49 protein-coding genes (1 of these 49 running past the window's edge) are annotated in these 57,671 nt (G+C 64.8%); 25 read left to right on the forward strand and 24 right to left on the reverse strand.

Annotated features, from left to right (window positions below; genetic code table 11):
• Positions 1-85 precede the first annotated feature (85 nt).
• Positions 86-1,588 (reverse strand): lipopolysaccharide biosynthesis protein, encoded by a 1,503-nt coding sequence (locus IFT55_RS07710; protein WP_192090790.1) that lies wholly within the window; start codon positions 1,586-1,588, stop codon positions 86-88.
• Positions 1,589-1,628: 40 nt separating this feature from the next.
• Positions 1,629-2,909 (reverse strand): acyltransferase family protein, encoded by a 1,281-nt coding sequence (locus tag IFT55_RS07715; protein ID WP_192090792.1) that lies wholly within the window; start codon positions 2,907-2,909, stop codon positions 1,629-1,631.
• A gap of 208 nt (positions 2,910-3,117) precedes the next feature.
• Between IFT55_RS07715 and IFT55_RS07720 the strand changes: the two genes are divergently transcribed.
• The 3 genes from IFT55_RS07720 to IFT55_RS07730 all read left to right on the forward strand — a co-directional run bounded on the left by IFT55_RS07720 (position 3,118) and on the right by IFT55_RS07730 (position 6,893).
• The gene (locus IFT55_RS07720; RefSeq protein WP_192090794.1) at positions 3,118-4,158 is read left to right on the forward strand and encodes a phosphoribosyltransferase; all 1,041 of its coding nucleotides are present in this window, start codon (positions 3,118-3,120) and stop codon (positions 4,156-4,158) included.
• Positions 4,159-4,231: 73 nt separating this feature from the next.
• Positions 4,232-6,499 carry a GDSL-type esterase/lipase family protein gene (locus IFT55_RS07725; protein WP_192090796.1) on the forward strand — a complete coding sequence of 756 codons (2,268 nt, stop codon included), beginning with the start codon at positions 4,232-4,234 and terminating at the stop codon, positions 6,497-6,499.
• A 7-nt stretch (positions 6,500-6,506) separates the two neighbouring features.
• Positions 6,507-6,893, forward strand: a complete 387-nt coding sequence (locus IFT55_RS07730; RefSeq protein WP_192090798.1) for a DCC1-like thiol-disulfide oxidoreductase family protein — start codon at positions 6,507-6,509, stop codon at positions 6,891-6,893.
• Between the two features lie 27 nt (positions 6,894-6,920).
• Here the strand turns inward: IFT55_RS07730 and IFT55_RS07735 are convergent, their stop codons facing one another.
• Complete coding sequence (locus IFT55_RS07735) at positions 6,921-8,399, reverse strand: thiol-disulfide oxidoreductase (RefSeq protein WP_249403694.1); 1,479 nt, start codon at positions 8,397-8,399, stop codon at positions 6,921-6,923.
• 50 nt (positions 8,400-8,449) lie between these two features.
• A complete protein-coding gene (locus IFT55_RS07740) occupies positions 8,450-8,593 on the reverse strand; it encodes a hypothetical protein (RefSeq protein WP_192090799.1) in 144 nt (47 codons plus the stop codon).
• Positions 8,594-8,701: 108 nt separating this feature from the next.
• Here IFT55_RS07740 and IFT55_RS07745 point away from each other — a divergent pair, with 108 nt between their 5' ends.
• Both IFT55_RS07745 and IFT55_RS07750 read left to right on the forward strand, forming a co-directional pair.
• Positions 8,702-10,144, forward strand: a complete 1,443-nt coding sequence (locus IFT55_RS07745) for a GMC oxidoreductase (protein ID WP_192090800.1) — start codon at positions 8,702-8,704, stop codon at positions 10,142-10,144.
• Positions 10,145-10,154: 10 nt separating this feature from the next.
• Positions 10,155-10,583 carry a hypothetical protein gene (locus IFT55_RS07750; protein ID WP_192090801.1) on the forward strand — a complete coding sequence of 143 codons (429 nt, stop codon included), beginning with the start codon at positions 10,155-10,157 and terminating at the stop codon, positions 10,581-10,583.
• 49 nt (positions 10,584-10,632) lie between these two features.
• Here IFT55_RS07750 and IFT55_RS17680 read toward each other — a convergent pair whose 3' ends face one another.
• The gene (locus tag IFT55_RS17680; protein WP_192090802.1) at positions 10,633-12,591 is read right to left on the reverse strand and encodes a nucleoside hydrolase-like domain-containing protein; all 1,959 of its coding nucleotides are present in this window, start codon (positions 12,589-12,591) and stop codon (positions 10,633-10,635) included.
• Between the two features lie 362 nt (positions 12,592-12,953).
• Between IFT55_RS17680 and IFT55_RS07760 the strand changes: the two genes are divergently transcribed.
• Both IFT55_RS07760 and IFT55_RS07765 read left to right on the forward strand, forming a co-directional pair.
• Positions 12,954-13,265 carry a hypothetical protein gene (locus IFT55_RS07760; RefSeq protein ID WP_192090803.1) on the forward strand — a complete coding sequence of 104 codons (312 nt, stop codon included), beginning with the start codon at positions 12,954-12,956 and terminating at the stop codon, positions 13,263-13,265.
• Between the two features lie 166 nt (positions 13,266-13,431).
• Positions 13,432-16,005 carry a TonB-dependent receptor gene (locus IFT55_RS07765; protein WP_192090804.1) on the forward strand — a complete coding sequence of 858 codons (2,574 nt, stop codon included), beginning with the start codon at positions 13,432-13,434 and terminating at the stop codon, positions 16,003-16,005.
• A gap of 121 nt (positions 16,006-16,126) precedes the next feature.
• Here the strand turns inward: IFT55_RS07765 and IFT55_RS07770 are convergent, their stop codons facing one another.
• Genes IFT55_RS07770 through IFT55_RS07790 form a run of 5 tightly spaced genes read right to left on the reverse strand, consistent with a single transcriptional unit; the run spans position 16,127 to position 21,215 of the window.
• The gene (locus tag IFT55_RS07770; RefSeq protein WP_192090805.1) at positions 16,127-16,873 is read right to left on the reverse strand and encodes an acylneuraminate cytidylyltransferase family protein; all 747 of its coding nucleotides are present in this window, start codon (positions 16,871-16,873) and stop codon (positions 16,127-16,129) included.
• Complete coding sequence (locus tag IFT55_RS17580; protein ID WP_192090806.1) at positions 16,870-17,871, reverse strand: methyltransferase domain-containing protein; 1,002 nt, start codon at positions 17,869-17,871, stop codon at positions 16,870-16,872. Before IFT55_RS17580 ends, IFT55_RS07770 begins: the two co-directional genes overlap by 4 nt.
• Positions 17,868-19,397, reverse strand: a complete 1,530-nt coding sequence (locus tag IFT55_RS07780) for an N-acetylneuraminate synthase family protein (RefSeq protein ID WP_192090808.1) — start codon at positions 19,395-19,397, stop codon at positions 17,868-17,870. Before IFT55_RS07780 ends, IFT55_RS17580 begins: the two co-directional genes overlap by 4 nt.
• The gene (locus tag IFT55_RS07785; protein ID WP_192090810.1) at positions 19,306-20,037 is read right to left on the reverse strand and encodes an inositol monophosphatase family protein; all 732 of its coding nucleotides are present in this window, start codon (positions 20,035-20,037) and stop codon (positions 19,306-19,308) included. The genes IFT55_RS07780 and IFT55_RS07785 overlap by 92 nt, the downstream gene beginning before the upstream one ends.
• Positions 20,034-21,215 (reverse strand): hypothetical protein, encoded by a 1,182-nt coding sequence (locus IFT55_RS07790; protein ID WP_192090811.1) that lies wholly within the window; start codon positions 21,213-21,215, stop codon positions 20,034-20,036. Before IFT55_RS07790 ends, IFT55_RS07785 begins: the two co-directional genes overlap by 4 nt.
• 338 nt (positions 21,216-21,553) lie before the next feature.
• Between IFT55_RS07790 and IFT55_RS07795 the strand changes: the two genes are divergently transcribed.
• Positions 21,554-23,791, forward strand: coding sequence for a CheR family methyltransferase (locus IFT55_RS07795; RefSeq protein ID WP_192090812.1), 2,238 nt, complete (start codon positions 21,554-21,556; stop codon positions 23,789-23,791).
• A 107-nt stretch (positions 23,792-23,898) separates the two neighbouring features.
• Here IFT55_RS07795 and IFT55_RS07800 read toward each other — a convergent pair whose 3' ends face one another.
• On the reverse strand, positions 23,899-24,906 hold the full coding sequence (locus tag IFT55_RS07800; protein WP_192090813.1) for a chemotaxis protein CheB: 1,008 nt from the start codon (positions 24,904-24,906) through the stop codon (positions 23,899-23,901).
• Positions 24,907-25,024: 118 nt separating this feature from the next.
• Between IFT55_RS07800 and IFT55_RS07805 the strand changes: the two genes are divergently transcribed.
• Both IFT55_RS07805 and IFT55_RS07810 read left to right on the forward strand, forming a co-directional pair.
• Positions 25,025-26,455: a sensor histidine kinase gene (locus tag IFT55_RS07805; RefSeq protein ID WP_192090817.1), complete on the forward strand. Its 1,431-nt coding sequence runs from the start codon at positions 25,025-25,027 to the stop codon at positions 26,453-26,455.
• On the forward strand, positions 26,448-26,831 hold the full coding sequence (locus tag IFT55_RS07810; RefSeq protein WP_192090819.1) for a response regulator: 384 nt from the start codon (positions 26,448-26,450) through the stop codon (positions 26,829-26,831). The genes IFT55_RS07805 and IFT55_RS07810 overlap by 8 nt, the downstream gene beginning before the upstream one ends.
• A gap of 43 nt (positions 26,832-26,874) precedes the next feature.
• On the opposite strand, the gene IFT55_RS07815 is transcribed toward IFT55_RS07810, so the two are convergent.
• Both IFT55_RS07815 and IFT55_RS07820 read right to left on the reverse strand, forming a co-directional pair.
• Complete coding sequence (locus tag IFT55_RS07815; protein WP_192090821.1) at positions 26,875-27,927, reverse strand: zinc-dependent alcohol dehydrogenase; 1,053 nt, start codon at positions 27,925-27,927, stop codon at positions 26,875-26,877.
• Complete coding sequence (locus tag IFT55_RS07820; RefSeq protein WP_192090823.1) at positions 27,924-28,898, reverse strand: lactonase family protein; 975 nt, start codon at positions 28,896-28,898, stop codon at positions 27,924-27,926. Before IFT55_RS07820 ends, IFT55_RS07815 begins: the two co-directional genes overlap by 4 nt.
• 134 nt (positions 28,899-29,032) lie before the next feature.
• On the opposite strand from IFT55_RS07820, the gene IFT55_RS07825 reads away from it, so the two are divergent.
• The 3 genes from IFT55_RS07825 to IFT55_RS07835 all read left to right on the forward strand — a co-directional run bounded on the left by IFT55_RS07825 (position 29,033) and on the right by IFT55_RS07835 (position 33,593).
• Positions 29,033-30,541 carry an MFS transporter gene (locus tag IFT55_RS07825; protein ID WP_249403726.1) on the forward strand — a complete coding sequence of 503 codons (1,509 nt, stop codon included), beginning with the start codon at positions 29,033-29,035 and terminating at the stop codon, positions 30,539-30,541.
• Between the two features lie 107 nt (positions 30,542-30,648).
• Complete coding sequence (locus IFT55_RS07830; RefSeq protein WP_249403695.1) at positions 30,649-32,856, forward strand: hypothetical protein; 2,208 nt, start codon at positions 30,649-30,651, stop codon at positions 32,854-32,856.
• A gap of 2 nt (positions 32,857-32,858) precedes the next feature.
• Positions 32,859-33,593 carry an SDR family oxidoreductase gene (locus IFT55_RS07835; RefSeq protein WP_192090827.1) on the forward strand — a complete coding sequence of 245 codons (735 nt, stop codon included), beginning with the start codon at positions 32,859-32,861 and terminating at the stop codon, positions 33,591-33,593.
• A 287-nt stretch (positions 33,594-33,880) separates the two neighbouring features.
• Here IFT55_RS07835 and IFT55_RS07840 read toward each other — a convergent pair whose 3' ends face one another.
• Both IFT55_RS07840 and IFT55_RS07845 read right to left on the reverse strand, forming a co-directional pair.
• The gene (locus IFT55_RS07840; RefSeq protein ID WP_192090829.1) at positions 33,881-34,189 is read right to left on the reverse strand and encodes a plasmid stabilization protein; all 309 of its coding nucleotides are present in this window, start codon (positions 34,187-34,189) and stop codon (positions 33,881-33,883) included.
• Between the two features lie 19 nt (positions 34,190-34,208).
• Entirely contained in the window at positions 34,209-34,394 is a 186-nt protein-coding gene (locus IFT55_RS07845) for a hypothetical protein (protein ID WP_192090830.1), read from the reverse strand.
• 274 nt (positions 34,395-34,668) lie between these two features.
• Here IFT55_RS07845 and IFT55_RS07850 point away from each other — a divergent pair, with 274 nt between their 5' ends.
• Together IFT55_RS07850 and IFT55_RS07855 are read left to right on the forward strand one after the other, a co-directional pair.
• Entirely contained in the window at positions 34,669-35,184 is a 516-nt protein-coding gene (locus IFT55_RS07850; protein WP_192090832.1) for a YciE/YciF ferroxidase family protein, read from the forward strand.
• 166 nt (positions 35,185-35,350) lie between these two features.
• Positions 35,351-36,358, forward strand: coding sequence for a methyltransferase (locus IFT55_RS07855; protein WP_192090834.1), 1,008 nt, complete (start codon positions 35,351-35,353; stop codon positions 36,356-36,358).
• Positions 36,359-36,594: 236 nt separating this feature from the next.
• On the opposite strand, the gene IFT55_RS07860 is transcribed toward IFT55_RS07855, so the two are convergent.
• Positions 36,595-36,933, reverse strand: a complete 339-nt coding sequence (locus IFT55_RS07860; RefSeq protein WP_192090836.1) for a hypothetical protein — start codon at positions 36,931-36,933, stop codon at positions 36,595-36,597.
• A gap of 242 nt (positions 36,934-37,175) precedes the next feature.
• A complete protein-coding gene (locus IFT55_RS07865) occupies positions 37,176-40,829 on the reverse strand; it encodes a lamin tail domain-containing protein (protein ID WP_192090838.1) in 3,654 nt (1,217 codons plus the stop codon).
• A gap of 596 nt (positions 40,830-41,425) precedes the next feature.
• Between IFT55_RS07865 and IFT55_RS07870 the strand changes: the two genes are divergently transcribed.
• Entirely contained in the window at positions 41,426-41,695 is a 270-nt protein-coding gene (locus IFT55_RS07870) for a hypothetical protein (protein ID WP_192090840.1), read from the forward strand.
• Between the two features lie 188 nt (positions 41,696-41,883).
• Here the strand turns inward: IFT55_RS07870 and IFT55_RS07875 are convergent, their stop codons facing one another.
• Entirely contained in the window at positions 41,884-43,890 is a 2,007-nt protein-coding gene (locus tag IFT55_RS07875; protein WP_192090842.1) for an SGNH hydrolase domain-containing protein, read from the reverse strand.
• Between the two features lie 268 nt (positions 43,891-44,158).
• On the opposite strand from IFT55_RS07875, the gene IFT55_RS07880 reads away from it, so the two are divergent.
• Positions 44,159-44,317 (forward strand): hypothetical protein, encoded by a 159-nt coding sequence (locus IFT55_RS07880; RefSeq protein WP_192090844.1) that lies wholly within the window; start codon positions 44,159-44,161, stop codon positions 44,315-44,317.
• Positions 44,318-44,442: 125 nt separating this feature from the next.
• On the opposite strand, the gene IFT55_RS07885 is transcribed toward IFT55_RS07880, so the two are convergent.
• Complete coding sequence (locus IFT55_RS07885) at positions 44,443-44,697, reverse strand: hypothetical protein (RefSeq protein WP_192090846.1); 255 nt, start codon at positions 44,695-44,697, stop codon at positions 44,443-44,445.
• 282 nt (positions 44,698-44,979) lie between these two features.
• On the opposite strand from IFT55_RS07885, the gene IFT55_RS07890 reads away from it, so the two are divergent.
• Entirely contained in the window at positions 44,980-45,744 is a 765-nt protein-coding gene (locus IFT55_RS07890; protein ID WP_197976374.1) for a ZIP family metal transporter, read from the forward strand.
• A 51-nt stretch (positions 45,745-45,795) separates the two neighbouring features.
• Here IFT55_RS07890 and IFT55_RS07895 read toward each other — a convergent pair whose 3' ends face one another.
• From IFT55_RS07895 to IFT55_RS07905, 3 genes are all read right to left on the reverse strand, one after another.
• Positions 45,796-46,086, reverse strand: a complete 291-nt coding sequence (locus IFT55_RS07895) for a DUF1488 family protein (protein WP_192090848.1) — start codon at positions 46,084-46,086, stop codon at positions 45,796-45,798.
• Positions 46,087-46,090: 4 nt separating this feature from the next.
• Positions 46,091-46,381 (reverse strand): hypothetical protein, encoded by a 291-nt coding sequence (locus IFT55_RS07900; RefSeq protein ID WP_192090850.1) that lies wholly within the window; start codon positions 46,379-46,381, stop codon positions 46,091-46,093.
• A gap of 101 nt (positions 46,382-46,482) precedes the next feature.
• A complete protein-coding gene (locus IFT55_RS07905; RefSeq protein ID WP_192090852.1) occupies positions 46,483-47,421 on the reverse strand; it encodes an NAD(P)/FAD-dependent oxidoreductase in 939 nt (312 codons plus the stop codon).
• Positions 47,422-47,764: 343 nt separating this feature from the next.
• On the opposite strand from IFT55_RS07905, the gene IFT55_RS07910 reads away from it, so the two are divergent.
• The 4 genes from IFT55_RS07910 (at position 47,765) to IFT55_RS07925 (ending at position 49,475) form a co-directional block, all read left to right on the forward strand.
• The gene (locus IFT55_RS07910; protein WP_192090854.1) at positions 47,765-48,529 is read left to right on the forward strand and encodes a hypothetical protein; all 765 of its coding nucleotides are present in this window, start codon (positions 47,765-47,767) and stop codon (positions 48,527-48,529) included.
• A 93-nt stretch (positions 48,530-48,622) separates the two neighbouring features.
• The gene (locus IFT55_RS07915; RefSeq protein WP_192090856.1) at positions 48,623-48,763 is read left to right on the forward strand and encodes a hypothetical protein; all 141 of its coding nucleotides are present in this window, start codon (positions 48,623-48,625) and stop codon (positions 48,761-48,763) included.
• A gap of 57 nt (positions 48,764-48,820) precedes the next feature.
• Positions 48,821-49,240 carry a BLUF domain-containing protein gene (locus tag IFT55_RS07920; protein ID WP_249403697.1) on the forward strand — a complete coding sequence of 140 codons (420 nt, stop codon included), beginning with the start codon at positions 48,821-48,823 and terminating at the stop codon, positions 49,238-49,240.
• Between the two features lie 49 nt (positions 49,241-49,289).
• Positions 49,290-49,475 (forward strand): hypothetical protein, encoded by a 186-nt coding sequence (locus IFT55_RS07925; RefSeq protein WP_192090860.1) that lies wholly within the window; start codon positions 49,290-49,292, stop codon positions 49,473-49,475.
• A gap of 53 nt (positions 49,476-49,528) precedes the next feature.
• Here IFT55_RS07925 and IFT55_RS07930 read toward each other — a convergent pair whose 3' ends face one another.
• Together IFT55_RS07930 and IFT55_RS07935 are read right to left on the reverse strand one after the other, a co-directional pair.
• On the reverse strand, positions 49,529-49,981 hold the full coding sequence (locus IFT55_RS07930) for a GFA family protein (RefSeq protein WP_192090862.1): 453 nt from the start codon (positions 49,979-49,981) through the stop codon (positions 49,529-49,531).
• Between the two features lie 73 nt (positions 49,982-50,054).
• Positions 50,055-52,727: a glycoside hydrolase family 3 C-terminal domain-containing protein gene (locus IFT55_RS07935; RefSeq protein ID WP_192090864.1), complete on the reverse strand. Its 2,673-nt coding sequence runs from the start codon at positions 52,725-52,727 to the stop codon at positions 50,055-50,057.
• Between the two features lie 420 nt (positions 52,728-53,147).
• Here IFT55_RS07935 and glf point away from each other — a divergent pair, with 420 nt between their 5' ends.
• The 3 genes from glf to IFT55_RS07950 form a co-directional block, all read left to right on the forward strand.
• Entirely contained in the window at positions 53,148-55,316 is a 2,169-nt protein-coding gene (gene glf, locus IFT55_RS07940; protein WP_192090868.1) for a UDP-galactopyranose mutase, read from the forward strand.
• Positions 55,317-55,320: 4 nt separating this feature from the next.
• Positions 55,321-57,171: a family 1 glycosylhydrolase gene (locus tag IFT55_RS07945; protein ID WP_249403698.1), complete on the forward strand. Its 1,851-nt coding sequence runs from the start codon at positions 55,321-55,323 to the stop codon at positions 57,169-57,171.
• A 241-nt stretch (positions 57,172-57,412) separates the two neighbouring features.
• On the forward strand, positions 57,413-57,671 hold the 5' portion of the coding sequence (locus IFT55_RS07950) for a WD40/YVTN/BNR-like repeat-containing protein (protein WP_249403699.1). 1,985 nt of this gene lie beyond the right edge of the window; only the first 259 of its 2,244 coding nucleotides appear in the window; it begins with the start codon at positions 57,413-57,415; its stop codon lies beyond the right edge, outside the window.

The following is a 57,671-nucleotide window of genomic DNA, read 5'->3' on the forward strand; positions in this document are numbered from 1 at the left end:
CGTGAATCAGAAAACCGTCACCGTGTGAATCCCTGATGATTCAGCTCGGCTGAAAAACGCTCTAATCGCGGTCGCCTTTCCGGCCCTATCGGGCGCGGCGCAGCAGCGCACTGCGGACCAGCGAAAGACCCTGTCCGATCGTTGTCCGCCCGCTTCGGGTCAGCGCCAGCGCGAGGCCGGTGGTGGCGTAGGACAGGACCACCGCGATGGCCAGACCGATCGCGGATGCGGGCAGCAGCGACCGCACGGCGAACAGCATGATCGCGGCCAGCGATCCGGCGAACGCGAACGGCATCGCCAGCCGCATCATGTCGCGCGCCGATACCGGTCCCTGACTGCCCGCCAATCGCCACACCAGCGGCAATCGGATGAAGACGTCGCTCAACGCATAGGCCGCCGCGACGCCGACCGCGCCCCATGGCAATCCGACGGCAAACGCGACCGCGCAGCTTGCGGCGTTGAACAGTCCCCAGCGTGCGAACTGCCCGGTCCGGCTCTGGCTGATGAACAGCCAGCCCAGCGTGACGGTCATCGGTTGATGCAGCGATGCCAGCGCGAGCCACCGGAAGATATCGACCGCGCCGATCCACTGCGGTCCGAGCATGAAGACGATGGCGACATCGGCATAGACGAGCAGACACAGGATGCCTGGCAACGTGACCAGCAAGATCTGCCCGACCGTCCGGCAATAGGCCGACCGATAGCGATCGGGGTCACCGACGAGTTGCGACAGCGTCGGCACCATCACGCGCTGCAGGGGATAGGTGATCTGTTGCAGGGGAAACAGCAGCAGCTTGTACGCACGATCGTACAGGCCGAGCTGGACCGGCCCCTGAAACCGGCCGATCAGGATATTGTCCAGATTCCGCGCGAAGAAGTTCGACAGGTTGAACGTGGTCAGTCCGCCGCCGAATCGCAGCATCGCGCCGACGGTGGCGAACGATCCGGGTCGCCGGGGCCGCCACCCCGATATGATCCACGCACCGATCAGCGACGTGAGCGCGGTGACCAGCGCCGACGCGACCAGCGCCCACGGCCCCGGATCGACCAACGCCCATACAAGCGCGACGCCCAGTCCGAGCAACGCCATCGCCATTTCGACTATCGCGATCGCACCGAACCGCATGCCGCGCGTCGCCATCGCCAGATGCTGCGCGCCCAGCCCCGACGCGAACACCGCCACGGCAAGTGCCGCGACGATCCAGGTCAGTTCGCGTTCGCCATAGAAGGCGGCCACGAGCGGCGCGCACATCGCCAGCACGACCGCGAGGAACAGCGACAGTCCGGCATTGATCCAGAACATCGTGCTGGCCTGTGCGTAGGTCAGTGTCGAATTGACCACGACCGCCTGCGAAAGTCCCAGATTCTGCGCCATGTTCGCGAACGAGATGACGGGCGATGCCATCGCGATCAGACCGAAATCATGCGGGGCCAGAAAGCGGGACAGCAGCACGACCGACACGATCTGTACGCTCAGCTTCACGCCCTGCGCGATGCCGGACACCGCGACGCCGCGCATGGCCTGCGCGCCCAGACCACCCGTTCCGCCCGCGCGCGGGACGATCGCTTCGGGATCGTGTCGGCTCATGCGCATGTCGTCGTGGTCCCGATCGTCCGAAGATCGCCGATCAAGGCGCGTCGCTCGCGCTGGGGACCGCAGTGTCGGCATCGCGTTTGCGTATGGAAGTCAGCACGCGCGCCGTCCGGTTGATTGTCATGACCCACCATTGATCGAAATAGGCGATGCCGTGGGCCACGATGCCGATCACCACCGCCGACGCCAGCGCCGCCAGCAGCACGCTGCCCAGCCCATAACCCAGGGCCAGCACGATGCCAGCCCCCAGCGACGCGATCACCGGAATATGAATGGCATAGACGGCGAACGACAACCGTCCCAGCATTCGCGCGAACGGCCAGTCGGCCATTTGTCGACGTCGCCAGCGATGCACGCCCAGAAACACCATCGTCGCCCCCGCACCATGGATCACCCAGTCGAGCCGCAGGATGTGTTCGCCAAGGACCGGGTCGAGCGCCAGTTCTTCGGGAAACGGCTTGTAGGTCGATCCGATCAGCAGTCCGACCGCGATCATCGCCGACGCCGCGACCGGTGACAGCGACCACGACGAATCCCGCAGATACTTCGTGATGAGGACCGTGGTCACGCACAGCGCGCACAACGCATGTACTTCCAGCGCCAGCAGCCCCACCACCGTCACGATGACGGTGTCGAGCAGCGGACGACGCCGGCCGGCGATCAGCAACGCCGTCCCCAGCGCCGCGATACTGCCGAGCAGTTCGTACCGCATGGTCCACAGCGCCGAATTATACTGGCTCAGCCCCCGCCCGAACAGGCGCACGCTGTCGGCGACGCCACCGGACAGCGACGGCGCCGGCCATGGACCGTCGACTTTCACCCCGCCGCTGTCGCGCAGCCATTCCGATCCGCTGAGCGCCGCGACCGGTTCGTTGAACATCAGGCCCGCGACGTACAGCGCCGCCGGCAGCATCACCCCGATGAAGGTGACCGGAAAAAGCCTCGGAAACCGTTTCGCGACCGCGATCCCCACCGACACCGGGGCCGGAGCGCCGAGCAGCTTTACGGTGAGCGCGAAGCTGGACAGCACGAAGAAGATGCTGACCATGAACGGTCCGTTGATCGGACTGAGCACGAACGGACGCTCGATCGCCAGCCCGACCGCCTGCGCGAAGTCGGACGTGCGCTCGGGCGCGACGAAGGCTCGCAGGAAATGGTACACGACCACGCCCAATGCCGCGAGGCCGCGCAACAGCTCCAGTTCGTCGAACCTCTGGCTTTTCGTCAGCACGCGCTTCCCTCTGGACGACAATCGATAGCAGTGGCGGATCGCATGCAACAGCTTCGTCTTGCAGACTTCCCGAAACCAGTTCATGCGCATAATCAAAGCTTTACGGCAATACGCCGAATGGTGAACATGGGCAGCGGGTGTATTTGTCCGACCTGCCGGTGATGATGACAACGGGGCAAACGGGGCGTTACGGCAATGATGACGGCATATCTTCCTTCACGGGGTTTGGGGGCAGCGGAGCGCTGTCCCGACCGGTCCGTGTCCGCAACCTGATCGATCGCGGAACCATACGATGCACTATCGATCGATCGAGGATCTCAACCACACCATCCAGACGAATGTCGGCCTGTTGCCGCGCGACATCGATCTGGTCGTCGGTATTCCGCGCAGCGGGCTGCTGGCGGCGACGTTGGTCAGCCTTGCCCTGAACCTGCCGCTTGCCGATCTGGAAGGCTTTCTGGCCGGGCGCATCCTGTCGGCTGGGTCGACCCGGCGGCGCGACCTGTTCGACCTGCCCGTCGACGCGTTCCGACGCGTGCTGGTGGTCGATGACAGCATCCTGAGCGGCGGATCGATGCGCGAGGCGCGTGAAAAGATCGCGGCGGCGGGCCAGTCCGACCGGTGCGTCTTCTGTGCGATCTATGGTCTCGAAGAACCGAGCGATCTGGTCGACGTCGTGCTGGAAACCGTACCCCGGCCGCGGATCTTCCAGTGGAACATCATGAACCACCGCATCCTCGAACATTGTTGTTTCGATATCGACGGCGTGTTGTGCGCCGATCCGACGAAGGACGAGAATGACGACGGCCCGCTCTATTCCGCGTTCCTCGATTCCGCGCGGCCGTTGCTGCTGCCGGGCCGGCGGGTGGGGCACGTCGTCACCAGTCGCCTCGAACGCTATCGCCCGCAGACCGAGGCATGGCTGGCGCGGCACGGCATCGAATATGGCAAGCTGTGGATGATCGATCTGCCGACCGCCGAGGAACGGCGGCGGCGGAATGCGCACGGATCGTTCAAGGCACAGGTCTATGCCTCCACCGACGCAAAGCTGTTCATCGAAAGCGAGGAGCGCCAGGCGATCGAGATCGCGCATCTGTCGAAAAAGCCGGTGCTGAGCATCGAGACGCAGACGGTGATCCTGCCCGACGGCCATCTGGACGCCAAGGAGCGCGCGCGTCGCCGTGCGGCACGCCTGCGCGAACGGCTGTCGAGCGAGCGGCGCGGATGGCGCCGGTTCCTCAAGCGCCGGCTACAGCGGCTCGTCGGCGAAAAGCGTGCGAGACAGGTACAATCCTATTGGCAGGGGCGAAAGAAACCGGCTCCCGCCAAATAGTATCATGCTATGATTGCACGGAATTTACTGTGATCGACCGATGCGGTCAGGATACGGAACGGGAAATGCAGGCATGAGCAGCGTCACAGGGACGACCTACGACGATACCGCCGCGCCCGACCTGTTCGTCGGGACCGACGCGATCGACACGGTACGCTACGCCGCAGCAACCCGCGCGGTGTATGCGGACCTGTCGACCGGGTCGGCGTATAAACTGCTGCGTATCCTGCCGTTCGGCGATTCGATCACCTATGGCGTGATCGGCAGCACCACGGACACCGAAAGCGGCGGCTATCGCACGCTGTTGCAGGACCGGCTGACGCTTGCGGACGTCGTTGTCGACATGGTCGGGTCCGCCCGTAACGGGCCGGCGGGCATCGACCCCGATCACGAAGGGCATCGCGGCTTCACGCTCAACCAGCTCGATGCGATCGATGCCGGTGCGATCGCCGCCGCCCGCCCCGATGCGATCCTGCTGATGGCCGGCACCAACGACAGCGCGAAAGACACGTCGACGACGATGATCGCCGATCTGCGCGCGCTGATCGTCAGCATCACGAAGGCGGCCCCCGATGCGACGTTGTTCGTCGCGTCGATCCCCCCGGTCCGCGTCGGTCAGCAAGCGCAGGTCCGGGCCGACCGGGTCGATGCCTATAACGACAAGATGCCGGCGCTGATCGCCGAACTGGCTGCATCGGGGCGCAAGGTCGTCTTCGTCGACATGCGCGACCTCGACGTCACGCACATCTCCGCGCCGCCGGTCGACAGCGGCCTGCACCCCAATGCGGGCGGCTATGCTGTGATCGCCGATCACTGGTACGACGCGTTGGAAGCGCGGCTCGGCCTGCACGCCGGCGCGATCGGTCAGGATCAGGACCGGTTCGTGTCGATCGAGAATCTGGACGGTTCCGCCTTTGCCGACCGGTTGACCGGCGATGCCGGTGCGAACCGGCTCGACGGGCTGGGTGGCGACGACCGGCTGAACGGGACGGCGGGCGACGACATGCTGATCGGCGGCGGCGGCAACGACGTCCTCGACGGCGGCGACGGCATCGACACCGCGTCCTTTTCCGGTGCGTGGACCGACTATGCGATCACGATCGACGCCGCCGGGGTACATATCGCCGACCGGCGCGACGGATCGCCGGACGGGACGGACCATGTCGTCGCGACCGAACGATTCGCCTTTGCCAACGGCATGTTCGCCATCGACCGGATCGCGAACGACGTGCCGTTCGCCACCAACGATATCGGACTGGCGAAACCAGCGGCGGGGACGCCCGCGCTCGACACGACCGGCAACCTGCTCGCCAACGATACCGACGCCGATCTGGCGCTCGGCGATCTGATCCGGGTCACCGGCGTCCATGCCGGCACAGCAGCGGCGACGTTCGTCGGGATCGTCGACACGCTGACCCTCGACGGCAGCTACGGCACACTGACGATCGCGACCGACGGCAGCTATCGCTATGTCGTCGATGCGGACCGGGCGGCGGCGCTCGGGACCGGCGAGGGGCAGGACCTGTTCGCCTATCGGATCGCCGATGTGTCGGGCAGCGTGGCGACCGCAACGCTGGCGATCACTATTGCGCCTGCGGACGCGCCCGCGCCGGTGCCGCCGTCGTCGATCCTGTATACCCGTGCGGGCACGATCGACGGATCGTCGTTCACCAGCGACGTCCTGACCGGACCGGCCGGTGCCAACAGTTTCTATTTCGACCTTTCCGTCGCGTCGGGCCATGACCGCATCCAGCGGTTCGAAACGGTCGACGTGTTGCTGACCAGCGCGCCGCTGGCGACCGCACCTGACGGGCGGGTTGTGCCGACCGGCGACGGATCGATCGACTTCGATGGTCCGGGCGGATCGGCCGACAGCGTCACGATCGGCGGGATCGATCCGGCGGCGGGGCTGCGCTCGCTCGGAATCGTCGACGGGCTGTCGGTCTATGCTGCCGGTGCGGTGCGCCCGTCCGGCGCGATCGAGGGGACGCTGGGCGCCGATCGCATGATCGGTGACACCGCCGATACGACACGGCAGGTGTATTTCGTCGATACCGCGCTGGAGATCGGATTGGGCAACGACCGGATCGAACGGTTCGGACGCCACGATATTCTGGTCACGACCACCGCCCTGCCCGATGGCAACGCCGACCGGATCATCGATTTCGGATCGGACAAGATCCTGAACCTGCCGACCGGCAACCTCGTCGTCACGTCGATCAAGAACGCCGCGCTGCAGAAGATCGAATATGACGGTACGGTTGAGCACGGCGGGGTGCATTACTATGTCTACAGCCTGATCGGCAGCGCCGCCGGTCTTGCCGATCTGCAACCGGGATGATCCTGTAATGACGGAAAAAAGCCTGATCGTGTATGACGGCGAATGCGTCTTCTGCCAGAATTACGTGCGCTTCTTCCGGTTGCGGGACGCGATCGGCGACGTCGAGCTGATCGACGCCCGTTCCGGCGATCCGCGTGTGGATGCATTGTGGCGCGACGGGTACGACCTCGACGACGGCATGGTCTTTTCGCATCGCGGCCGGGTGTATCACGGCGCGGACGCGGTGCACGTGCTATCCAGCCTGTCGAGCACCAACGGCGTTTTCAACCGGATCAACGCCGCCGTGTTCCGATCGTCGCGGGTGACCGCGCTGCTCTATCCCGCGCTCAAGCTCGGCCGGCGCCTGACGCTGAAGGCCAGACGCCGCAATCTGCTGGGTCACGACCGGGGCTGACCGCCCCGATCGCGCCACGTGCCGCGATCAATGTGTGCAGCGTTTGGGCCGCGCGACGTCGACCGGCTTGAAGACCAGCAGCTTGCGTTCGAGCAGGTTGCGTTCGGACATGGGGAAGGCAGCGGCCGTCGCCCGGTCGTAGCGAACGCCATCCATTGTGAACGTCACCCAGTCGCGCGGATGCAGCTGCATCCATCGTTCCAGATCGAACCGGACGATGCCCAGATGCCGGTCCGCATTATCCTGCATCCCGGGGTTCGACGACGCTTCGATCGTCGCGACGTGTCGTTGATACTCGGCGACGTAGAGCGATCGCGACAGGACGAGGTGATTGGTCGTGCCGCCTTCGGTGTGAAGGTTGCTGAACATCGCGATCGAGCTTTCGGTCTTCAGCCCCAGATAGGGCGACAGGCATGTCACGAACAGCGTCGCCGGGAACAGATAGACCCACCACGGAATACGCGGCCCAGGCTGCGGACGATAGGGCAGCGCATCGACCGCCGCCCATGTCAGGAACACCATCGCGGCCCCGCCCACGACCGCCCACATGACGATCCACGACGAATGCCACGCCATCATGTCGGTGATGACCAGATCGCCGGCCCGTCCGCGCAATTGCGTCGCCAGCACCATCGCCGCGACGAACAACAGGGCGAACGCGACGATCGCGACACGGGCGGCGGAGTTGAACGGCACCCGGCGCAGCACGCGGGCGGCGCGCCCCTGAAACGCGGCGCTCACCTCACGCGGGACGGACAGCGTATACAGCGCGAAGACGAGGCTGGAAAAATCCATGTACCACGAATACGCCGATATCGGGATGATGTAGTGAAACACCAGACCGACGATCAGCCCGACCCAGAAGAACCGCCGCCAGAAAAGACAGACGAGCGTGATCGTTTCCACGACGAAGGTCGACGCGATCGAACCATATCGGCCGACGATATTGTCGGCCAGTCCGAACGTCTGCGTCAGCGGCTTGTACAGCGCGACGGCGCAACTGGCTTCCGGGTCGAGGAAATCGACGTTGATCTTGTGAAATATCCCGTAAAAATACATGATCGCCAGCAGAAAGCGGGCGACGATGCGCAGCCGTTCATAGATTTCGTCGCGTACCCCCGCCGACCCGCGATGCTGCATCCACGCCACACCGATGACGGTGACGATCGCGGCATTCATGAAGAACGCGATCGTCTGGTTGTTCGACGCCACCGGCAGGCGGAAGCCGTATTGCAGCGCCATGGCGACCGCCAGCAGCAACAACAGCCCCAACCGTCGGGGATTCAGGATCAGCGCGATACTGCTGGCAAGGACGGCATATTCCAGCACCGCGATGCGGATGCCGTTGCCGAGGATCAGGTTGTCGTAATGCGACACGACGCTGAAGATCAGCGCGATCGCCCACATGACCGCGAACGCCGTCAACCCGTCGCTCGCCCGACCGGCGGGATCGGGGCGCTCCATCGGGCGACGCATCGCGCCCAGCCATCCTGTCTGCATCACCATTCGCCAGCCCCTTCGTTCCGCTCGCGTAGGCGTACGGAACCCCCCTGCGCTCAGTGTCCCGTCACCGGGACACCGCAACGTCCATAATATCCGCACCCGGTGATCACCGGCAGGTTCGCAAATGCGATCCAGATGCCGACCAACGCCAGCACCGCCATGGCGATCACCACTGCGTGTTTCACGCCTCTGGTCATCTGCTTGCCTCCCGGTCGTTCCGCGACTAGCCGCACTTGCGCGCGCTGGCTATATCAGCTTGTTAATACGACCGATTATTTCAATACAGCCAACGGGTCCGATTCTCCATGCCGAACTTCGTCGACCCTGCCAGCATCGCGAACCAGGCCTATGACCTCGTCGTCGTCGGCTCTGGATTCGGATCGTCCTTCTATCTGCGCCGTATCCTCGAACGAAAGGCATCGGCGCGGATCCTCGTGCTCGAATGGGGCAAGCACCGTCCGCACGAATGGCAGATCGAACAGGACCGCCACAGCGACATCGATCCCGAAACGACCTATGCGTCCGATTCGGACAAGCCGTGGAACTTCACCATCGGACTGGGCGGCGGCACCAATTGCTGGTTCGCACAGACGCCACGCTTCCACCCGGCCGATTTCGCGCTGCGATCGCGCTATGGCGTCGGCGCGGACTGGCCGGTGCAGTATGACGAACTGGAACCCCATTACGTCGCGGCGGAACGGATCATGTCGATTTCGGGCGATCCCCGGATGGCGACGATGTTTCCCCGCTCCGCTCCGTTTCCGCAGCCGCCGCACCGCATGACCGCGCCCGACCGGCTGATGGCTGCGGCGCAGCCGGGCAGTCATTTCGCGATGCCGACCGCCCGTGCCCGCGTCGCGACCGAAGGCCGGTCGCAATGCTGCGCCAGTTTCCGGTGCACATTGTGTCCGGTCGATGCCAAGTTCACGCTGAACAACGGCCTGATCGACATCTTCGACGATCCGGCCGTTACCCTCGCGCTCGATGCGAAGGTGCTGCGGTTCGAAGGTGCCGGCAATGCGGTCCGCTCCGCCGTCGTCGAAGTGGGGGGCAAGGAGATCCGCGTTACCGGCGACCGGTTCGTGCTGGGCGCGAACGCGATCCACAGCCCCGCGATCCTCCAGCGTTCCGACATGGCCGACGCGCTGACCGGTGCGGGCCTGCACGAATCCTATGGCTGCCATGTCGAGGTGATGCTGGACGGCCTCGACAATTTCGACGGGAGCACGATCACGACCGGGCTGAACTACGGCCTGTACGATGGCGATCATCGTCGGGATTCCGGGGCGGCGCTGGTCTATTTCGACAATCGCTGGACGCACGGGCTGCGCGCCGCGCCGAAGCGCTGGCGCCAGACGCTGCCGCTGATGATCGTGACCGAGGAACTGGTCGAGGACCGGAACAAGGTGACGGTCGATGCCGGCGGCGTTCCCATCGTCACCTTCGCCGGGGTGTCCGATTATGCGAAACGCGGCCAGCAGCGCGCGATCGACGCTTTGCCGAAACTGCTGGCACCGTTGCCGGTCGAGGACATCGTGTTCCGTTCGCAACGCCCGACCGAATCGCATTTGCAGGGGACGCTGCGCATGGGGGCCGATCCGCGCACCTCGGTCGTCGATGCGGGGATGGTGCATCACCGCTGGCGCAACCTGACCGTCGTCGGAACGTCGGTCTTCCCGACCTGCTCCGCCGCCAATCCCAGCCTGACCGCCGCAGCCCTGTCGCTGCGCGCGGCAAGCCTCGCCTGAGGATGTCGCGATGCCGCGCATGACCCGTCGCCAATCGATCGCCACCATCATCGGGGGGGGCGTGGTCGGACTTGCCGGACTCGGTTTCGTCGGCGGGCGGGAAACCGGCCTGATCGATTCCATCCTGCGTCGCGTGGTCGGTCCCTACCGGATGGACGACGACCAGTTCACCGCGTTCGTGGCGGATCTCGCAACGCCGCAGGGGGCCGCCGCGCGCGCCAAGTTCGCGTTGTACCGCGCGGTATCGGTGACCGATCCCGATACGCTGCTTCGCTTCGCGCCGACATCGATCGGCGACAAATACGCCATGTACGAACGGCGGGTCGTCACCAATTTCCTGACGCGGACCGATTACCTGACGGTGGGACCGACCGGCACCGCCACGTTCAACGGCGAAGCCGCCTGCCGCAACCCGTTCGCGAAACTCGACGCGGCCTGAAGCTTCGCGGGCGGGTGCGGAGGAAATCCCGCACCCGCCCGCGCGCCGATCATTCGACCGCGACGTAGACGAAATACGACACGCCATCATACTCCTCGACCCGGTCGAGCAATACCGACGTCACCTGATCGCCCGCGTCGTCGAAGATGCGGACATGGCCCAGGCTCCCCGACGTAGCGGAATGGACGAGGTCGAGCCCGTCGTTGCGGCCGAACGACAATATTCCGTCATTATTGCCGTCGAACAGCTTGCTGGTCGTCACCAGTTCGTCGCGCCTGCCAAAGTGTATCAGGTCGTCGTCGCCCAGCGCGATTCCCAGCGCCGTGTCGAAGAAGAAGCTGTCGGTCCTGCCGTTGCCGCGCCCGGATACCAGCCGATCGTCGCCCAGCGTGCCTTCGATCGCACCGGTCGGCCGCACGGCGGCATCGGCATAGACGGCCAGCCCGGTGTCCGATCGTCCGAGCAGGCGAAGCGCCGCGACGTCGCCCAGGTGCAGCCGGTCGCCATCGGTGTCCAGCGTCAGCCATCCGTTCTTCGTCGTCGGCGTGCCGCCCTTCAACGCGCCGGACAGCACGAGCACATCGTCGGAAGCGAAGTCGGCGATCCGGTCACTGCCGGTATCGCGGTCCAGCCGAACGAACACGCTGTTGGCGTCGTTCGACGCCCGGAACGTCTGGTCGCCGCTGCCCGATACCTCGATCGTTCCCGACCGCCGGACCAGTGGATCGCCGCCGGCATTCCCGATGGTGTCGGCCTTCGCCACCGTCAGCGCGACCTCGCCGGTATCGGTCCGGCTCCCGTCGCTTACGACGTAGCGGAAGCTGTCGGACCCGACGAAGCCGGCATCGGGGGTGTAGACGAAGCCGCCGTCGGACTTCAGCGTAACCTCCCCGTTCTTCGGCCCGCTGCCCAACGCCGCCGTCAGCCGGTCGCCGTCCGCATCGCGATCGTTGGTCAGGACGTTGCCGGACGCCCGTTCGCCCGCCGTCGTCGTAACGCGATCATCGCTTGCAACCGGCGCAGTATTGGCCGGCCGGTCGTCTTCCTTGCCCGTATTCAACCAGTCGAGCCGCCGGGCGAAATCCGCCGTCCATGCTGCCCGGTCCTCATAGGTCGTGCGCGCGCCGTTGCTGCCCGACCATGCGAACTTCTCATCGGTCCGGTCGACCCAATAGCCGTCGCGGATCATTCGATATTCGCCGCCCCAGCTTTCGGCCGTGGGATCGTCGTTGTTCGCCTTGTCGATCAGATAGAATACCGAGAACGAGTCCCCCATCTTGACGCCGTCATAATTGTCGCCCGACCCGCGCACGTCCTGCGTATTCGCGAAGAACAGATCGCCCAGCGCTCCGTGATCCTTCGCCTTGTCCTTCGCCCATGCATCGGACATCGGCGGCAACCGCCCTTCCGGTCCCGCATAGATGCCGCGCTGCGTCGTGCGTGCATCGATCCACCACAGATCGCCCTCGCCGGCGAAGGTATCCCGGATGAAGGCATGCGCGCCGGGCTCCTGCGCCGGGCCGGATGCGGACAGCAACCGGATCGAGCCGGCAATGTCGGGTGCATCGTGCAGCGCGCGGGCTACGTCGCCCAGCCCGCCCCAGGTCGCGACATAGAGTTTCTCTCCCGCAGCCTCCGCCTCGCGCGCTTCGCGGATGATCGCGTCGGATGCTTCGGTACGCGCGGGATACCCATCGCGGCCCGCCAGCGACTTCGTTCCCTGATACGTAATGTCGTGCAACTGCTTGGCAGTCTTGAAACCATCGTCCCGTGACGCCAGCGCGGCATAGTCTTTTGCATACACATCAATAACATGCTTGATGAATTTCTCATCGTTCGCACCGGGTTGGTGCTTCGATGTCGAAGAAGCTATCCCGACGATGTCGATCTTGTCCTGATACATCAATGCATGCACCAGTGACTGTACATCGTCCTTGTCACCGTCCCGATGATTGACGCCGGTAATCATCTGCATATCGGTAGATATGAATAGACGCGTTTTACTCACCACAATTCCTTACCAGATAAACAGACAAACAGATGCACACCCCGCCAAAGATCATGGCGAAATGAGTATTGATACGTTCGGATTACACAAATTATCAGTTGAGAAACAATCGAGAAACAAAACTCTCAAGAGATTGAATTTCCTCGTCGTTACTGGATTGTTGCAGAGCAACAATGTTGATGCGATAAACCGAGGCGTGACTGCGGTGTATCAGCGTCCGGCCGGATCTTCTCTCTGGAGCGGCGTAAGCTGTTTGGCCGCCGCTACGTCGTCGAAGAAGGTCATCTAGAGCGGTTTCCGATCAGGTTGGATCACCGGCACGGCGGTGATTTCGGTTCGGGGCAAGGCGCGAGGAGGGAGCGATGCTGAAGCATCGTGACCGACGAGCAACGCCGGCCCGGATCGAAAGCGCCCCGCTGCGAAGCAGGCGCCCGAAGGGCGATGACGGCGGTTCAAACTGGTCGGAAAACGCTTTAGGATCGACCTTGCGCGTCGATGTGCCCCCGGACGCCACGGGCGGGCTGCCGGATGGGGTTGATGCCTTCCCCTTATCGACGGACGCGCATCCCGCGCCACGCGGATCGCTTCAGACCGAAGGCACCCGCCATACCACGCTGCCGTCGGCAGGAAGCACGGATGGCACGATCACGCGCCCGCCGCCGCCGCCGCCGTGATGACACTTTCTCCGGCTCCTGGCGGCTTTCCGCGATCGGCCAATAACGGCCGCGTCGGGCCGGAGCCGTAACGCAACCGTAATCACCCCGTCTCCGGTTTGGCACAAAATGTTTCTATCGCCCCGATCCATCGCTGCGTGGGGGAACGCGGCAAAGGGGAATGACAATGTATCGTGGATCCGCGTCACTTTTTGCCGTTGCCATCGCGCTGCTTGCTCCGGTTGCGGCTTATGCCCAGGACGCGACTGCAGTCGCCGCGCAGCCAGCCGTTGCAGACCTTCCCGACGAAGCGGCCACCGACGAGGCAAACCCGGCGATCGTCATCACGGGCCGTCAAACCCGCACATCGGTCGAATTGCCGGACATCGAGATCCAGAAAATCCTGCCGGGCGTCAGTCCGTTGCGCGCGATCCAGACGCTGCCCGGGGTGCTGTACGTCACCGCCGATCCATGGGGCCTGAACGAACAGAACGCCCAGCTGTTCGTCCATGGCTTTGCCGCGAACCAGCTTGGCTACACGATGGACGGCATTCCGCTCGGCGATCAAAGCTATGGCAATTACAATGGCTTGTCGCCGCAGCGCGCCGTTATCTCGGAAAACGTCAGCCGCGTAGTGGTGTCGGCCGGTGCCGGCGACCTCGCCACCGCGTCGAACAGCAATCTGGGCGGTACGGTGGAAACCTTTTCGTCCGCCCCCCTCGATACGTTCGGACTTCGCGCGGCACAGACGATCGGCAGCTACGGCACGTCGCGGACCTATTTCCGGATCGACAGCGGAAATTTCGACGGTCGCAACGCCGGCTATATCTCGGCCACGCGGCAACGCGCCCGGGCGTGGGATTTCGACGGTATCCAGGGCGGCTGGCAGGCCAATGCGAAGTTCGTCCACGACGACAGCTTCGGCAAGTTGACCGCGTATCTCGACTATAACGAATTCACCCAGCCGAACGAGGATGCGACCGTATTCTTCCAGCCGTCGGCCGGCGGCACGGCTACCGCTATCCAGCGTTTCACGCCCTATACCAAACCGTTCTTCTACCCCGATTTCGCTGCGTATCGCACCTACCTGACGGCGCAGGGCAACTCCCCTGCCGCCGAAGGCAGCAATTATCGCAACTATTATTCCGATGCGCAGCGGACCGATTATCTCGGCTATCTGCGGTACGATGTGCACCTGTCGCCGACCGCGAACTGGTCGACGACCGGCTATTTCCATCACAATGACGGCGCGGGCGTGGTCGCGGGGCCGCTCGGACAGTCGATCACTACCGCCCAGCCCTATCTCGATCCGGGCTATGCGGCACTGCCCGCCAATTGCCGGTTCGGCGCCAACAACAACGGCGTCCGGCCAGCGGCGTGCACGGCGCTGACCGCAACGCAGGCGGCGGCGGCCGGGGCGGCATTGGTCGCTGCGACGGGCGGATCGGGGCTCATTACCCGTACCACGGAATACCGGATCGACCGGGTCGGCGTGATTTCCGCGATCGATTTCGAACTGGGCGCGCACCGGATCGAACTCGGCGGCTGGTACGAACGCAATTCGACGACGCAATGGCGTCGGTGGTACGGCGTCGACGTCAACAACCCTGACAGCAGCACGCCGTACATCCTTCCGCTGGACGCCGCGCAGCCGCTGTTTACGCAGTATCAGGGTGATGCCCGGATCGAACAGCTCCAGCTTCATGTACAGGATAGCTGGAAGGCGTTCGACCGGTTGCTGATCCAGGCCGGGTTCAAGACCAGCGCGCAATGGGCCGATGGTCGGTATCCGGTGCAACCGCGCGCCGGCTCGCTCAGCGGCCTTTCGGGTGGTCTGCCGCAGGGCAAGATCAACACGCTCCGCTGGTTCCTCCCGGCGGTCGGCACGACCTTCGACGTGAACGGCCATGAGGAAGTCTACGCCAACGTTCAAAAGAACCTGCGCCAATATCAGGCATATCTCGCCGGCGGCGGCGGACCCTGGTTCACCGGCAGCCAGCCGGCGTTCGACGCGTTTGCCAAGGATGGCCAGCCCGAGAGCAGCTGGACGTACGAAGCCGGCGTGCGCAGCCGCCGGTCCTTCGCCGGGGACATCAGCCTGACCGCGCAGGTCAATTACTATCATGTCGATTTCAACAACCGGTTGCTTGCGATCTCGACCAATCCCGGCGGGATCGCCGGCGGCGGCATTACCGGCGGAACATCGATTCTGGTCAATGTCGGCGACGTGAAGACCGACGGTATCGATGCGGCGTTCACGTTGCGGTTCGGCGGCATCTTTTCGTTGTACAATGCGACCTCGTACAATCTGTCCAAGTACCAGAGCGATTATACCGCGACCGCGAGCGGCATCGGGGCAGCGACCGATTCGTGCATCGGCGGGCTTCTCGTCGTCGGCGGCGTGGTGCCGACGTGCGACAAGCAGCTGCCCGGCGTACCGAAATGGCTGAACAAGACCGTCGCGACGCTGTCCGTCGGTCCGTTCGAAACGCAGTTGATCGGCGATTATGTCGGCCGGCGCTTCGCGACGTTCAGCAACGACGTCAGCGTCCCGTCCTTTTTCCTGACCTCGCTTCGGATCGCCGCGCGGGTGCCGGAAAACATCGTCCCGCTGCGCAAGGTCGAACTGGCGTTGAACGTCAGCAACCTGACCGACGAGAAGGGCGTATCGTCCCTGTCGGTCGGGTCGGCCACGAACAGCTATTCGGCCTATCCCATTGCGCCCCGCCAGTGGTTTCTGACCCTGTCCGCCGCCTATTGAACCTGTCTCCGGTCCGGTCGCGCCAGCGTGATCGGACCGGGACGTTCGCGATCGGACGGCTCGAAATCCCCCGGACCTGACGGTTTCCGTCGAAACGTCCGATCCTCGGAAGGGACAACTCCTATCGGGCAGCGCGCATCGCGGTCGGCGTACCGAAAGCAGGGCGCGGGATATTATTCGCCAGAATCCATTGTGCCGTTGCGTCCAGGTCGGCCAGATCGTGGACGTCGCGGCAGCCGCTCGTCTCGAACGGAAGGATATGCGATCCCATGCACGGCCATGGCGGTTGCCCCTGCGGATCGAATACGGCGTCGCGCCCACGCAACACCCAGAATGAATGATCGAAGAACAGGCAGATCGGCAGATCCTGTCGATTGGCGGAAATCGCATTGCCTTCGACGAACGGTTCAAGCGACCCGTCGTCCCGCAAGCGCTTCGCGCGCATCGGGTGATATTCGGGATGCTGATGCGCCGGCACGACCGACGTCGCCTTCGGATTGGCGAGCAGCAGATCGATGCAGTCGTCGATCTGCGCCGTGCTGACGGTGCCGACATTCGCGTGTTGGACTACCAGCACATCGATCGGGCCGTCCCGCTCCATATGCTCGAACGCGTGCCGGACGGCGTCGCTGCTTTGCGCGGTCGCGCTTGCCAGATGCGCCGGGCGTTCGATCGGCTGATATCCCGCTTCCCCGGCGGTTTCGAGAATCCGCTGGCAGTCGCTGCTGATATAGAAGCGCTCGACGTGGCGGCTGGCGCGGACCGCCGCTGCCGTCCAGTGCAACAACGGAATACCCAGCACCGGAAGGATGTTCTTGTCCTTGAGCGAGCTTCCGCCCCGCCCGATCATCAATGCCGCGATGTTCATGCGCCCGCCCCCAGTTCATCACCGAAGCGCACGACCAGCAACAGTGCATCGCTCGTGCGCGCTGCCTCCCGCGCCGTTCGCCAACTGGTCTCGAGCCACCAGCGATCACGCTCGAACATGTCGGGTTTCGCACCCTGCGGCGCATTATGCTGAATCCAGTGGCAGTAGTTGAAAATCCCGTAGCGCTGATACCCGCTCACTTCGACGCGGGCCTGCGGGAACAAGGTTCGCGCCATTCGTTCGAGGATGTCCGCCGAGAAATAGGAAACATGCTCCCGCATGAAGCTTCGGTGCCGATAGGCGGGCGAAAGCTCGGCAAGGTCGTCGTGAAGGTTGGGAACCTCGATCCAGAGGCTACCGCCATCGGGCCGCACCAGCGCACCCGCCCGTGCCATGAGCGCCATGGGGTCATCGACATGTTCGAGGACGTGCCACAGGGTGACGATGTCGTATCGATTCCGGTTCTTCGTCACGAAGGCGTCGTCCGGCAATCCGATTTCGAACGCCGGAGCGGGAACATCGCAATCCGCCCGCGTCGTGAAATATCGGCGACCGGTTTCGACACGACCGGCGCTTGGTTCGAGGACCAGCGTCTCGACGTCGGGGCGCAGCCGCGTCATCGCCGACCCGAAGAAACCATATCCGCCGCCAACGTCGAGCAGGCGCGCCCGCCCGCCATCAAAGCGCACGATCGGCGCACTATGCACGGCAAAACGCGCAACCCGACGCCCGGCTTCGATGGCGCTGTGCTCGAACAGCGTTTCGATCGGCGTGCCATATTGCTCGACGACGAAGTTCACCTGACCGTCATGGCGGTACAGGTCGAGATCATAGGTGGGGGGTGAAAGCTGGACGTGCGAGCAATCGGGGCACCGGACTGCCCGCAGATTGCCGCCCGTGTCCCCGGTCACCCGTGCCTGAACCAGATGCGGCGTATCCGTGATCCCGCACAAAAGGCAGCGAAAATCGTTCACCATGTCGACCATCCCGCCGCTCACGCCGCGATCCTGTATTTATGGTGCTCGCTGGCGTTCACCTTTTTGACCGCCGATCCGACGATCTCCTCGGTCTCACGCAGCTTGGTTACATAGTCGCGGAACTCGGGAGTCGTCAGATCGACGGCGACGGCGTCGAAATGCGCCCAATCGGTGTTGCCGAGCTTGACGTGCTTCTCGATCATGCGTCCGCCCGCGGCGATTGCGAGCGACGATGCAAGCCACCCGAAATCGTGGCTGGAATAGCCCGGAACGATCCTCGGGTTCGCCTGCGAAAGTTCGTGATAGTGGCGGACGACCGCGACATTGCAGTCCGAATTGGGCGTCGGATATGCGGAATTGCATTGCAGCAGATACAGGTTGCGGCAGTGGACGAAGCTGCCGAGCAGCCATTTCTCATATTCGAGGCCGGTCATTCCGGTCGATAGCACCACCGACCCGCGATAATTGCTCGCGACGTATCCCAGATACTCCCGATGCTCCGAAATGGTGCTGGGCAGCTTGACCATCGCCGGATCGAATTGCAGCATGAATTCGAACGAAGGCCGGTCGAGCACCGACGCGAACCAGCCGATCCCGAGATCACGACACAGCCCGTCAACGAACGCGAAATCGTCGCGGTCGAGTTCCAGCCCGCGACGATAGTCTCCGAAGGTCTTTCCGAACGGAGAGACATAGGGAGAGGCGAGTTGATCGGGCGTGTAGAAGCTTTCGATGTCGCGTTTCTGCAGCTTGACGTGGTCCGCGCCCGCCGCCCGCGCGGCACGGATCATTCGTTCCAGCCGATCGCGATCGCCGAAATGGTTCGTCGTAAGCTCGGCGGTGACCTGAACGCCGTCGGCCGAACGTCGCGACGTCCGGTCGCGCGAAACATGAAAGCGCCGGTTCAGATCCTCGGCGGATAGCTGAGAAAAGGAACGGTCGCCGACGTGAACGACATCCAGATCGGAATCCTTGAGCATGTAGAGGCAGTTGAGGAAGAAGAACTCCTGCATGCTGATGCGGAAGAACCGATCGGCGCTGTTTCCGGGCGCGTAATCGTGGTTGATTGCCTCCGATGCGCCGGCATCGGGCCGAAAATCGAAGCCGACCATGTACACGGTCTGGCGTCGCCCGCGCGTGCGCGCGACCTGGCGCGCGACGTTGAGTGCCGACAGAAACAGGACTTCTTCGAGCACGAAACTCTCGGACAGGAAACGCTGCATCAGCATGTCGTTATTGTCGTTCTGCAACGGCACGAACGGCGCGCGCAACGTTTCGCGCCCCTCCGGTGCGAAGTCCGTCGACGTCAGATACAGCCGCGACCGCAGGCCATTGGCCGTCAGCGCCGGCTTGACCCATTCCGCATGGAAAAGCGTGATATCGACGGGGACGATGCGTTCGGCATCGTTGACGCCGACGACCAACGACCCTGCGAAGGCATCGGGCGATACCGCGTCAGCCGATGGCCCCTTGCCCAGAATGAAGATCGTATCGGTGCCGTATGTCGACGCGATACCGTCGATCCGGTTCGAGAAATGCGCCATCATAGACTTGCCCATCGATCAGGATCTCGCAGTCATGTTCGCGCGCCAGCATCAGGCCCGCGAGAAGGTCCCACGAACGGGCACCCTTCGGATTTACGAACCGGGCAAGCGCGCCACGCGTCACGTTGAAGATATTATAGACGGCACAGCCGAAGATGCGGGCTTCGCCACCTTCCGAAATTCCAGCGGCGATGGCCGGATGGATCGAGGAGGAATATCCGGTGATCCGCGATCGGACCCGCTCGATCGGCTCGCCGGTCGCCATCCAGTCGCCCAGTTCGGGAAGCATCAGCAGGCTGCCGGCATGCTCGCCGCCGTGCCACAGGCTCAGCGAAACGCCCCACTCCTTCAACCCGGAACAGAAATTCTCGGTGCCGTCGACGGGGTCCAGCACGGCGACCCAACCGTCGCGTGATCGAGGGCTACCGCCTTCGCGGAAGCTCTCTTCGCCGATGACCTGCAGCCCGGGCAGACGTTCGCCGAGCCAGTGGGTCATTCGCTTTTCGAGAAAGATATCCGCCTCGGTCACCGGGCTGCCATCGGACTTCCAGCGCACGTCGTAGCGACGATCGAGCAGCGTAGGCATCATCTCGACGACAAGGCCCCGAACGTCGCGAAGCAGGGGCGTGATCGACTCCGTCACGCGGCCAGGTCCACTTCGCCCTGCTGCGCCTCGAACCGCGCCAGTCCGGCCCGCAGCCGGTCCCCCGAGAACGGCATATCAATCCGATCGAGTATGTCGGCAGACGATATTTCCGTGGGGGAAATGACTTCGTGCAGGATATGAAATGCGAACCAACGACTTGCATCGTCTATGCGGGCGCCGCCCCTGCCCGCCCTCACATCCTCCAGAAACGATGCGACGTCGTCGTGCGCACCGATCCAGTCGGCGGTGGGGCGATGCGACAGGCGCAGCGTCGGCTTCCCGAAAAAGGCGCCGGCGTACAGCGCCTTGGTGTCCCGCACGACCAGACCATCGCAATTCTGGATCAGCAGGGTCGTCGGCCAATACCGTGCGACCGCGTTCGGAACGAGGTGCGCGCGATCGCCCAGCGCCTCGATCATGGCATACACCGGGCAGTTGTCTATATACCTGTAATTCAGGGGGTGGTCGGTGATCGCCAGCACGCAGTCGTGATCGATCGCGTCGGCCAGATGTTCGATCAGGTCGAGGTTCCGCGTAAAAGGGCCGTGGAAGCCGGTGAACGCTTCCTCATGTTCGTATTCGAGTGGCAGCGCGACGATCTTGCGGTCCCGGGGAAGCCCCATCCGCTCCAGCGCGGCTTCGCGCGACAGGCAGAAAGGCGGCTGGCTGTCGAACCGGCTCCGCATGCGTTGCCATGCCCCGGCGAAGGTGGCGTCGAGCGCATGACGATCCGCGTCGTCCAGCATGGGCATCGCACCATGATGCAGAAAGTCCCGCTGGAAGATGATCCGGTCGGACGGGAACGCGAACGGCGGTGCGCCGGCTTCGAGCAGTTGGACGACCTTCCCAGGAAATCGCGACGGCGTCGCGACATCCGCGCTTCGGCAGAACACGTAATCGGGCGCGATGCTTCGGACGAATGCGACCAAACCGTCCGGGTCCGTCGGCGACGTCCGAAGCGAGCGATGGTCGGGATCGTCGACGATATGCCATAGCAGGTTCGGAATGGCGCTGCACCCCGCGATCTGGTCGGGACCGATACCGGTATTCCGCCAGAGCGGCGCCACCAGAATGTGTACTTTGGAATCGACGGCGAGCGTCCGGATCAACGGAGCGACGATGTTGTCGAACCACCACGGGGTCACAACCGGCAGGTAGAAGAGAACGCGCGTCATCCATTGCATTATAGCGAGCGACCGGAGCGACCCGGCGCAGGCGGAAAAAAAGGACGCGGCTTTCGCACCGGTCACCACGAAACGCTTGCCGACGACGGTGCTGGCGTCCGGGCACCCATTCGTTCGATCGCAGGTCCACAACCGCCCTGCCCCAGCCCCGACGGGCGAAGCCGCCCGCCGTTCTTTCCGGTGCAAGACCGGCTCCGCATCGCTGCCCGTCGTGCGCCGACGTGCCGCGACCCGGCGCAGGCATTTCAAATTGCTGCGATCGTCGCTTGGAGTGCGTCGGACTCGCGACTACCGTGTCATCGCCCTTCCCAGCACTCCGAAAAGATCCAATGACCGATACGGCACCGTCCGACCCCCAGTTCGAAAACCTGTTGCATCATATCCAGGAAAGCCGTGGCCTCGATTTCCGCGGCTACAAGCGCACCAGCCTTCGGCGTCGGATCACGTTGCGGATGGAAGCGGTGGGGGTGGAGACGTTCGCGACCTATCAGGCGCATCTCGAAGCTGATCCCGGCGAGTTCGAGAACCTGCTCAACACCGTGCTCATCAACGTCACGTCGTTTTTCCGCGACGCCGACGCGTGGGCGGTAATGAAGAGCGAGGTCATCCCGAAGCTGATTGCGCGGAGCGAGCCTGACCACCCCATCCGGGTGTGGAGCGTCGGTTGCGCATCGGGCGAGGAGCCGTATTCGATCGCGATGCTGCTCGCCGACGCGCTGGGCAAGGCGGAGTTCTGCCGGCGGGTCAAGATCTACGCGACCGACCTCGACGAGGAAGCACTGAAGGTCGCGCGACTGGCAACCTATTCGCCGCGCAACGTCGAGAACGTGCCGGCGGAGCTTCTGGAACGCTATTTCGAGCGTACCGCCAACCATTATGTGTTCGAGCGCGAGCTACGCAAATGCGTGATCTTCGGCCGACACAATGTCGTCTATGACGCGCCCATTTCGCGGATCGACCTGCTGATCTGTCGCAACCTGCTGATCTATCTGGAGGCAGGTACGCAGGGCGTCGTCCTGCCTCGGCTGCATTACGCGCTGAACACGGACGGCTATCTGTTCCTCGGCAAGGCGGAGACGCAGCTTGCCCGTTCGCCGCTGTTCCGTGCGGTCGACACCAAGAACCGCATTTTTTCCAAGGTCGCGCAGGCGTGGCGACGGCCGATCGCCAGTGGCTTTCGTGAAGCACGCACACGCCGCGGCGAGATGTCCATGCCTGACGTCGTGCTGCTTGAAAACGTCCTCAACGAAGCGGGCAATGCGATGCTGGTGGTGGACGAGGCCGGGGTGGTCGTGTTCGCCACCAATCCGGCGCGTACCCTGCTGGGCGTGGGCGACGCCGATATCGGCCGGCCGTTTCAGGATCTGCCCATCTCGTATCGCCCGATCGAATTGCGCGGGCCGATCGAGGAAGTGTTCCGCACCCGCCGGCCGGTCCGGCTGGAAGATCAGGAATACCGGCTGACCCAGTCCGACGCGATCCGCCTGACCATCGACGCGCGCCCGCTCGCCCGAAACGACGGCAGCATCCATGCCGTGCTGCTGTCGTTCACCGACACCACGCAACTGCACACGTTGCGGATCGAACTGGAGGCGGTCCAGGAGACGTTGGAAAATACGATCGAGGAGCTTCAGTCCGCCAACGAGGAACTGGAAACCACCAACGAGGAGCTTCAGTCCACCAACGAGGAACTGGAGACCACCAACGAGGAACTTCAGTCCACCAACGAGGAACTGGAAACGCTGAACGAAGAGGCCCGGTCCAGCAACGAGGAGATGGAATCGGTCAACGAGGAACTCCGCATCCAGGCGGAACAGGCCACGAGTTACCGCCTGTACCTTGAAGCCGTGCTACGCAGCATGAATGGCGGCATTGTCGTGCTGGACGGCAAGCTGGATATTCAAAGCTGGAACCGGTGGAGCGAGAATGCATGGGGCCTGCGCGCCGACGAGGTCGTCGGCACCGGCTTCGAAGCGCTCGATATCGGTCTGCCCGTGCATCTGTTGCGTGAATCGATCGAGGCCGTCCGGTCGGGACGCGAGGCACAGGCCGGACAGACGCTGGAAGCGGTCGATCGTCGCGGCCGACGGATATTATGCGAAATTACCATGTCGGCGTTGATGGACGAGGGTCAGCGCCATCGCGGGCTGGTGCTGTTGTTTAAGGACGTAACCGGCGAAAATCGGCGGGACGAGTTCAGCCGGTATCTTGGCCGGATCATGGGCCGGGCGTTGAACGAGATCTACTTCCTCGATCCGGCGACGCTGCGTTTTACGCTGACCAACGAAGGCGCGCAGAAGAAACTGGGCTACACCGCGCAGCAACTGGAGTTGCTGACGTTGCCCGACGTGCTGTCCGGCGTATCGATCGACGACGTGCGCGCGATGCTGGCACCGGTGCTCGACAGGACGAAGAGCGAGATCGTGTTCGAGACGGTGATCCAGACGGCGGACCGGAAGGAATATCCTGCCGAAGTCTGCATGCAATTATTCGCCGATGAACATCCCCCGATCCTTGTCGCGATCGTGCATGACACCACCGAACGTCAACGACTGAAGGCGGGTTGATCGCCCCCGTTCAGGGCACGACGTCGCGTCGACTTCCGTCGAGGCCAAAGGAAGTAGCGGGGTTGCCGCATCGATGACGATGGCGGCGCAGGCTGGTGGAAAGCCCGTTATGCCTCGTCGTCGATCGGTTGCCGACGCAGGCTCGTCATCGCGCGTTCCAGTACGGCAACCATCTCTTCGGATTCGCGCGATGCATCCAGCCACCGTTTTTCCGCATGGAACAGCCCGCGGGCGTGCGCGCTGTCGTGCATCTGGGTGAACAGCTTGATCCGGTCACGATGCGTGCGTGCGGCGACCGAAAGCGCACGCTCCAGTTCGTCGCTCTGCGCGGCCGCCAGCCCCAACGGCGTGAAGGCGTGGCCGACCTGACATCGAAAGCGCAACTCGTTCTCGATTGTGATTTCGTTGAGCACGCCGCCACAGTCCGGGCAGGAAATATGGCTCGGCTGGCCGGGCGTAATGATGTCGCTGTCGATCACGGAAAACTCCTGCGCAGCCATTCGGTCCTCGACGACATATTCGTAGGGCAGCGGGATACCGACCCCTGCTTCCTCGCGCACGAGCCGGCCAAGTAGCGCGCCCAGATCGTCCAGTGGCAGCGTATGGTCGACATGATCGCGCGCGAGCGCATTTTTCGGCATCGAAGGCCATTGCGCGTCGTCAGGGTCCTGAACGACGGAGATGCCGCCCGCTGCCTTGATCGCGATCAGCCCGTCGGTGCCGTCGTCGAGCAGCCCGGTGAGCACGACGCCGATCACCCGGCCACCATAGGCCGACGCGGCCGAGCGGAACAGCGCATTCACGGCGGGGCGCGTGCGGTTCTCATGCGGTCCCCGGCGCATCAGCACCTTGCCGGAACGCACCAGCATGTGGTGATCGGGCGCCGCGACATAGATTTTTCCGGCTTCGATCGCTTCACCATCGACGGGTGAGTGCGCGTCGAGCGGCCCCACCCGGCTGAGTAGCTGCGGCAACAGGCTGCGCGTCGATGGCGACAGGTGTTGGACGACGAACACCGCTGCCGGGAATTCGGCGGGCAGGCTGGCGCACAAGCGTTGCAGCGCTTCCACGCCGCCAGCCGACGCACCGATCACGACGATATCTTTCAGCGGCATCGTAACTCCTTACTTACCATAACGATTTGCCCGCGCAGCGGACGCATACATTGAAAAAGATCGCGGTGGGAACGGTGCCTTTCTGTTGCCAGTGCGTTGGAAAACCGAGGGACACAGTATGAAGACGCCTGCACCCGGTACTTCCGATCACGAACAATCGAAGCTGCTGGATGAGATCGAGCAGCTTCGGACCGCGCTTGAAAACTCGCTGGAGGAAAATGCCCGCATCATCGAGGATCGCGACCGGCTGTTGACGCGTGTCACGGTACTGGCGGGCGAGCTGCAGGCCAGCGACACCAAATCGACGAAGCTATCGGCAATGATGATTGCCCCCGAGCGCATCGTCGACGTGGAGAAGGAACTCAAGCAGAGCCAGGTGGCCGAAGAACTACAGGTGGCCTTCGAAGAGCTGCAGGTGCTCTCGGAGGAACTGGAAGTCGCCAACACCAATCTGGAGCGCGCCAACGAGGATCTGGAGAGTCGGGTTCAGGCGCGTACCCGTGAGATCGAAGGCCTGAATCAGGAACTTCGCCGGACGGAGTTGCGCCTGCGGACCCTGATCGAAGGGATGCCGCAACTGGTGTGGCGCGCGGTGAGCGGCGGCGACTGGACGTGGGCCAGTCCGCAATGGGTGGCGTTCACCGGCCTGTCGTCCGGGGACAGCGAAGGGATGGGTTGGCTGGAAGCCTTTCATCCCGACGACCGGAAGACCGCGCTGGATGCGTGGAGCCGCGCCGATGCGGCCAACGGCCTCAGCTTCGAAGCGCGGTTGCGCCATGGGAGCAACCGCTACCGCCATTTCCAAACGCGGGCGAGGCCGATCCGCGCGCCGGACGGGACGGTGGTCGAATGGCTCGGCACCTGTACCGACATCGACGATATCATCCGGCTGCAGCGCCAACAGGCTGTGCTGATGGACGAGCTTCAGCATCGTACGCGCAACCTGATGGCCGTCGTCCAGGCGGTGATGACCCGTACCCTGCGGGGCAGCAGTTCGCTGGAGGAGTTCCGTCGCTGCATCGACGATCGCATGGCCGCGCTTGCCCGCGCGCAGGGGCTGTTGTCGCGGCGCGGCGCGTACCGCGTAATGTTCGGCACGCTGCTTCGCGAGGAGCTGGGCGCGCATCTCGACCTCGATCCCGATGGCAACGCACCGCAGGTGACGTTGAGCGGCCCACCGGACGTGCCGCTGGAAAGCTCCCTCGTCCAGACCTTTGCACTGGCATTGCACGAGCTGGCGACCAACGCCGTCAAATACGGCGCGTTGGCGACGCCGACCGGACACCTGACGGTACGGTGGGAAGTCGTCGCGGAAGAGGCGGGCATGGAACGGATGCACGTCGACTGGCGCGAAACCGGTGTGACCGATGTTCCCGCCCCCGGCGACAAGCCGCGCGGCGGCGGTTATGGCCGTGAGCTGATCGAACGGGCACTGCCATATCAGATGGGCGCCAAAACCAGTTTTGCCTTCACCGGCGACGGCGTCCATTGCACGATACAAGTCGACGTGCCGTGCGACAACACGCGGGGGGAAGCCAACCATGTCTGAACGCCAATTAGAAGGCTGCCGAATCCTCGTCGTCGAGGACGAGTATCTGATCGCCGACGACCTGCGGCTGGCGCTGATCGACGCCGGGGCGGACGTGCTTGGCCCGGTTCCGACCGTCACTGCGGCGCAGTCGGTGCTCGCAGCGGAATCGCGGATCGATGCGGCGCTGCTCGACATCAATCTCGGCGGCACGATGGTCTTCGATCTCGCCGATGCACTGGAGGCGCGGTCGGTGCCGTTCGTGTTCGCCACCGGCTATGATGAATCGGCCATCCCCGAACGATTTTCCGCCGTTCCGCGGCTGGAAAAGCCGGTCAAGGCGCGCAACGTCCTTGCTACGCTCGGCCCGTTGCTGAACCGTCAGCCGAGTATGTGATCGCGGCGGCGGCACTTCCGCCGCCGGGAATCGGGATGGACGGTCATATCTCCAGTCCGACGAAGATCGCGCCGGTTTCTAGGCGGTTCTGCGCGGTTTCGAACGCGTCGTTGATCCGGTCCAGCGGGAAGCGGTGGGTGATGAGTTCCTGCGTCCGCAACTTGCCGCGCCTGAGCAGGTCCAGCACCATCACCTGTTCCGCATAAAGGTCGCGGAACGCGAAGCTGGCGCTGGGGATCAGGGTGATCTCCGACATCTGGATACGCTGCCATTCGAGCGGGATCGCCGTTTCGCCGTCTTCGAACCCGCCGACGATCACGACCTTGCCGCCGCGCCGGACCAGTCGCGTGGCGAGCGGCAGCGTCTGGGGCATCGACTCCCCGCCCGCACATTCGAACACGATATCGGCACCGCGATCCCCGGTCATCGCCCGGATCGCGGCCAGCGGGTCTTCCCGTTGCGAATGGACGATCCGGTCGGCACCCAGCCGCTGCGCCAGATCGAGCGCATGCGGCACGGTATCGACGATCAGCACGTCCGCGCCGCTCGCCTTCGCCAGCATCAGCTGCCCGAGGCCGATTGGCCCGGAACCGATGATCGCGACCTGCGCGTTGATCGTCAGGCCCGACAGATGCTGGGCATGAAGCGCGACCGCGAAGGTGTCGAGCAGCGCCGCGTCATCATAGCCGACCGTGTCGGGCAGCTTGTGAAACTTGTGCTGCGGCCCGACCACCAGTTCGGCATAGGCGCGCGATACGCTGGCGCGACGGGTCGGATACAGATCGGGGCAGCGATTATACTGCTGCACCCGGCACCATTCGCATCGACCGCAGCCGAGTACCGATTCGATCAGCACCCGGTCCCCCACCGCGACGCGCGTCACGTCCGGCCCGACCTCCACGACGTCGCCCGCCAGTTCGTGACCCATGATGCAACAATGCAGTTCCTCCTCCGCCTTTTCCCAATGGCGCAGGTCGGTGCCGCAGATGCCCGCCATGCGGACCCGCGCCTTGACCCAGTCGCCAGCGGGAAGTTCCGGTGCATCGACGTTGGCGATTTCGAACCGTCCATCGGCGGTCTTGCGGGCAGCTTTCATGGGGTTTCTCCGAGAAAGGCGGCGCCGGGCACGTCGGCGCGCGAGGCAACCGGACCGGCATCGAGCGGGAGCGCGGTGACGCCGCCGCTTTGTTCATGCGCAACCAACAGGTAATCGCCGTCGATCAGCAGGAAGCGCGGCGAGACGCCGCCGCTGGCCCGATGACCGATCGGGCGAACGTCACCACCCGCCCCGATCGCGAACGTCGCCACGCTGTCATGGCCGCGATTGGTGACGTAGAGCCGGTCGCCAGCGAGCAGAAGCGCGCCGGCAAGGCTGTCATCGTCAACGCCGTCCGGCAGGGTCGCAATGATCTGCCGCGCGATCAGCATGCCGTCCGCGCCGACATCCAGCACGGTCAGCGTCGAGGCAAGTTCGCTGACCAGATACAGGATCGGCAAGTCGGGATGAAACGCGATCTGACGCGGCCCGCTGCCCGGCGGGGCGGTATAGACGACCCGCGCGGTGCCGAGACGGTCGCGACCGGGCGTGAAGGCGAGGACGCAATCGCTGCCCAGATCGGTGGCGTACAGCGTGCCATCGGGCGCAAAGCCGACCCAATGCGCGTGCGGCCCCTCCTGCCGATTGGCGACCGGTCCACTGCCGTCATGGCGATACCGATCCGGTGCCCCTACCGGCTTGCCGCGATCGTCGAGAGCGAACAGGGCGGTCGCACCGTCGCCGTAATTGGCGACGGCCAGCAGATCGGCCGCCGCGTTCAACGCCAGATGGCACGGAGCATCGCCGCCCGAAGCGAAACGCGCAACCTCTCGCCATTCTCGATCGGCATCCAGCACGACGATATCGCCCGCCGTTTCATCGACCAGATACCAACGGTCGCCGCGTCGTACCCCGCCCGACACGTTGCAGACCGACGCGATGATCCCGTCGACCGTCAGCCGACCGTCCGCATGGCATAGCCGGTACAGCCCGGCGGCTCCGGCGTCGGCATAGCCGCCTGCGATCAGCATGCGTTCGTGATCCATCGCCCCAAAACTCCCCAACCACCGGATGGTGTCGAACAATCTTGTCCATTTTCAGGTACATAAGTTATGTGTTCAGTCTAGTCCCGAACCGTCACCCGCATTGGACGTTGCCAACCGTGATGACGCTACTGCCGCAATCCGACCTGACGACGGAAGACCGCGAACGCGGCCTGCGACTGCTCGTCACCGAAGCCGCCTTTTCCGGCGGTGCGGCGGCGCTGACCAGCGGCGTGATCCTGACCGCCTTCGCGCTGCATCTCGGCGCGTCGAACGTGATGGTCGGCGTGCTGGCGGCGACGCCGTTCCTGTCGCAACTGTTGCAACTGCCCGCGATCCAGATGGTCGAGCGGTGGCGGCGGCGAAAGCAGATCGCGGTCGTCACCAGCCTGATCGGTCGCATCATGCTGCTCGTGATGGCCGCGCTGGCATTTTCCGGCGGGACGGCGGCGTTGCTGGCGTTCCTTGCCGCGCAGATGGTGTTGTGCGGACTGGGCGCGATCGGTGGTTGCGCTTGGAATGCATGGATGCGCGACCTGGCCCCCGAAGACCGGCTGGGCGAGGTGTTCGCCCGACGGACGGTCTGGCTGACCGCGATCAGCCTGATACTGGGTCTGTGCGCCGCGCTCGCGCTCGACCGGACGGCGGCGGGATCGACCGCGCGCGACACGGTGTTCGCGGCGATGTTCGTGGCGGGTTGCATCACCGGGCTGATCAGCGCGCGGATGGTGGCGATGATGCCCGAACCGCTGATGGCGCCCGCCGCCGGTCCGATCGATCTGCGCGCGCTGCTGCGCCAGCCGCTGCACGATCGTAATTTCAGCCGGTTGCTGGTGTTCGTCGCCAGCTGGCAATTCGCGATCAACCTCGCCACGCCGTTCTTCACCGTGTTCATCGTCCGGCAGCTGCATTTCAACGTCAGTTTCGTGTTGTTGCTCAGCGTGGTCAGCCAGGTCGCCAATATCCTCGCGCTGCGGCTATGGGGTCGGTTGAGCGACCGGTTCGCGAACAAATCGGTGCTGGCGGTGTGCGCCCCCGCCTATATCCTCGCGATCGTCGCGATGATCGGTGCGTCGCAATTCGGCGACCGTACGGCGGTGAAATTGTGGCTGATCGCGCTGCATCTGGTAATGGGCGCGACGATCGCGGGCGTGACGCTGGCGAGTACCAACATCGCACTGAAACTGTCGCCCAAGGGGTCGGCGACCGCCTATGTCGCGACCAACGCGATCACGACGGCGGTCGCGGCCGGGCTGGCCCCGATCATCGGCGGGCTGCTGGCGCAGTTCTTCGCCGCGCGTCAGTTCGAACTCGTGGCGCGGTGGAGCGGCCCGAACGGAGTGCTGACGGTGCCGTTCGTGCTGACGGCATGGGACTTCTATTTCCTGCTGGCCGGGCTGATCGGCATCTATGCGATCCATCGCCTGTCGCTGGTCGAGGAACATGGCGAAATCGAGCGCCGGCAGATGGTCGGCCAGGTGCTGAACGAAACGCGCCGGACGATCCGCAACATATCGTCGGTCGCCGGATTGCGCGCTGCGACGGATATTCCCGCCGCCCTGCTGCGCGACGCCCGCCTGCGCGTCCGGTTGCGGCGCGCGCAGGAAGCCCAGCGGCGGCGAACTTCGTAGCACAGGTTAGCAACGCGTTGCTTTCGAAGCACAATCAGGAACCGGTGCAGGTGTCGCGGCTTTGTCCGGCATCAAGAATTGCTGTTCGGAGGACCTAGATGCACCAAATGGCGACTGCCGAGGCGCCGGCCGTCAGCCCGCATGTGCTGGCGCTGCGCGAGATGCTGCAGGACGGTTCCGCGCCGCTGACGCAGTTCGATGTCGGCGAACTGAGCGTCGCACTTCATGTCAGCGCCGATTCGGTGTTCGCGATCGTGCGGCGCGAACGGGCCGGGGGACTTGCGGTACGGGCCGCGTTCGTGCCGGCCCCGTTCACCTGCGAAGCGATCGACGCGGAGGACGGAGAGACCGCCCGGCTGCGCATCGTCAGCGCCATGGGCGAGCATCTCCTGTCGTTCCATGCCGATCGCGAGGCGCTGGAACGGTTGCGGATCGTCACCCGCTTCACCCCGTCGCGCGCCGTGGTGCTGCCGTTCATGCCGCGCGATCTCTATCCGCTGGGACGGCACGACGATCCATTGCGGGTCAAGGGCACGGTCGAGGCATCGCAGCGCGGCATCAACACCGGCCTGCTCTATTTCCGCATCGACGACCCCGGTTTCGGCAACGTCCTGTATGTCCAGAACCTGACCCCGTCGAACGACTATTACCGCGCGACGGGCACGACGCCGCGCGAAAGCGTGGGCGGGGCGTGGCCCGAAATCGGCTATGCGCTGCCGACGCCATCGGCCAACGCCGACCCTGCCGAAGTATCGTTGCCGGCGGGACAGACGGTGACGCTGTCCGACACGATCCTCGTCTTTCGGCACGAAGCGCCGCCGCAGGAACGCGAATCCGCACGGCAGTTCGTCGAGATGCTGGCAGCAGTGTACGAAGTGCTCGACCTGCCCCCGGCCCAGTTTCGCGACTGGGCGGATCGCGCCGAACGCTCGGCGCACGATCTGGCGAACGCGCCGGAAGCGACGATCCGCCATTACGGGCATCGTTACATCCATCCTTATACCGCCGCCGAATATCCGGACATCATGGTCCAGATGTCGGTCATCACCGCGTTGCACCAATGGGGAAAGTGGCGCGGCGAAGCACACCCGCTCGAAGCCGAACTGAAGGCGGGACTGCGCAAATTCTACGATGCCGATCTGGGCACGCTGCGCCGCTATCTGCCCAATGTCGGCAAGGACAAGGACGCCGACGCGGTCGATAGCTGGTATCTCTATCATCCGCTGCTCAACCTCGGCATCCTTGCGCTGGACGGCGACGACCGGGCGCGCGCGCTGTTCCTCGACTCGATCGGTTATGCGGTACGGGCGGCGCGTCATTTCGACTATCACTGGCCGATCCAGTATCGGGTGACCGATTTCTCGGTCATCACCGATGCAGCAGCGGACGGTCGCGGACAGACCGATGTCGGCGGCATCTATGCGTGGATCATGTTGCAGGCGTTCGAACTGACCGACGACAAGACCTATCTGGATGAGGCGCGGGCGGCGATCGACGCGGCGATGGGGTTGCGCTTCAACGTCAATTACCAGGCCAATCTGACGGCATGGGGTGCCGCCGCCTGCATGCGGCTGTGGCGGATCACCAACCGCGACGTCTATCGCGAACAGAGCTACGTCTATCTCGCCAGCTTCCTCCACAATGGCGTGATGTGGGACAGCAATATCGGCCATGCCGCGTCCTATGAGACGTTCATGGCAGTCACCTGTCTTCAGGACGCGCCGTACATGGCGATGTACGAGTGTTTCGACAGCTTCGTCGCGTTCGAGCAATATCTGAACGATGGCGGCCCCGATCTGGAACCGGGCGCGCGGATGCTGATCGGTGAATATTGCCGCTATGCGCTGTCGCGTGCGTGGTATTATTATCCCGACGCGCTGCCGGACGAGGCGATCGCCACCGAACAGCGCGATGCGAACGGCCATATCGACCGCGCCTTGTCCTTTCCGCTGGAGGATCTGTACCCCGATGGCCAGCAGGCCGGACAGGTCGGGCAGGAAGTCTATGGCGCGGGCGCGGCGTTCATCTTCACGTCGCGTGCGTTCCACCGGGTCGAGGGCGCCCCGTTCCAGCTTTATTGCGACCTGTTGCTGCGCGCGGTCGAACGGATCGGCGACCGGGCGCTGTCGATCCAGCTCGACGGTGGCGAAACGCGGACCGGCAGCCTCTACCTCGTCCGGCAAAAGCGCCGCACGCTGCCCGACAGCAACGTCCTGACGGCGGCGGGCGACCCGATCGCCCCGGAAACCGCCACCGCCGACCGCATCACCTATCGCGTGCCCGCCAGCGGGCGCCTCATCCTGACGTGGGAATGACCATGACCTATCAACCGACCGACCTTGCCGGCAAACGCATCCTGTTGACCGGTGGCACGACCGGCATCGGGCGTGCGACGCTGGCCCGGCTCGCGGCCGCCGACGCGCGGATCGTCACCTGTGGCCGTCACCAGGACGCGCTGAACGACGCGCTGGCGCAGGCCGGCGGCGACGTCGCGGGCATCGCGGCGGACGTCGCGACCACCGACGGGATCGACGCGCTGTTCACCGCCGTCGACGACACGCTGGGCGGGATCGACATGCTGGTCGCCTGCGCCGCGCTGGGTGCCGAACCGATCGATGCGATGGACGACCCTGACTGGCGCTATGTCGTCGACACCAACCTCAGCGCCTATCTCGCCTGCGCGAAACACGCCATGGTGCGGATGGAAGCCAGCGGCGGAGGCCATCTGCTGTTCGTCGGATCGATCAGTACCGAGATCAAGGCAGTCGGCGAAAGCGTCTATGCCGCGACCAAGGCCGGGGTGCAGGCGTTCGCCGAAACGCTGCGCAAGGAAGTGGCGGAGCGCAACATCAAGGTCAGCGTGATCCAGCCCGGATCGGTCGATACCGACATGCAGCAATGCAGCCCCGACGAGAAACGCGCGGCGGTTGCGAACGGCGAAATGCTCGTCGCCGAGGAGATTGCGGAGGCGATCGTCTTTACGCTGACCCGGTCCGCGACCTGCGACGTCGTCAACCTGCGGATCGAACCGCTGGTGCAGAAGACCAGCTAGGATCGTTGCGATCCTAGAGCGGTTTCCGATCAGGTTGGATCACCGGCACGGCGGTGATTTCGGTTCGGGGCAAGGCGCGAGGAGGGAGCGATGCTGAAGCATCGTGACCGACGAGCAACGCCGCCGCGGATCGAAAGCGCCCCGCTGCGAAGCAGGCACCCGAAGGGCGATGACGGCGGTTCAAACTGATCGGAAACGCTCTAGGTTCGGGCGGGCGGCCCCCTGCCGCCCGCATCGCTCGCGCCGTCGCCGCCCCCCGGAACGGGTCCGGGCCGGGGCCATGGCGGTCACTTCGCAGCGGCGTTGCGTTTTCGCGTGGCGGCCGCTTTCTTTGCAGAGGCGGAGCGATCGGCGGCGGACCGCTGCGCGGATGCCTCGCCGCCCTTCTTTCCGCCTGCTTGGGATGACTCGTGGGTGTCGGGTTTCCCGCGACCAGAACCCGACTTGTTGCCGCCGCCGCTTTCCTTGTTGACGGTGGCCCATGCGCGACGCTCGGCCTCGTCCTTCGGCATGCCGCGATCTTCGTAGCCTTCCTCGATATGTTCGGCCTTGCGCTTCTGCTTGTCGGTGTATTTGTCCTTGTCACCCTGCGGCATCGTCGTTTCCTTTCGATCGTCAGCCTCGACCTTCGGTCGGTTTGGCGCGGATCTGCGCGCGCGAACGGACTTCGCGGGCCTGCGCCGCATACTCGATCGCGAGCAGGCGATGCGCCGACGCTACGCCCGCGCTGGGGCTTTGCGCGGCGGCGGCCGCTTCTTCGCGCGCGCGACGTTCGTAATATTCCAGATTCTGCTCGTTCATCGGCCTCTCCTCGGCACAGCAACTAACAGGACATATCGCGTATCCGCTTTTGATTCTTCTTAACATGGATATAGAAGCGGCACTGTGACATAACGATACGCGTTAATCTGTAGCATATACTGCAATGTCACCGATTGCTTATATGGCGAGCCGTCCCAAATCTTAGTTAAATAGATTTATGCGGCCACAGAAAATCGAAACATCCTCCGATGACCGGCGTTGCTGTGGGGAAAGGTGGAAACAACCTGTTCCACTTGCAGGAGAACGCTTTCCCATGGGTATCTTCACCAGCAGCACGCACACGCTCGACGACCTGTTCGTTCATGGCCTGAAGACCATCTATTATGCCGAGCGCCAGATCACCGAGGCGTTGCCCAAGATGATCGGCCTCGCGACCGATCCCGATTTGCGCAGCGGCTTCGAACAGCATCTGCGCGAAACGGAGAACCAGCGGACGCGACTGGAGCAGGTGTTCCGTATGCATGGTCGCGAGCCGGACGAAACGACCTGCCCCGCGATCGACGGCATCGTCAAGGCGGCCAATACGACCGCGTCGGATATCGACGACCCGCAGGTGCTGGACGCCGCGCTCGCGTTCGGCGCGCAGATGGTCGAGCATTATGAAATCGCCCAGTACGGCACGTTGATCGCATGGGCGCGCGAACTGGGCCGCGAGGATTGCGCGGCGGTGCTTGCCGAAACGCTGGCCGAGGAAAAGGCGACCGACGAAAAGCTGACCCGGATCGCCGAAGCGCGCATCAACCGCACCGCCGAACTGAAAACCGCCTGATCCGGTAGCGGCGCACCCCGATCCGGTCGTGCGCCGCTACCGGCGACGTGCGTTCGTTACCGGCTGGCAGACCGATCCGGCTCCGCCCGGGTCGATCGCCCCCGTTCGTCCTGATGCGGTCGACCGATACCGGCCGCGACCTCCATCCATCCAATGGTTCCAGAACATGCATTTAACCTATGCAGACCGTCAGTACTTTCCGATCGGCGACACCAATCGGGCTACCGACACCGACACCGGGCAGCGCGAGCCGTTGTTGGCGCTGCTGAGCCTGCTGCGATCGCAGGGGTACGACTTCATCGCGCCGACCCCGGCGTCGCAATCGCGTGTGTTGTCGCGACCGCAGCGGCAGGTCGGCACGACCCTGTACGACCTGCTGGGCTGGTCGTTGCCGTGTCGTCGCGATGACCTGTCCCCGGACGTCGTCGCGATCCTCGGAAAGGCGGGACTGCTGGAGCAGCGCCCGGACGGACTGGTGTCGGCGGGGATACGCGTGTCGAACGTGTTCGATCAGTTGTTCGTACATTCGCGCTATCCGACAAGGGCGCAGGATTCGGTGTTTCTGGGTCCCGACAGCTATCGGTTCGCCGACTATATCTCGCGGAACCTGTCCGGCCTGACCGACGCGGCCCGCATTCTCGATTACGGCGCGGGCGCGGGCGTCGGCGGGATCGTCGCGGCATCGTTGCACGGCGGCGCGACGCTGACGCTGGCGGATATCAATCCCAAGGCACTGGCGCTCGCATCCATCAATGCGACCTTCGCAGCGATCGATCACCGGACCGTGCTGGCCAACACGCCCAAGGATGTCGACGGCGATTTCGATCTGATCGTCACCCACCCGCCGTTCATGATCGATCCCGACCGCCGTGCCTATCGCGATGGCGGCGACCTGTATGGCGGGAAACTGTCGCTCGACTGGACATTGGAGGCCATTCGCAAACTGGCACCGGGTGGGCGGTTCCTGATGCACACCGGCGTTTCGATCGTCGATGGCCGCGACGTCGTGCGCGACGCGATCGATCGGGCGATGCCGTCGGTCGGCTATCGCTACGATTATCGCGTGCTCGATCCCGACATCTTCGGCGACGAGCTGGACAAGGAACCCTATGCCGGGGTCGACCGGATCGCAGCGATCGGATTATGCGTCCAGCGCACGGAAGAACGGACCTGACGCCATCGAACGTACAAACAGCAACGCGTGTAGCGCGTACCGATCCTGCGCAACGTCGGTCGGGACAGGGGCATGGCAGGCGCCGGATCTACGGTACGGCCCCTGCCATGCCCGACGTCGGTCGAGATCATGACACGCGCGGAAATCCGATCGAGCCGGTATCGCGGCGACAATGATCCGGAATGCGCGGGGCGACTTCCGCCGTCGGAACGTCGTTGATCGAACCAAGACTTCGATCAGCGCTGCTTCTTCGAGATCGTCGCCGTGAATTCGGGATCCTTGCCCGCGACCCAGTCGACGAACTTCCGGACATTCGGGTTGGCCAGTAGCCCCTCGACGTCCATGCCGTACCGCTGCAACTCGGCATTGCTGAAGTTGGCGATCAGCGTCTGCTGACAGATGGAATGCATCGGCACGACATCACGACCACCGCGACTTTTGGGGATCGGATGATGCCACACGATCGTCTTGGCAGTCGGTCGACCGCATAGCCAGCATACCACCGGCGGTGCGGTCGTTTCCGCTTCCCGGTGCAAGTCCCCATAAGGGTCTTTCTTCGACTGCCTGCGGTTCATAAGCCCATCCGGATCCCTTGCGTGCCGTGCCCGCGTAGAGCGGTGCGGCCGGCAATGCTATGGTCGCGACGCAAGGAATGGGCCAGCGCCGCGGAAACGGCCGTGCCTGCTGTCGTTCGTGCGGGGGCGCACGCGTCCGCCGCCGCTATCGGCTGCGGATCGACGCCCCTACCGTACCGGCAACATGGCGACCTCGAAACCGGTTCGAGGCCGCCGCGCGGATCAGGCCGTATGCAACTCGATCAACCGGCCGCGTCCAGCGATGCCAGCCCGGCTGCCGAACCCGCAAGGCTGTAGACGAAATGGTCGATCCCGGTAGCTTCGTCGCGCCAGATGCCGTCGAATTCCAGCGCGGTGACCCGCCGGCCGGTGACGTCGACGATGTCGACCCTGCCGCCACCGGTCAGGTCGAGCAACCGGTTGCCGCCGAAGGTGACGATCCCGTTGTCGTCGCTGTCGAACAGCGCGACGTCGGTGACCAGCACGTCCTCGACCGAAAAGTCGGCAATGCGGTCCAGCGCGGCGGTCGCCCCGCGCGACTGTGCGGCGGCGTTGTCGGACGCCGAAAAGAAGAACACGTCGGCACCGGCGCCGCCGCGCATCGTATCGGACCCGGCCCCGCCGATCAGCCAGTCGTTGCCGCCCATGCCGGACAGAATGTCGTTGCCCGCGCGCCCTTCGATGATGTCGGCAAGGACGCTGCCAGTCAGCGTATCGTTGGTCGCACTGCCGACGATCCGGGCGGGAGCGGTGTAGCCCGGCGATCCGGTCTCGCTGTCGCCTGCGCCGTTGACGATCGTGAACGCACCGTCGACCCCGGCGACCGCCAGCGTGGTCAGCAGCGCGTTGTTCCGCCCGGCGGCATTGTCGAACGTCGCCAGCGCGGGCAGGCCCGTCGACGCGCCGAAGGTCACGTTGGCCGCGACCCCGCCGGCGGCGTCGAACAGGACCACCGCGTCGCCACTGCCGCTCAGGCCGATGCCCGATCCGGTATAGCTGCCGAAAATGATCCCCTGCGGTGCCTGACCCCCGAACCAGTTGTCGACGAACGCCTTGCTGGTCGCGGCAAGGTCCGCCGTCTGCAGGAAGATGACCGACTGGCCGGCGGCGATGCTGCCGACTCCGTTCAGCGCGACCGATGCCGCAAAACTGGTCGAATCGTCGTCGACGCGCCAGCCGGCAATGTCGACCGTCGCGTCGGACATATTGGTCAGTTCGAACCAGTCGGCACCGACCGGACTGTCGCCGCTGGACCATGGAGCGATTTCGGTGATGCGGATCGCCGGACCGTTGCCCTCGTTCACGATGTCGCGGACGCTCAGCACGAAATCGGTGGCTGCGTCGGGCGCGGTGCCGACCGTCGCATCGTCGACCGTGACCGTGACGACGTACTGCGTCTTCGTCTCGAAATCGAGAACGGTGCCGGCTTTCAGGTACAGGCCGGTCGCGTCGACTTCGAAGAAGCTCGCATCGGCACCGCGTACGCCCAGCGCATTGCTGCCGCGCCCGTCGTCGGTGACGGCGATGTCGGCGACCTTGATGCGGGTCAGCGTGCTGCCGTTCTCGTCGATCGCGTTCACCGGATTGGCGAGGGCGATCGCGGTCGGTGCGGCATTGTCGTCGTCCACGCGGGTACGGATCGCACCGGGCGATCCGGTTTCGGTGCTGTCGGCGGTGACGATCTGATAGGCACCATTGGTGCCGCCGACGCTGGTCTGCGCGATCGCACCGTTGATCCCGGCGGCATTGTCGAACGTGGCGAGCGACGGACGCCCGGTCGACGCACCGAAGGCGACGCTGGCGCGCAGCGTGTTGGTGGTGTCGTACAGATTGACCTGATCGCCACCGGTGCTCAGCCCGATGCCCGACCCGCCATAGGTGCCGATCTGGATTCCGGTCGGAAGCGTGCCGCCGAACCATGTGTCGACGAACGCGCGCACTTCGATCGCGCCGCCGTTGACGAAGATCACCGATTCACCGGCACCGATCGCTTCGACGCCGGACAGCGCGACCGCGGCGATCGGCGACTGCGAATTGTCGTCGACCTTCCATCCGGTGACGTCGATGTCGAGACCGGTGGTGTTGGTGACTTCGAACCAGTCGGCTCCGACCGGGCTGTCGCCGCTGGCCCATGGCGCGACTTCGGATACGAACAATTTGCCGACCGTGCCGGGCGATCCGATCGCGGCGGTGGTGCCGCTGCCGACCAGTACCGCGCCGTTCTCGCCCGCTTCGCTCAACGCGGTGACGTCGCCATTGTTGACGGCACCAGCATTGTTGAACGTCGCGAACGGACTGGCGGCGGGCGACGCGCCGAAGGTGACGCTCGCGCGCAGTTCGCCGCCTGCGTCGTACAGGTTCACCTGATCGCCATTCGAGCTTAGCCCGACGCCCGACCCGGTATAGGCCCCGAACCGGATGCCCGCCGGGGCGGTTCCGCCGAACCACGCGTCGACGAACGCCGCCGTCGTCGCGGCCAGATCGGCGGTTTCGAAGAAGATCACCGATTCACCGGCACCGATCGATTCGATGCCGGTCAACAGGCGCGCATTGCCGAACTGCGCCGAATTGTCGTCCATCCGCCACCCGCCGATGTCGATCGCGGCGGCACCGTTGTTCGTGACTTCGAACCAGTCGGCCGCGACCGGGCTGTTGCCGCTCGACCACGGCGCGATTTCCGAGATGAACAGCGTCGGCGCGGTCGTTTCGTCGGTCACGTCGGCGACGTTCAGGACATAATCGACGCTGGCGTCGATCGCCCCGCCGACATTCGCGTCGTCGACCGTGACCGTGACCGCGTAGCTGGCCTTGCTCTCGAAATCGAGCCGGGTGCCGGCCTTGAGGTAGAGACCGGTCGAGTCGACTTCGAAGAATGCCGCGTCCGTGCCGGTGACGGCCAGCGCGTTCACGCCGATGCCGTCGTCGCCGACCAGCACGTCGGCGACCTTCAACCGTTGCGCACTGGCGGTGTTTTCGTCGATCGATGCCAGCGCGTTGCCCAGCGTGAGCGCGGTCGGCGCGGCGTTGGGGAAATCGGCCGGGGCATAGATCCATAGCTGCGGACGATCGGCATTTCCTCCGCCATTCTCGTTCACGACATAGATGAATCCGTTGCGGTCGACCGTGATGCCTTCATGCTGCTGATCGGCGACGCCCAGCGGATTGCCTGCATCGGTCTGGATGACCAGTTCGCTCAGCACGTTGCCGGCGCGATCGACCTTGATGATCCTGCCTTCTTCCTGGCTGATGACCAACAGATTGCCTTCGTCGGCGGTGCCGGCGAACGCCGGGATGTTCGACAGCGCGAAGACGTCGGCCACGTCGGACAGGCCGAGCAGCGCGGGATCGAACAGGTTGGTCGAATTTTCGGTCGTGGCCGAACCGTTGCTGGCGCTATTGGTCGCGAAGTCGATCGTCGTCTGGAAAATGCCGATCGGGCCGGCTTCCTTGACGAAGATGAAGCCCCGGGTCAGCGGATCGTAGCTCAGCCCTTCGAGGCCGATATTGTTCACGAACGTGCCGAGATTGGCGATCTGCGCATCGCCGCGCCCCTTGGTCGCGCCGGCTTCATAGGTGATGAGCACGGCGTTGCGGTCGCGTTCTTCGGTAAAGACGAACTGGCCGTTGCCGACATAGGTGATGCCTTCGGGATCGTAGAACGCCGTACCTTGCGGACTGTCGCCGGCACCCAGCGTCATCGTGCTGACCAGCTTTCCCGATTTGTCGACTTCGGTGATCGAACGACCGCCGTCCCCGATCAGGAACAGCGTGTCGGTGTCCCAGTTATACGCGATGCCCGATGCTTCCTGCCCCAGCAGGTTGCCGGTCGGCGCGGCGGTCCGGGTGGGTTCGGGCAGGTCATAGCGCCCGACACGGACGTATTTCGACAGATCCATAACCCACCCTTTGCGAAACGATTAACCAAGTCAGGTGGACGTGGCAGTTTCGCGTGTCGGGGGAATTACGGAATCGTGACGCGGCCGTGACAAAAGGACCAGTCGCGTGTCGTCGACGCGCGTTCCGGCTCGCGGCCACGGTCTTGCCGCCCGCGTCGCCCGTGCCGCGCGCATATGGCGATGCCTGCGGAGCACGATAGACGAACGGGCACGCCGCACCGCCTTGGCCCTTCGTCGCCGACAAGACCAGATGCGCAATAATCGGCACCAAAACCAACGCAGCAATGTTAACATTGGCTGTTTACTAAAAGTTAAGGAAGTATTCGGTAGAACGCCTAAGTACCTATCGCTATCCCAGTAGCGCTTGCCCCGTCCGCATCAACATGCGGGCGGGGCTTGTCTTTGGGCTATCCTGCGATGTCGTGTTCGCGGTCGCCGGGCCGGTTGCGGCCTTTCGACGTCCGGCCCGGCGGACGCCGTCGACCGACCAGCGACGAACGGGCCAAAGCGCTGGTTGCCAACGGCAACTTCCCCCGACATGGTTGCCACGGACCTCGCCGTTGGCGCGTTCGTCCATCCTCACAGGGAGAGAGACATTGAAGAAGCTGTTTGTCATGACCGCAGCCATCGGGCTGGCCTCACTGGCCGCGTGCAACCAGACGCCGCGCGAGCAGGCCGCCGACAACATCGAAGCGAACGCCGAAGCGGTCGCCGACAATATTGAAGATCGTGCCGACTACGCCAATACCGAAGCTGGCGAAGACCTTCTCGAAAATCGAGCGGACGCCGTGCGTGCCACCGGTGAAAACCAGGCCGAAGACATGCGGACGCACGACGCGGACACGAACCTGTCCAACGGAATGTAAACCCGCCGGAGCGCGCAGCCATCAGGCTTCGTCCTTTGGCACCGCTCCGTCCAACGGGCGCTTGCATCGCCGCAGGCGCCCGTTTTTTTTGGCCCATCGCGCGTCGACCTGCCGAGAACGGCACCTTATCGCCCCGCGCAGAGCGCACGTCGTCGTGCATGCGGGCGCATTGCGTTCGTCCGATCGCCCTATCGAGCCGAGCCTGCTTCGACCGCAGCCATCGTCGGCACGAGTTTCGCCGCCAGATACGGCGTGAGCGTACGAACGAAGGCGTTCGTCATGTGATGGCGGTCCGAATACATGACGATGTTCCCCGTAACGACCGGACAGCGCGTGGCAGCGCAGAGATGATCGGTCAGGTCGATGAAATGCACCTTCGGGTCATGGTGCGTGCGCGCGAGCGGGTTTGCCGCGGCGAAGGCGGCCGATCGTGCGATGGTACATTGCGCGTCGTCCGGGCCGTTGATCTGCACGCATTCAGGCACGTCGTTCGCAAACCATGGATTGTCGCGAATGGCCGCCACGTGCACGCCCGCCGCGTTCAGCCTGTTCCAGCGATCGACGAACCGGGGCAGCACATGCTCGTCGGTGCCATCCTTCCCGTGCGTGGCCGTCGTGAACACGACGTCGGGGCGCAGCCGGAGCAGGTCCCGCATCACGTTGTCGTTCCAGCGCGCGCACGACCGCCCGGAGCGCGACTTTTCGGCGCGTGGTGCCGCGAAGATGCATCCGCTTTTGGTGAAGGTGACCAGACGCCAGCCGCGCGCGGTCACGATCGGTTCGATCGCCACGAAATAATGCGCGCTGTGCGACCCGCCGACGAGCGCAAGCACGTGCGCCGCCTTCGGATCGCCGAACGAGCAGGTGATGACCTTTGCCCGATCGATTTCCTGATGACATTTCTTGGCGTAAAGCGGCGATACGTCGCGCTTCATCCACAACGGACCGGGCTTGATCGGCACGCGGCCGTCGCTGGCGAACCACGCCCGGTCGAACACTGCGGCACCGGGATACCGAACCGGGTCGGGCGCAGCGAGCTTGTCCGCCCCCACCGCCTGCGCGGTGCGCATGCGCCAGCCGCCATCGCCCGCGACGATCAGGGCGACGGCAGCCGCCCCGACCGCGATCGTGCGCCACGGCCGGTCCTCGCGCACCTTGCCGAACGGACGTTCGACGAAGCGGGTGGTCGCCCACGCCAGCAGCACCGACGCGGCAAGAATCCCCGCCCCCGCAGCGAACGACGCATGCGTCTGATAGGCGAGCGTGAGGTAGGCGATGAGCAGCGGCCAGTGCCACAGATACAGCGCGTAGGAGATGCCGCCGATCCAGTTGAGCGGCTTGATCGACAGCAGCCGGCCGACGCCGAACCGGTGATCCCCCTGACCGCACAGCAGGACCAGCGCCGCGCCCATCGTCGGCCACAAGGCGGCATAGCCCGGAAAAATGGTCGATACTTTCAGCAGGATACCGCAGCTGAGCACCAGCGACAGCCCGATCCAGCCCCCGATCAACGCGGTCGTGCGCCCAAGTTCGACGCGGGCAAGAACGACCGACACCAGCCCGCCCAGCGCGAATTCCCACATCCGGGCGAAAGTGTTGAAGTAGGCGACCGGCTGGTTGGTCGCGGTCGCATATACCGAATAGGCGAACGACAGGACGAACGCCGTCGCCAGCACCGTCACCACCATCCGCGCCCGCCGTTCGGGCGTACCGCGTACGATCCATGCGGTCGCGGCGAGGATCAGGCACAACAGGATCAGCGCCTGCACCTGCGCCGACATTGCCCAATAATGCTGGAGCGGACTGGCGACTTCGTCGCGGGCGAGATAGTCGACCGCCGACCATGCGAGATACCAGTTCTCGACATAGAAGGTCGATGCGATGACATGGACCATGTGCGGTGCCCAGCGGGTGGCGGGCATCCAGAACGGGGCCGATGCCAGTACGATCGCGATCACGAACAACGATGCGGGCAGCAACCTTTTGACCAGCCGCGCAAGGAACGCGACGACATCGACCCGGCCGCTGCTGCGCACTTCGCGGATCATCGATCCCACCAACAGGAACCCGGACACGACGAAGAACACGTCGACCCCACCCGATACCCGTCCGACCCAGATGTGGAACGTCGCCACCAACAACGCGCCGATCGCGCGCAACCCCTGAATATCGTCGCGACGCGTCGAACGACGCACGCGAAACCGCGCTTCCGTATCCTGCATGTTTCCCGCCCCCGAGAACCGAACGCTCCCCGGGGACGAGACTAACGGGTCATCCGTTTAAAAAATACATCCGCATTTTTATAACATTCGATTGTTTCAAGCACTTAGTACGGCGCGGACAATTTATAATTACGCTTAACGTGCGAATATTGGCATCACGCCATCGCATACTTGCAGTCTACGCTACCGTCCCGCACCGGCCGCTGACCGGCGCCAAGCGTCGTATCGCGGGGGCGGATGCATGCGGAAGGTTTTCGATACGTACTGGAAGATGATTGCCGGTTTGATCATTGCTGGTGGGGTTTTGATCGCCCAGTCCGCTGTCGCGACCTTCAGCAGGGCACCGGCCGGCGTATCCGACGAGGGGGATCGGGCGCGCTTCCATATCCCGCATCCCTGAGCATGATCCATATGGGAGCGGGCGATCGGCCACCGGTCGCTCTGACCGAAGCGAACATGCCGTGCCCGGCCCGGACGAACGGACGGCCAGTTCAGGCAGCACGGCTACCCCCTGCCGGACAGCGATCAGATCCGTTCCGATTCGCCGATCGCGGCATCGATCATCGCGGACCAGATCGCGACATCTCCGATCGCTGCCATCGGCTCCGAAGGTTCGCGGATGGTCCGCAGAACCGCGTCCGCCTGCGGAAGATAGGCACGCCAGGTTTCGTCGACGCTGGCGGAGGCGGACGGTTCGAACCCCGCCGCATTCGCGCTGTGATCCAGTCCGGCCAGCGTGCGGGCAACGCGCTCGGCAAGGGTGGTGACGGCTATGTCCATGTCAATCTCCGTTGGCAGCACGGATGAACCCGCGCGTCCGTCCGACGTTCCCTCCAAACATAGACGCTTCGAACATATCCCGTTGATATGGCGACCGGAATCGCGCCCTTCCCGACGAAGAACCGGACGTCGCAAGCGCGGCGGTGACGGTGCGTTGACCGCCAGGAAACGAACGGGTCGTGCGAACGTCGTACCTGATGCCGGGCACGGGCCCGTTCCATGCCTACCGACGCCTCGTCGCGACGGGCGGCGGCTATCCACGCGGCGAGGATCGGAGACGTCATGATTCCACTGTCGATTCAGGCTGGCCTGTGGGGCCTGTTGAGTGGCTCCGCCCTGCTGATCGGTGCGGCGATCGGCTGGTTCGTGGCGATGCCGCGCAAGGCCGTGGCCGGGATCATGGCGTTCGGTTCGGGCGTGCTGATCTCCGCCCTGTCGTTCGAACTGATGGACGAGGCGTGGAAACAGGGTGGATTTCTGGCAGTCGGTATCGGATTCGTTTCCGGCGCGACGGTGTACACGGCGCTGAACTTCGCGCTGGCCGCTCACGGCGCGCGTCATCGCAAGCGATCGGACGCGGCATCCAGAAAGCAGCATGATGCGGTCGCGCCGACGGGCAACAGCGCGTCGCTGGCGCTGGGCGCGTTGATCGACGGCGTGCCGGAATCGATCGTGATCGGCACCAGCCTTCTGGCGGGCGGCGCGATCGGATGGGTCGCGGTCGCCGCGGTCTTCCTGTCCAATCTGCCCGAAGGTCTGTCGAGTGCCGCAGGCGCACGGCACGAAGGAAAGTCCGCAGGCTTCGTCTTCGCCCTGTGGGCCGGTATCGCGTTGGTGGCCGGGCTGTCCTCGTTCGCGGGCTTCACCCTGTTCGATGGCGCATCGCCACAGGTGCTCGCCGCCGTGCAGGGCGTCGCGGCCGGTGCCATTCTGGCGATGATCATCGACACCATGGCCCCCGAAGCATTCGAGGGAACACATGATTTCGCCGGACTGATCGCCGTTTTCGGGTTCCTGACCGCCTTTGGCCTGTCGAAACTGGCATAGGGTCGCCGGGTCGAACCGGACCCACCACGTCCGGCCCGGCGATGCCGTGACTCAGTCGTCGAGATCCGCCGACGTCAAAAGGATCGGCGGCTCCCCGCCCAGACGTTTAACGAACTCTCGCCGGGCGATGCGGTGAATGTCGGTTTCACGTTCGACAAACACTTCCATGGCGGTTTCGGGATCGATGCCGTCCAGTTCGGGATCGTGCAGTTCGGCCAGCGCGTCGGCGGTGATCAGAAACTCCACCTCGCCGAAATCGGTCATGCCCATGAACCCCACGCTGTCGCGCTCGGCGACCCATGCATAGTCCCGCGTTTCGAAGCGTACGCTGGCGCGCGGCATCGGGTCAGTCCTGTTCTGCAGCGGCGCGCGGGGGCAGGCGCTCCGCCAGCACCGCAATGCCTTCGCCGGCAAAGCTCTGGTTCGAAACACCATCGATCTGCACACCATGCTCGGTCGTCAGCGTGGCGGCGGTCCGGTGCGCGGTGTCGAGCGCCATCCACGCCCGCACCGCGCCTTCGAGACTGGTGACCTCGGCCACATCGGTGTCGCCACGCGGCACATTCTCCAGCGCAGCGCTCATCCGCCAGTCGATCCCGGGCGTTTTCGCGCCCTCGCCCCAGGTTGCTTCGGTCATGACGTCTCACTTTCGGTCGATGGCGTACCGGTATCTACACCCCCCGGCGGCGGATCGCCAAGCCGCATCGCCGGTGCCGGAATAGAGCGGCGGAACGTCCGCTACCGGTCGCCGGATATCAACGCGGCGAGCCGATGCCCCGACAGCCACGCCGCCTCGATCCGTGGTCCGAGGAACCAGTCGCCTGCCGCGCCCAGCCGCAGGTCGCCATTCCAGAACGCACCGCATTCCGATGGGCCGCGTTCGGGCATGGCAGCCTTTGCATAGCGCCAGCGATGCACACTGGTGGCGAGGACGGCCGGCAGTGCGACGCCGCCATGCTGCGCGAACGCCGCGAGGAGCGTCCGTTCGACCTCGTCCCGGTCGTCTTCGAGATGCACGCGCGACCACTCCGCGCTCGCCTGAAGCACCCATGCCTCGGGGCCGCTCCGCTCCGGCTTGGCCGAGTTGCGGACGGCGGACCCGATGATGCCGATATCGGTATGCCGATCCCGATCGATCGGCACCCGACCCGCGAACGCCGCCATGACGGTCCAGCACGGATCGGAAATCGAAGAACGCGCGGCCTCGGCCAATCCGCCGTCATGCTCCGCGACCAGCGGCGCGACCTGTTCGGCCGGCACCGCGACGATCGCCGCGTCGAACCGCACGTCACCGATCCGCCAGCCGTCGCCGTCACGGTGCAGGCGGTCGATGGCCGTGTTCCACCGGACGTCGCAATCGTCCGCCATCGCCCGGATCGGCGCGTTCATCGCCGGCGTTCCGACCCACGCATCGGCACCGGCGGGCGACCAGCGTACGGCATGGCCGTCCTGCGCCCAACGCTCGACCTGCGCCACGAACGCCGGATCACGCGCCGTGCAATATTGTGCGCCGTGGTCGAACGAGGCTTCGCCCTGCAGCGTATCGATCCGGCGGGTCGACATTCGGCCACCCGGCCCCCGCCCCTTGTCGAACAGGATGGGCCGATGTCCCTGCCGTTGCAGCGCGTGTGCGCACGACAGTCCCGCCATCCCGGCGCCGATGATTCCGATCCGCATGCTATTCCCCCAACCTGACCTCCTGCCCAGCCGACTGGCGTGGCGGTTGCCCGAACGGCATCGAACGCAACGCACCACGGATAGTGCCCGCCGGGTGCGGACACGTCGGGAACCCGCCGGACCGGAAACAATCGGGCAACCCGGTTGCGCACGGGTGAGGGGGATGTCCGATCAAGTCGCAGGACGCCGACAACCGGGCCATGGAACGGGCGGAAGAGACGACACGACGGGGCCGATGCCGCCGGATGGCGATCCCGTGCAAAGGTCGCCGGTCACCGTCGGCAAGCGATCGGTATGCGCATAACCGATGGACCCCGCATGCGAGAAACGTCATCATTACCGCATGAACGACGTTCCAGGTCCGCTCGAACCGATGATCCACCGTGCACGCAACGTCGCGGCCGGCATCGCCGATGTCGGGCTGACCCGCGCCGAGGAACTGCTTCGACGCATGTCGCCCGAAGGCCGCGAGCAGGCACGCCGCGAACGCGAAGCGAAGGCACGGCGGCAGAAGCGGTTGCTCGCCCGGCTGGCCATGGCGGCGATCGCGGCGATGCTGGCATGGGCACTGATCGGCACCATCGCGCCGGCGGGCGTCGCGATCGCGCTGGCATCCGCGCTGATGCTGTTCCTGACCATGCTGGTCTTCGCGCGCGCCGATCCGCGTACGCCGGGGCGCGAAGCCCTGTCGCAGGCCCCGCTACCCGGCCTTGCGGAAGAAGCCGCCGTCTGGCTCGCCGCGCAACGGCGCGGTTTGCCGGCACCCGCGCTGCAACGCATCGATGCCATCGGCCACCGGCTGGACGGTTTGGCACCGCAGCTTGCACGGCTCGACCCGCGCAGTCCCGCCGCCGCATCCATCCGTACGCTGATCGCGGTGGAACTGCCCGCGCTGGTCGAAAACTGGCGCAACGTGCCGCTTTCGGCGCGGCACGCGGTTCATGCCGATGGCAAGACACCCGACGGCCATCTGCTGAACGGCCTGCAACTGATCGACGCGGAACTCGCCTCCGCAACCGATCAGCTGGAGCGGGTCACGCTCGACGGGATCGCGGTGCAGGGCCGGTATCTCGAACTCAAGTACAGCGGCAACGACGCCTATCCGTGACGCCGCAGTCGTAAAGCCGGCGGCAATCGACGCGACATCGGGGTTGCGCCCTTTTCGACGGATCGCTCGTTTGACCGATCGAGGAGATCGACCATGCCAGACGACAAGACGATCGGAACCGACGGCGACAGGGCGGACACCGGCCACCGTGACGACCATGCCGTGCAAAACGCCGCACCGGTCCCGACCGAGGACGACGACGCGCAGCGCGACAGTGCGGCGCATCCAAGTTAAGCCGCTTGGAACTATAGAATAGTCGACGTTGCGCTCCACGACCGGGTGGCATACGACATGACGGTGCAGGACAGACAACTTCGCCAGATATTCTATCACAGCCGTGCCGTGCCCGGTGTCGATATCGGACCGATCCTCGCGTCGGCCAAGCGCAACAACGGCATCGACGGTATCACCGGCCTGATGCTGTTCGACGGCCACTCGTTCCTTCAGGTGCTCGAAGGCTCCGAGGACAGCGTCGCCGCCGCGTTCGAGCGCATCCGGCCGGACCCACGTCACACCGACGTGACGGTCATCAGCGATCATCTGGTGCCCGAGCGCGACTTTGCGTACTGGAGCATGGAGTTGCGCGATCCCGCCCATCCGTCGGATGACTCGGTGTGGCGGCTGCGTCGCAGGCTGGAGCAGTTCAATCCCGACTTCCATCACTATTTTTTCGATGGATCCGGGTCGCCATCAGACGTTTCTTCGTCGTGAAGGCACCGATCTGTTTCTGATCGGTTGATGCCACCACAGGAGAACAGGCGTGGCATCGGACAGGATCGTAGCAGTGGGATTGCTGACCGAACGGGATCTGGCGGTGCTGGGTAATGGCTTCACCCGCATGTTCCCGGTGCAGAACGACAGTTCGTTCGACGATCTGCTGGCCAAGCTAGAAAACATCAGCGCCACGCCGGTCCATACCGGCACGCCGGGCAAGCGCCGCGGTTAGGGGCGGAGAGAGGCTCTCAACGGCGGCCGGCAGCCGACCGGCGGCGCACCGGTTCAGTCCGGCAATTTGCCGACGATTTTCATCCAGCGATCTCGCGTCGACGGATTGTCCGCGCTGCGCTTGCCCGGCAGGTCGCGGGTATCCAGCCAGTCGCGATGCCAGCTTTCGATCGCGAAATGGCTGGTCGGTCGAAAGCGATAGGGTTCGTCGAAACTGCCGACTGTCAGGTCCAGCCCGGTCGCATTGTCGTCCGCGAACTCGAACGTCAGCGGCGTTCCGCACGCGGCACAAAAACCGCGATGGGCAATCGGCGAAGATGCGAAGCGATCCGGCTCACGCGTCGTCCATGTCAGGTCGGCACGTGCCACGGCCTTGAACGCGATCGATACGCCGCCCGTCGCCCGCTGGCACATCCGGCAATGACATAAATAGGCGTCGTCGCTGTCGATCACGACCGCATACCGCACCCGGCCGCATTGGCAGCCGCCTGTCACGCTTTCCTGCATTCGCACCTCCCGAAATCCTGCCTGCCGCGATGGTGCGGTGCAGGCGCGTCCGAAATCATGGATCGCCTCCTGCCTAGCGGATATCGAATGTCGCGCGTTGTCCGGCGGCGGGTATCAGGCCGGTGCGCTGTCCCGGCTGCCCTCCTCCGACCCATAGTTCGGTTCTGCCGAGGGGGACGGATCGCCCTCCCTGCGCATCGACGACAGCGAGTGCGTCGTGATCCAGCGTGAACGTCACCGTTCGTTGTTCGCCGCGTCGCAATCGGATCTTCTGAAAGCCCTTCAGCGACCGGACCGGAGCGTCCGTGCCGGCACGCGCGACGTACAGCTGCACGACTTCGTCCCCGTCGCGCGGCCCGCTATTGCGGACGTCGACGGCGACCTGCATCGACTGTCCGGCGCGGATCGACGACGTCCCCAATTTCGGCGTGCCATAGGTAAATCGGGTGAAGCTCAATCCATATCCGAACGGATATAATGGTTCGCCGCGGAAGTAGCGGTAGGTCCGGCCAGCCATGCCATAGTCCCAGAACGGCGGCAGATCGTCCGCCGTTCGATAGAAGGTGACCGGCAGACGCCCCGACGGATTGAAGTCGCCCGCGATCAGTCCTGCGACCGCGCGGCCGCCGGTGCCGCCCGGATACCATGCCTGGATGATCGCCGGCACATGCCGGTCCGCCCAGTTGAGCGCCAGCGCGCTACCGCTCATCGATACCAGCACCACCGGTTTCCCGGTGGCGTGCAACCGTTCCAGCAATGCGTGCTGCGGTCCGGGCAGGTCGAGGCTGGTGCGGTCGCCGCCAGCGAAACCCGGCGCATTGACGCGCATCTCCTCACCTTCCAGCTTGGACGTAAGGCCACCGACGAACACGATCAGGTCCGCCGCCCGGCCCGCCGCGACCGCCGCGCTTTCGCGCACCTCCGCACCGCTCCACAACAGGCGCTGATCCCCCCGGCCGCCCTTTTGCCGGGCCTCGACGATCAGCCGGACCGGTTTTCCCGCGCGAAGCGGAATTTCGCGATCGACGATGGTTTCGGGTTTGGCCGGGTCCCACGCATCGGCGACGTCGCGTCCGTCGATCTTTACCCGATATCCATCGAAGCCGCTGACCTGAAAACGATAGGCGCTGTCGGTGGTCGGGTTCAGCCAGCCGCTCCAGCGGACGGCACCGTCGCGTTCCTCGCGCGTCGGACGGCCCCAGCCGAACGCCGCGTCGGGGACGATCGCCTGCCGCGCGGGCGCGCCCGACATGGCCGGCGTGTCGAACACCTCCATGCGGACGCCACGCGCGGTGCAGGCGGCATCGACGCAAAGCATGGCGCCCGGCACCCCCTTGAACGGCGCGCCGGTCAGGCCGGTGCCCTCGACATAGTCGATCGTCGCGTCGGGAAAGCGCTCGCGCAGGCCGGCCAGCACCGTCACCGGCCGCGATGGCGTGCCGTTATAGTTGCCGACCAACGCGTCGACGCTGTCGGCATTCGGTCCGATCACCGCGATGCGTCGCGGCGCTGCCTTCAGGGGCAGAAGGCCATCGTTCTTCAACAACACCATGGACCCGCGTGCGACCTCGTCGGCAAGCGCGGCATGTTCCGGCGTGTCGAAATCGGTCGCGCGGATCGCCGACCAGCGCGACGGCCCGCCCGACCCGACCAGTCCCAGCCGCATGCGTGCCGCCATCAACCGGACGACGGCGCGGTCGAGCGTCGCTTTGGAAAGCAGCCCACGTTCGACCGCGCGCACGATCACCGCCGGGTCGTTCGATTTGTTCAGCCCGAATTCGGCGCAGAACAGGTCGGTGCCCGCCTTGATCGCTGCCGCCACCGCCTGTTCGGGCGTCGCGACCCAGTGATGCGCATCAGGTTTGAAGATATCGGCGATCGCCGCGCAATCCGACACCACATGCCCGCGAAACCCCCATACGCCGCGCACTCGCGTTTCGATCAGCGGCGATGCGCAGGCGGGAACGCCGTCGATGGCGTTATAGGCGCACATCAGTCCCTCCGGCCGACCTTCGGTCACCGCTGCGCGGAACGCGGGCAGATAGGTATCTTCCAGATCATACGCGCTCGGGTGGATGTCGTCGCGATGCCGGTCGGCTTCGGGGCCGCTATGGACGGCGAAATGCTTCACGGCGGCCAGCGTCTTGAGCATCCGCGGATCGTCGCCCTGCAACCCCCGGATGAACGCGACGCCGAACCGCGCGGTCAGATACGGGTCCTCCCCCCACGTCTCCTGCCCCCTGCCCCACCGCGGGTCGCGGAAGATGTTGATGTTGGGCGACCAGACCGTCAGCCCGCGATACTGTGCGACGCTGCCGTCGCCCCCCACCGACGCCCGGTATTTGGCCCGGAATTCGGTCGCGATCACATCGGCGGTACGCTGGATCAACGGCACGTCCCATGTGGCGGCCATGCCGATCGCCTGCGGGAACACGGTCGCCTCCCCCGCACGGGCGACGCCGTGCAGCCCCTCGCTCCACCAGTTGTACGCCGGAACGCCCAGCCGCGCGATCGCGGGCGCGTCATGCCGGATCTGGCCCGCCTTCTCGGCCAGGGTCATCCGTGCCACCAGCGCGGCGGCGCGGCGCTCGGCATCGTCGATGCTGCGATCGAGTTCGGTTCGGCCATCGGGCTTGCCGGTCGCGATCCCGGCCGACGCCGGGAGCAGCGTGGCGGTGAGAAGGACACAGGGCAGGATGGCCCGACGGAAGGTCCGGTGTCGCTGCCGATCCGCCGGTTTCGTCATATCCCGCTCTCCATCGTCGCTCGCATCGAATGATTTCGTGGCAGCAAGTCGCGAAACAGCCGATATTTCAAGCTTTTAATACTGTCATGATGATTGATGCGGCCGGGAGTGACGCTATTCTGCCGGACGGGGCACGACCGTAATTCAGCAACTGCCGCGCGGCTGCCGGGATCGGGCGTTCCTACGTCAGCCTATTGCAAACCATTGTATCAAATGAAAATATTTTGTTCATAATTGTGACAGGTTAGAGGCGGGGGCGATCGTGAGTGGTAGCAACCGCGAGGGCGGGGGCCTTTCGCGGAGACGTCGATGATTGTCTGTGGTTCGCCTGTTGCTGGTTCTTCGCCCACTGAAACGCACCTTCTCCTCTGCTTCTCGCACCTGCGCTGGAACTTCGTCTTCCAGCGGCCACAACATCTGATGACACGGTTCGCACAGCGTTGGCCGGTGGTGTTCTGGGAAGAACCGGAAGTCGACGGCGCTACCCTGCCCGATCTGCGCATCCGGCACGAAGGCGATGTACGGATCGTGACGCCGGTCCTGCCGGCCGGACTGGACGACGCTGCGACGCAGGCGGCGCTTCGTGCGCTGCTGGACGATTTCCTGAGCGGCGAAGCCCCGGTCGCGGTGCGCTGGTATTATACGCCGATGATGCTCGCATTCTCGCGTGGGGTGCAGGCGGCGGTCACCGTCTATGACTGTATGGATGAATTGTCCGCGTTCCGCTTCGCACCGCCGACGTTGCTCGATCTGGAAGCCGAACTGCTCGATCGCGCGGACCTCGTCTTCACCGGCGGGTACAGCCTGTTCGAGGCGAAGCGTGATCGCCACCCCGATGTGCGCCCGTTCCCGTCCAGCGTCGATGTCGCTCATTTCGCACGCGCGCGCAGCCGTACGCCCGGAGAGAAGGGGTCGGCACGGTTCGGCTTCTATGGTGTGATCGACGAGCGGATGGACCTCCAGCTGTTGGCGCAGCTTGCCGATGCGCGGCCCGACTGGACGATCGAGATCGTCGGTCCGGTGGTGAAGATCGATCCGGCCGACCTGCCCCGGCGCGCGAACCTTCATTACCCCGGCGCGCGAACCTATGACGAACTTCCGGCCACCGTCGCCGGCTGGGACGTGGCGCTGATGCCGTTCGCCATCAACGAAGCGACGCGGTTCATCAGCCCGACGAAGACGCCCGAATATCTCGCGGCCGGTCGCCCGGTGGTATCCACCCCCGTCACCGACGTCGTGCGGCATTATGGCGCGCTGGATGCCGTTGGTATCGCCGAGCGCGGCGACGCTTTCGTCGCAGCCTGCGATGCGGCGCTGGCCTTGGTACGGGACGATACCAACGACTGGCTGACGCAGGCCGACGCCCTGCTGGCCGGGATGTCGTGGGACGATACCGCCGCCCAAATGATCGCGGCGATCGACGGTGTCGCGGCGGGCGGGGTGCCCGACGACGGGCGTTACGATTACGTCATCGTCGGCGCGGGCTTTGCCGGCGCGGTCATGGCCGAACGGCTGGCCGCCGATGGCGACAAGCGCGTGCTCGTGCTCGACCGGCGACCGCATATCGGCGGCAATGCCTATGACGAACACGACGCGGCGGGAATCCTGATCCATCGCTATGGGCCGCACATCTTTCACACCAACTCTGCCGACGTGTTCGACTATCTGTCGCGCTTCACCGAATGGCGCCCCTATGAGCACCGCGTGCTTGCCGAGGTGCGGGGACAGCAGGTGCCGATCCCGATCAACCGCACCACGCTGAACCGCCTGTTCGATGCGGGCCTCGAAACCGATGCGGACACCGCCGACTTCCTGACGGCGCGTGCCGAGCCGGTCGCGACGGTCGCAACGTCGGAAGACGTGGTCGTATCGGCCGTCGGGCGCGAACTCTACGAACTGTTCTTCCGGGGCTATACCCGCAAGCAATGGGGACTGGACCCGTCCGAACTCGACAAGGCGGTGACCGCACGCGTCCCGACGCGGACGAATACGGACGACCGCTACTTCGCCGACCGGTTTCAGGCGATGCCGAGCGAGGGATATACCGCGATGTTCCGGCGGATGCTGGATCATCCCAACATCACCGTGCGCGTGGGCACCGACTTCGCCGACATCCGCGATACGCTGGACTATGGCCGGCTGATCTATACCGGACCGATCGACGAATATTTCGGCCACCGGTACGGCGCGCTGCCCTATCGATCGCTCCGCTTCGATCACCGGACGCTGGACACCGAACGGCATCAGCAGGTTGCCGTCGTGAACTATCCCGACGAAACGGTGCCGCACACCCGCATCACCGAATACAAGCATCTGACGGGACAGGTCGCACCGGTCACCAGCATCACCATCGAATATCCCGCCGCCGACGGCGACCCCTATTACCCGATCCCGCGCCCCGAAAATCAGGCGCTGTTCAAACGCTATGAAGCACTGGCGCTGGCGGAATCGGACGTGATCTTCGTCGGACGCCTCGCAACCTATCGCTATTACAACATGGACCAGGTGGTCGGGCAGGCGCTGGCGACGTATCGCCGGTTGCGCGAACAGGACAAGGTCGAGGTATCGCACGCGGCCGCCGCCGAATAGCGTCATGGCCGTCTTCGATGAAGGAACGCTTCGTGCGGCGGGCCGTGCCGATCCGTCGCGCCCGGCCGGCGGCGGAACGATGACGCCCGATCCCCGGTCGCCGCTCGAACTATGGGGCGGCGTCGAATGTACCGTGAACCGCGTCGGCGACCGGTATCGGGACCAGAGCGTGCTGAGCGGGCATCACGACCGGATCGGCGACCTCGATCTGTTCGCCGGCCTCGGGCTGAAGGCGTTGCGGTATCCCGTGCTGTGGGAACGCACCGCCGCGACACCCGATGCGCCGCCCGACTGGTCGTGGAGCGATGCCCGGCTGGCGCGATTGCAGGCCCTTGGCATTCGCCCGATCGTCGGGCTGGTCCATCATGGCAGCGGGCCGTCGCACACCCATCTGCTGGACGACGACTTCGCAGCCGGCCTCGGACGTTTCGCGGGACAGGTCGCCGCGCGCTATCCATGGGTGCAGGACTGGACGCCGGTCAACGAACCGGTGACGACCGCAAGGTTTTCCGCCTTATACGGTCACTGGTATCCGCACCGGCGCGACCTGCGATCCTTCTGGTTGGCGTTGCTCAACCAGGTCGATGCCACGCGTTTCGCGATGCGGGCGATCCGGCGGGTCAACCCCGCCGCCCGGCTGATCCAGACCGACGATCTGGGACGAACCTATTCCACCGATCCGCTGCGCGATCAGGCGGCGTTCGACAATCTGCGGCGCTGGGCGGGATGGGACCTGTTGTTCGGCCATGTCACCCCCGGCCATCCCCTGTTCGCGATGCTGGACGATCATGGCTTCGGCGACAGGATACGCGCGATCGCCGACGATCCGTGTCCGCCCGATATCGTCGGCGTCAATCATTACCTGACGAGCGACCGGTTCCTCGATCATCGGCTGGCGCATTATCCGACCGACCTGCACGGCGACAACGGGCATGTCCGCTATGCCGATACCGAAGCGATCCGCGTGCTCGATCCGCCGCCGGGTGGAATGCGGCAGGCGCTTTCGGAAGCATGGGACCGGTATGCGACGCCGATCGCCGCGACCGAAGTTCACAACGGATGCACGCGCGACGAACAGCTTCGCTGGGCGGCGGATGCATGGGATCTGTGTTGCGGGCTGAAGGCCGATGGCGTCGATGTCCGGGCGGTCACGGCGTGGTCGCTGCTGGGAAGCCACGGGTGGGACACGTTGCTGACCGGCAACGGTAGCTACGAAGTCGGCGTCTTCGACGTGCGGAACGGCATCCCGCAGCCCACCGCACTCGCCGCATTGTGGCGCGGACTGGCGCTGGGCGACGAACGGCATCCCGTCGCGCGGCAGTCGGGATGGTGGCGACGACCCGAACGGCTGCTCTACCCGGCGTACCGGACACATCCCGCCGCCGACGCGGGCGAGGTGATCCCGGACGGGGGGACGGCGCGACCGATCCGGCTATGGGGCGTCGATGCCGGGAGCCGCCGGACATTAGCCGACCTATGCGCACGGCGCGGCATCCATCTCGGCAGCGATGCCGTGACCGGAACGCCAACGAACGACGCGATGCCGTGGGCGGTCGTGCACCTCGAACGGGACGCGGGCAGCGCGGTAGAAACCGGCACAGCCGCGTTGACGTGGGCAGGCGGGGCCGGCGATGTACGGCATTTGCGGATCGTCGCGCCAGCCGGGGAGTGCCCGGACGTGTTCCGAACGGTGGCCGATGCCGCGCTGGATATTCTGATCGACGACCGCGCAGGACACTGGTCGATCCGCATTTGCCCGAAAACGAACGGAATCATCGTCAAAGCGATCGAACCGGCCCGACAGGACGACGAAGAACTGCCATTCCGGGTAGGCGCTGTCGCACAACCCGCGTAGTGATCGGGTGTCCGAAGCAGAAGGCATGACCATGGGCCGGCCCTGCACCTGCCCGGCAGATCGACGCGCACGGTACGGGGGCATGTCCGTATCGGGCCGACAGCGTCGACACCAGTCGTGACATACGAAGTTTCGTTCCGTATCAATCGGTTCGTCATGAGCTCGATCGATGCGGGCGGGGGATCGAAGGCATCTGCGATGCTCCCGCACTGCGACCCGAACCCTGTAAGGAATCGTTGGAATGCGACTTTGGCCGGCCGGCAAGGCAGCGTTGGCGTCGGCGCTGATCGGAATGGTCGCGCAACCGATCGTCGCCGCGCCGGTCATGACGGGCGGGGAACCGGGGATGCCCACCCCCGATACGGGCACCGTTCCGTATCGATGGACCAATGTGAAGGTCGGGGCCGGCGGCTATGCGCCGAACATCGTGTTCAGCACCGTCGAGCGCGACCTCGCGTATCTGCGCACCGACATGGGCGGTGCCTATCGCTGGGATGCCG

The sequence above is a fragment of the Sphingomonas sp. CFBP 13720 genome, from assembly GCF_014842075.1.
Taxonomy (GTDB): Bacteria; Pseudomonadota; Alphaproteobacteria; order Sphingomonadales; family Sphingomonadaceae; genus Sphingomonas.

Bases quoted from the DNA above. Each gene is read 5' to 3' on its own strand.
- IFT55_RS07710 (WP_192090790.1), bottom strand. From the start codon at position 1,588: ATGAGCCGACACGATCCCGAAGCGATCGTCCCGCGCGCGGGCGGAACG.
- IFT55_RS07715 (WP_192090792.1), bottom strand. From the start codon at position 2,909: ATGAACTGGTTTCGGGAAGTCTGCAAGACGAAGCTGTTGCATGCGATC.
- IFT55_RS07720 (WP_192090794.1), top strand. From the start codon at position 3,118: ATGCACTATCGATCGATCGAGGATCTCAACCACACCATCCAGACGAAT.
- IFT55_RS07725 (WP_192090796.1), top strand. From the start codon at position 4,232: ATGAGCAGCGTCACAGGGACGACCTACGACGATACCGCCGCGCCCGAC.
- IFT55_RS07730 (WP_192090798.1), top strand. From the start codon at position 6,507: ATGACGGAAAAAAGCCTGATCGTGTATGACGGCGAATGCGTCTTCTGC.
- IFT55_RS07735 (WP_249403694.1), bottom strand. From the start codon at position 8,399: ATGGTGATGCAGACAGGATGGCTGGGCGCGATGCGTCGCCCGATGGAG.
- IFT55_RS07740 (WP_192090799.1), bottom strand. From the start codon at position 8,593: ATGACCAGAGGCGTGAAACACGCAGTGGTGATCGCCATGGCGGTGCTG.
- IFT55_RS07745 (WP_192090800.1), top strand. From the start codon at position 8,702: ATGCCGAACTTCGTCGACCCTGCCAGCATCGCGAACCAGGCCTATGAC.
- IFT55_RS07750 (WP_192090801.1), top strand. From the start codon at position 10,155: ATGCCGCGCATGACCCGTCGCCAATCGATCGCCACCATCATCGGGGGG.
- IFT55_RS07760 (WP_192090803.1), top strand. From the start codon at position 12,954: ATGCTGAAGCATCGTGACCGACGAGCAACGCCGGCCCGGATCGAAAGC.
- IFT55_RS07765 (WP_192090804.1), top strand. From the start codon at position 13,432: ATGTATCGTGGATCCGCGTCACTTTTTGCCGTTGCCATCGCGCTGCTT.
- IFT55_RS07770 (WP_192090805.1), bottom strand. From the start codon at position 16,873: ATGAACATCGCGGCATTGATGATCGGGCGGGGCGGAAGCTCGCTCAAG.
- IFT55_RS07780 (WP_192090808.1), bottom strand. From the start codon at position 19,397: ATGATGGCGCATTTCTCGAACCGGATCGACGGTATCGCGTCGACATAC.
- IFT55_RS07790 (WP_192090811.1), bottom strand. From the start codon at position 21,215: ATGACGCGCGTTCTCTTCTACCTGCCGGTTGTGACCCCGTGGTGGTTC.
- IFT55_RS07795 (WP_192090812.1), top strand. From the start codon at position 21,554: ATGACCGATACGGCACCGTCCGACCCCCAGTTCGAAAACCTGTTGCAT.
- IFT55_RS07800 (WP_192090813.1), bottom strand. From the start codon at position 24,906: ATGCCGCTGAAAGATATCGTCGTGATCGGTGCGTCGGCTGGCGGCGTG.
- IFT55_RS07805 (WP_192090817.1), top strand. From the start codon at position 25,025: ATGAAGACGCCTGCACCCGGTACTTCCGATCACGAACAATCGAAGCTG.
- IFT55_RS07810 (WP_192090819.1), top strand. From the start codon at position 26,448: ATGTCTGAACGCCAATTAGAAGGCTGCCGAATCCTCGTCGTCGAGGAC.
- IFT55_RS07815 (WP_192090821.1), bottom strand. From the start codon at position 27,927: ATGAAAGCTGCCCGCAAGACCGCCGATGGACGGTTCGAAATCGCCAAC.
- IFT55_RS07820 (WP_192090823.1), bottom strand. From the start codon at position 28,898: ATGCTGATCGCAGGCGGCTATGCCGACGCCGGAGCCGCCGGGCTGTAC.
- IFT55_RS07825 (WP_249403726.1), top strand. From the start codon at position 29,033: ATGACGCTACTGCCGCAATCCGACCTGACGACGGAAGACCGCGAACGC.
- IFT55_RS07830 (WP_249403695.1), top strand. From the start codon at position 30,649: ATGGCGACTGCCGAGGCGCCGGCCGTCAGCCCGCATGTGCTGGCGCTG.
- IFT55_RS07835 (WP_192090827.1), top strand. From the start codon at position 32,859: ATGACCTATCAACCGACCGACCTTGCCGGCAAACGCATCCTGTTGACC.
- IFT55_RS07840 (WP_192090829.1), bottom strand. From the start codon at position 34,189: ATGCCGCAGGGTGACAAGGACAAATACACCGACAAGCAGAAGCGCAAG.
- IFT55_RS07845 (WP_192090830.1), bottom strand. From the start codon at position 34,394: ATGAACGAGCAGAATCTGGAATATTACGAACGTCGCGCGCGCGAAGAA.
- IFT55_RS07850 (WP_192090832.1), top strand. From the start codon at position 34,669: ATGGGTATCTTCACCAGCAGCACGCACACGCTCGACGACCTGTTCGTT.
- IFT55_RS07855 (WP_192090834.1), top strand. From the start codon at position 35,351: ATGCATTTAACCTATGCAGACCGTCAGTACTTTCCGATCGGCGACACC.
- IFT55_RS07860 (WP_192090836.1), bottom strand. From the start codon at position 36,933: ATGAACCGCAGGCAGTCGAAGAAAGACCCTTATGGGGACTTGCACCGG.
- IFT55_RS07865 (WP_192090838.1), bottom strand. From the start codon at position 40,829: ATGGATCTGTCGAAATACGTCCGTGTCGGGCGCTATGACCTGCCCGAA.
- IFT55_RS07880 (WP_192090844.1), top strand. From the start codon at position 44,159: ATGCGGAAGGTTTTCGATACGTACTGGAAGATGATTGCCGGTTTGATC.
- IFT55_RS07885 (WP_192090846.1), bottom strand. From the start codon at position 44,697: ATGGACATAGCCGTCACCACCCTTGCCGAGCGCGTTGCCCGCACGCTG.
- IFT55_RS07890 (WP_197976374.1), top strand. From the start codon at position 44,980: ATGATTCCACTGTCGATTCAGGCTGGCCTGTGGGGCCTGTTGAGTGGC.
- IFT55_RS07895 (WP_192090848.1), bottom strand. From the start codon at position 46,086: ATGCCGCGCGCCAGCGTACGCTTCGAAACGCGGGACTATGCATGGGTC.
- IFT55_RS07900 (WP_192090850.1), bottom strand. From the start codon at position 46,381: ATGACCGAAGCAACCTGGGGCGAGGGCGCGAAAACGCCCGGGATCGAC.
- IFT55_RS07905 (WP_192090852.1), bottom strand. From the start codon at position 47,421: ATGCGGATCGGAATCATCGGCGCCGGGATGGCGGGACTGTCGTGCGCA.
- IFT55_RS07910 (WP_192090854.1), top strand. From the start codon at position 47,765: ATGAACGACGTTCCAGGTCCGCTCGAACCGATGATCCACCGTGCACGC.
- IFT55_RS07915 (WP_192090856.1), top strand. From the start codon at position 48,623: ATGCCAGACGACAAGACGATCGGAACCGACGGCGACAGGGCGGACACC.
- IFT55_RS07920 (WP_249403697.1), top strand. From the start codon at position 48,821: ATGACGGTGCAGGACAGACAACTTCGCCAGATATTCTATCACAGCCGT.
- IFT55_RS07930 (WP_192090862.1), bottom strand. From the start codon at position 49,981: ATGCAGGAAAGCGTGACAGGCGGCTGCCAATGCGGCCGGGTGCGGTAT.
- IFT55_RS07935 (WP_192090864.1), bottom strand. From the start codon at position 52,727: ATGACGAAACCGGCGGATCGGCAGCGACACCGGACCTTCCGTCGGGCC.
- glf (WP_192090868.1), top strand. From the start codon at position 53,148: ATGACACGGTTCGCACAGCGTTGGCCGGTGGTGTTCTGGGAAGAACCG.
- IFT55_RS07945 (WP_249403698.1), top strand. From the start codon at position 55,321: ATGGCCGTCTTCGATGAAGGAACGCTTCGTGCGGCGGGCCGTGCCGAT.